The sequence below is a fragment of the Acinetobacter sp. ANC 4169 genome (assembly GCF_002135355.1).
Taxonomy (GTDB): domain Bacteria; phylum Pseudomonadota; class Gammaproteobacteria; order Pseudomonadales; family Moraxellaceae; genus Acinetobacter.
In genome coordinates, this window is the sequence record NZ_NEGE01000017.1 from 1 (window position 1) to 57,671 (window position 57,671).

54 protein-coding genes and 1 rRNA gene (1 of these 55 running past the window's edge) are annotated in these 57,671 nt (G+C 41.2%); 45 read left to right on the top strand and 10 right to left on the bottom strand.

Annotation, left to right across the window (positions count from 1 at the left end; genetic code table 11):
* Positions 1–107 precede the first annotated feature (107 nt).
* The 8 genes from rrf to hisC all read left to right on the top strand — a co-directional run bounded on the left by rrf (position 108) and on the right by hisC (position 7,648).
* Positions 108–222 (top strand): 5S ribosomal RNA (gene rrf, locus B9T26_RS13090).
* A gap of 323 nt (positions 223–545) precedes the next feature.
* On the top strand, positions 546–2,000 hold the full coding sequence (locus tag B9T26_RS13095) for an RNA polymerase factor sigma-54 (protein WP_086200113.1): 1,455 nt from the start codon (positions 546–548) through the stop codon (positions 1,998–2,000).
* A 174-nt stretch (positions 2,001–2,174) separates the two neighbouring features.
* The gene (gene hpf / locus B9T26_RS13100) at positions 2,175–2,507 is read left to right on the top strand and encodes a ribosome hibernation-promoting factor, HPF/YfiA family (protein ID WP_086174951.1); all 333 of its coding nucleotides are present in this window, start codon (positions 2,175–2,177) and stop codon (positions 2,505–2,507) included.
* 137 nt (positions 2,508–2,644) lie between these two features.
* A complete protein-coding gene (ibaG, locus tag B9T26_RS13105) occupies positions 2,645–2,896 on the top strand; it encodes a BolA family iron metabolism protein IbaG (RefSeq protein ID WP_086174950.1) in 252 nt (83 codons plus the stop codon).
* Positions 2,897–2,902: 6 nt separating this feature from the next.
* Entirely contained in the window at positions 2,903–4,159 is a 1,257-nt protein-coding gene (gene murA, locus B9T26_RS13110) for a UDP-N-acetylglucosamine 1-carboxyvinyltransferase (RefSeq protein WP_086200114.1), read from the top strand.
* Positions 4,159–4,854 carry an ATP phosphoribosyltransferase gene (gene hisG, locus B9T26_RS13115; RefSeq protein WP_086200115.1) on the top strand — a complete coding sequence of 232 codons (696 nt, stop codon included), beginning with the start codon at positions 4,159–4,161 and terminating at the stop codon, positions 4,852–4,854. Before murA ends, hisG begins: the two co-directional genes overlap by 1 nt.
* Positions 4,855–5,036: 182 nt before the next feature.
* Positions 5,037–6,338, top strand: a complete 1,302-nt coding sequence (gene hisD / locus B9T26_RS13120) for a histidinol dehydrogenase (RefSeq protein ID WP_171263012.1) — start codon at positions 5,037–5,039, stop codon at positions 6,336–6,338.
* Between the two features lie 218 nt (positions 6,339–6,556).
* Entirely contained in the window at positions 6,557–7,648 is a 1,092-nt protein-coding gene (gene hisC, locus B9T26_RS13125; RefSeq protein WP_086200117.1) for a histidinol-phosphate transaminase, read from the top strand.
* 92 nt (positions 7,649–7,740) lie between these two features.
* On the opposite strand, the gene pabB is transcribed toward hisC, so the two are convergent.
* On the bottom strand, positions 7,741–9,093 hold the full coding sequence (gene pabB, locus B9T26_RS13130) for an aminodeoxychorismate synthase component I (RefSeq protein ID WP_086200118.1): 1,353 nt from the start codon (positions 9,091–9,093) through the stop codon (positions 7,741–7,743).
* A 256-nt stretch (positions 9,094–9,349) separates the two neighbouring features.
* Here pabB and B9T26_RS13135 point away from each other — a divergent pair, with 256 nt between their 5' ends.
* The 6 genes from B9T26_RS13135 to B9T26_RS13160 all read left to right on the top strand — a co-directional run bounded on the left by B9T26_RS13135 (position 9,350) and on the right by B9T26_RS13160 (position 17,573).
* Entirely contained in the window at positions 9,350–10,405 is a 1,056-nt protein-coding gene (locus B9T26_RS13135; RefSeq protein WP_086200119.1) for a DUF6160 family protein, read from the top strand.
* Between the two features lie 196 nt (positions 10,406–10,601).
* On the top strand, positions 10,602–11,441 hold the full coding sequence (locus tag B9T26_RS13140) for a C39 family peptidase (RefSeq protein ID WP_086200120.1): 840 nt from the start codon (positions 10,602–10,604) through the stop codon (positions 11,439–11,441).
* Between the two features lie 46 nt (positions 11,442–11,487).
* A complete protein-coding gene (locus B9T26_RS13145; RefSeq protein WP_171263011.1) occupies positions 11,488–12,723 on the top strand; it encodes a hypothetical protein in 1,236 nt (411 codons plus the stop codon).
* Between the two features lie 12 nt (positions 12,724–12,735).
* Positions 12,736–14,400, top strand: a complete 1,665-nt coding sequence (locus B9T26_RS13150) for an OmpP1/FadL family transporter (protein WP_086200122.1) — start codon at positions 12,736–12,738, stop codon at positions 14,398–14,400.
* Between the two features lie 32 nt (positions 14,401–14,432).
* Complete coding sequence (gene filE / locus B9T26_RS13155; RefSeq protein WP_264754456.1) at positions 14,433–15,590, top strand: putative pilus assembly protein FilE; 1,158 nt, start codon at positions 14,433–14,435, stop codon at positions 15,588–15,590.
* A 21-nt stretch (positions 15,591–15,611) separates the two neighbouring features.
* Complete coding sequence (locus B9T26_RS13160) at positions 15,612–17,573, top strand: hypothetical protein (protein ID WP_086200123.1); 1,962 nt, start codon at positions 15,612–15,614, stop codon at positions 17,571–17,573.
* Between the two features lie 60 nt (positions 17,574–17,633).
* Here the strand turns inward: B9T26_RS13160 and B9T26_RS13165 are convergent, their stop codons facing one another.
* Complete coding sequence (locus B9T26_RS13165; RefSeq protein WP_086200124.1) at positions 17,634–18,182, bottom strand: NUDIX hydrolase; 549 nt, start codon at positions 18,180–18,182, stop codon at positions 17,634–17,636.
* A 125-nt stretch (positions 18,183–18,307) separates the two neighbouring features.
* On the opposite strand from B9T26_RS13165, the gene B9T26_RS13170 reads away from it, so the two are divergent.
* The 7 genes from B9T26_RS13170 (at position 18,308) to fghA (ending at position 24,320) form a co-directional block, all read left to right on the top strand.
* The gene (locus B9T26_RS13170; protein WP_086200125.1) at positions 18,308–18,925 is read left to right on the top strand and encodes an NUDIX hydrolase; all 618 of its coding nucleotides are present in this window, start codon (positions 18,308–18,310) and stop codon (positions 18,923–18,925) included.
* Between the two features lie 34 nt (positions 18,926–18,959).
* Positions 18,960–19,490, top strand: coding sequence for a gamma carbonic anhydrase family protein (locus B9T26_RS13175; protein ID WP_086200126.1), 531 nt, complete (start codon positions 18,960–18,962; stop codon positions 19,488–19,490).
* A gap of 131 nt (positions 19,491–19,621) precedes the next feature.
* Entirely contained in the window at positions 19,622–20,287 is a 666-nt protein-coding gene (gene tsaB / locus B9T26_RS13180; protein ID WP_086200127.1) for a tRNA (adenosine(37)-N6)-threonylcarbamoyltransferase complex dimerization subunit type 1 TsaB, read from the top strand.
* A gap of 12 nt (positions 20,288–20,299) precedes the next feature.
* Positions 20,300–21,124: an undecaprenyl-diphosphate phosphatase gene (locus B9T26_RS13185; protein ID WP_086200128.1), complete on the top strand. Its 825-nt coding sequence runs from the start codon at positions 20,300–20,302 to the stop codon at positions 21,122–21,124.
* Entirely contained in the window at positions 21,118–21,936 is an 819-nt protein-coding gene (locus tag B9T26_RS13190; protein ID WP_086200129.1) for a class I SAM-dependent methyltransferase, read from the top strand. Before B9T26_RS13185 ends, B9T26_RS13190 begins: the two co-directional genes overlap by 7 nt.
* A gap of 123 nt (positions 21,937–22,059) precedes the next feature.
* Positions 22,060–23,472 (top strand): C13 family peptidase, encoded by a 1,413-nt coding sequence (locus B9T26_RS13195; RefSeq protein WP_086200130.1) that lies wholly within the window; start codon positions 22,060–22,062, stop codon positions 23,470–23,472.
* Positions 23,473–23,483: 11 nt separating this feature from the next.
* Positions 23,484–24,320, top strand: a complete 837-nt coding sequence (gene fghA, locus B9T26_RS13200; RefSeq protein ID WP_086200131.1) for an S-formylglutathione hydrolase — start codon at positions 23,484–23,486, stop codon at positions 24,318–24,320.
* Between the two features lie 39 nt (positions 24,321–24,359).
* Here the strand turns inward: fghA and B9T26_RS13205 are convergent, their stop codons facing one another.
* A complete protein-coding gene (locus tag B9T26_RS13205) occupies positions 24,360–24,635 on the bottom strand; it encodes a DUF2218 domain-containing protein (RefSeq protein ID WP_086200132.1) in 276 nt (91 codons plus the stop codon).
* 190 nt (positions 24,636–24,825) lie between these two features.
* Between B9T26_RS13205 and rpe the strand changes: the two genes are divergently transcribed.
* The 7 genes from rpe (at position 24,826) to B9T26_RS13240 (ending at position 30,957) form a co-directional block, all read left to right on the top strand.
* The gene (rpe, locus tag B9T26_RS13210; RefSeq protein ID WP_086200133.1) at positions 24,826–25,512 is read left to right on the top strand and encodes a ribulose-phosphate 3-epimerase; all 687 of its coding nucleotides are present in this window, start codon (positions 24,826–24,828) and stop codon (positions 25,510–25,512) included.
* Positions 25,513–25,906: 394 nt separating this feature from the next.
* Entirely contained in the window at positions 25,907–26,362 is a 456-nt protein-coding gene (locus tag B9T26_RS13215; protein WP_086200134.1) for a hypothetical protein, read from the top strand.
* A 44-nt stretch (positions 26,363–26,406) separates the two neighbouring features.
* Entirely contained in the window at positions 26,407–28,266 is a 1,860-nt protein-coding gene (locus tag B9T26_RS13220; protein WP_086200135.1) for a copper resistance system multicopper oxidase, read from the top strand.
* Positions 28,253–29,176, top strand: coding sequence for a copper resistance protein B (locus B9T26_RS13225; RefSeq protein WP_086200136.1), 924 nt, complete (start codon positions 28,253–28,255; stop codon positions 29,174–29,176). The genes B9T26_RS13220 and B9T26_RS13225 overlap by 14 nt, the downstream gene beginning before the upstream one ends.
* 236 nt (positions 29,177–29,412) lie before the next feature.
* Entirely contained in the window at positions 29,413–29,730 is a 318-nt protein-coding gene (gene sugE, locus B9T26_RS13230; RefSeq protein WP_086200137.1) for a quaternary ammonium compound efflux SMR transporter SugE, read from the top strand.
* A gap of 35 nt (positions 29,731–29,765) precedes the next feature.
* Complete coding sequence (locus tag B9T26_RS13235) at positions 29,766–30,245, top strand: methylated-DNA--[protein]-cysteine S-methyltransferase (RefSeq protein WP_086200138.1); 480 nt, start codon at positions 29,766–29,768, stop codon at positions 30,243–30,245.
* Positions 30,246–30,297: 52 nt separating this feature from the next.
* The gene (locus tag B9T26_RS13240) at positions 30,298–30,957 is read left to right on the top strand and encodes a nuclease-related domain-containing protein (protein WP_086200139.1); all 660 of its coding nucleotides are present in this window, start codon (positions 30,298–30,300) and stop codon (positions 30,955–30,957) included.
* 37 nt (positions 30,958–30,994) lie between these two features.
* Here the strand turns inward: B9T26_RS13240 and B9T26_RS13245 are convergent, their stop codons facing one another.
* Positions 30,995–31,930 carry a tRNA dihydrouridine synthase gene (locus B9T26_RS13245; protein ID WP_205666422.1) on the bottom strand — a complete coding sequence of 312 codons (936 nt, stop codon included), beginning with the start codon at positions 31,928–31,930 and terminating at the stop codon, positions 30,995–30,997.
* Positions 31,931–32,561: 631 nt separating this feature from the next.
* Here B9T26_RS13245 and B9T26_RS13250 point away from each other — a divergent pair.
* From B9T26_RS13250 to B9T26_RS13270, 5 genes are all read left to right on the top strand, one after another.
* A complete protein-coding gene (locus B9T26_RS13250; RefSeq protein WP_086200141.1) occupies positions 32,562–32,885 on the top strand; it encodes a hypothetical protein in 324 nt (107 codons plus the stop codon).
* A 341-nt stretch (positions 32,886–33,226) separates the two neighbouring features.
* Entirely contained in the window at positions 33,227–33,763 is a 537-nt protein-coding gene (locus B9T26_RS13255) for a fimbrial protein (RefSeq protein ID WP_086200142.1), read from the top strand.
* Between the two features lie 23 nt (positions 33,764–33,786).
* Complete coding sequence (locus B9T26_RS13260; RefSeq protein ID WP_086200143.1) at positions 33,787–34,485, top strand: molecular chaperone; 699 nt, start codon at positions 33,787–33,789, stop codon at positions 34,483–34,485.
* A 15-nt stretch (positions 34,486–34,500) separates the two neighbouring features.
* On the top strand, positions 34,501–37,071 hold the full coding sequence (locus tag B9T26_RS13265; protein WP_086200144.1) for a fimbria/pilus outer membrane usher protein: 2,571 nt from the start codon (positions 34,501–34,503) through the stop codon (positions 37,069–37,071).
* Positions 37,068–38,156, top strand: a complete 1,089-nt coding sequence (locus tag B9T26_RS13270; RefSeq protein ID WP_086200145.1) for a fimbrial protein — start codon at positions 37,068–37,070, stop codon at positions 38,154–38,156. Before B9T26_RS13265 ends, B9T26_RS13270 begins: the two co-directional genes overlap by 4 nt.
* A 141-nt stretch (positions 38,157–38,297) precedes the next feature.
* On the opposite strand, the gene B9T26_RS13275 is transcribed toward B9T26_RS13270, so the two are convergent.
* On the bottom strand, positions 38,298–39,104 hold the full coding sequence (locus tag B9T26_RS13275) for an inner membrane protein YpjD (protein WP_086200146.1): 807 nt from the start codon (positions 39,102–39,104) through the stop codon (positions 38,298–38,300).
* 138 nt (positions 39,105–39,242) lie between these two features.
* On the opposite strand from B9T26_RS13275, the gene ffh reads away from it, so the two are divergent.
* The 3 genes from ffh to B9T26_RS13290 all read left to right on the top strand — a co-directional run bounded on the left by ffh (position 39,243) and on the right by B9T26_RS13290 (position 42,153).
* Positions 39,243–40,652, top strand: coding sequence for a signal recognition particle protein (gene ffh / locus B9T26_RS13280; protein WP_086174922.1), 1,410 nt, complete (start codon positions 39,243–39,245; stop codon positions 40,650–40,652).
* A gap of 168 nt (positions 40,653–40,820) precedes the next feature.
* A complete protein-coding gene (locus B9T26_RS13285; protein ID WP_086200147.1) occupies positions 40,821–41,396 on the top strand; it encodes an RBBP9/YdeN family alpha/beta hydrolase in 576 nt (191 codons plus the stop codon).
* Between the two features lie 169 nt (positions 41,397–41,565).
* Positions 41,566–42,153, top strand: a complete 588-nt coding sequence (locus B9T26_RS13290) for an RBBP9/YdeN family alpha/beta hydrolase (RefSeq protein ID WP_086200148.1) — start codon at positions 41,566–41,568, stop codon at positions 42,151–42,153.
* Here B9T26_RS13290 and B9T26_RS13295 read toward each other — a convergent pair.
* The 3 genes from B9T26_RS13295 to B9T26_RS13305 all read right to left on the bottom strand — a co-directional run bounded on the left by B9T26_RS13295 (position 42,132) and on the right by B9T26_RS13305 (position 44,326).
* Entirely contained in the window at positions 42,132–42,869 is a 738-nt protein-coding gene (locus tag B9T26_RS13295; protein ID WP_086200149.1) for a type III pantothenate kinase, read from the bottom strand. The genes B9T26_RS13290 and B9T26_RS13295 overlap by 22 nt on opposite strands.
* Positions 42,870–42,878: 9 nt before the next feature.
* A complete protein-coding gene (locus B9T26_RS13300; RefSeq protein ID WP_086200150.1) occupies positions 42,879–43,637 on the bottom strand; it encodes a biotin--[acetyl-CoA-carboxylase] ligase in 759 nt (252 codons plus the stop codon).
* A 161-nt stretch (positions 43,638–43,798) separates the two neighbouring features.
* A complete protein-coding gene (locus B9T26_RS13305) occupies positions 43,799–44,326 on the bottom strand; it encodes a GNAT family N-acetyltransferase (protein WP_086200151.1) in 528 nt (175 codons plus the stop codon).
* A 438-nt stretch (positions 44,327–44,764) separates the two neighbouring features.
* Here B9T26_RS13305 and B9T26_RS13310 point away from each other — a divergent pair, with 438 nt between their 5' ends.
* The 5 genes from B9T26_RS13310 to ligA all read left to right on the top strand — a co-directional run bounded on the left by B9T26_RS13310 (position 44,765) and on the right by ligA (position 53,186).
* Complete coding sequence (locus tag B9T26_RS13310; RefSeq protein ID WP_086200152.1) at positions 44,765–45,574, top strand: sulfite exporter TauE/SafE family protein; 810 nt, start codon at positions 44,765–44,767, stop codon at positions 45,572–45,574.
* Positions 45,575–45,923: 349 nt separating this feature from the next.
* On the top strand, positions 45,924–46,619 hold the full coding sequence (locus B9T26_RS13315) for a GntR family transcriptional regulator (protein WP_086200153.1): 696 nt from the start codon (positions 45,924–45,926) through the stop codon (positions 46,617–46,619).
* Between the two features lie 10 nt (positions 46,620–46,629).
* On the top strand, positions 46,630–50,082 hold the full coding sequence (gene smc / locus B9T26_RS13320; protein WP_086200154.1) for a chromosome segregation protein SMC: 3,453 nt from the start codon (positions 46,630–46,632) through the stop codon (positions 50,080–50,082).
* A gap of 1 nt (position 50,083) precedes the next feature.
* The gene (locus B9T26_RS13325) at positions 50,084–51,061 is read left to right on the top strand and encodes a cell division protein ZipA C-terminal FtsZ-binding domain-containing protein (protein ID WP_086200155.1); all 978 of its coding nucleotides are present in this window, start codon (positions 50,084–50,086) and stop codon (positions 51,059–51,061) included.
* Between the two features lie 91 nt (positions 51,062–51,152).
* Positions 51,153–53,186: an NAD-dependent DNA ligase LigA gene (ligA, locus tag B9T26_RS13330; protein WP_086200156.1), complete on the top strand. Its 2,034-nt coding sequence runs from the start codon at positions 51,153–51,155 to the stop codon at positions 53,184–53,186.
* 42 nt (positions 53,187–53,228) lie between these two features.
* Here the strand turns inward: ligA and B9T26_RS13335 are convergent, their stop codons facing one another.
* Entirely contained in the window at positions 53,229–54,296 is a 1,068-nt protein-coding gene (locus B9T26_RS13335) for an SDR family oxidoreductase (RefSeq protein WP_086200157.1), read from the bottom strand.
* Between the two features lie 477 nt (positions 54,297–54,773).
* Here B9T26_RS13335 and ftn point away from each other — a divergent pair, with 477 nt between their 5' ends.
* A complete protein-coding gene (gene ftn / locus B9T26_RS13340) occupies positions 54,774–55,238 on the top strand; it encodes a heteropolymeric bacterioferritin subunit Ftn (protein WP_086200158.1) in 465 nt (154 codons plus the stop codon).
* A gap of 112 nt (positions 55,239–55,350) precedes the next feature.
* Here the strand turns inward: ftn and B9T26_RS13345 are convergent, their stop codons facing one another.
* Positions 55,351–55,872, bottom strand: a complete 522-nt coding sequence (locus tag B9T26_RS13345; RefSeq protein ID WP_413772771.1) for a peroxiredoxin — start codon at positions 55,870–55,872, stop codon at positions 55,351–55,353.
* A 190-nt stretch (positions 55,873–56,062) separates the two neighbouring features.
* On the opposite strand from B9T26_RS13345, the gene B9T26_RS13350 reads away from it, so the two are divergent.
* The 3 genes from B9T26_RS13350 to bioA form a co-directional block, all read left to right on the top strand.
* Complete coding sequence (locus B9T26_RS13350; RefSeq protein ID WP_086200160.1) at positions 56,063–56,389, top strand: DUF6176 family protein; 327 nt, start codon at positions 56,063–56,065, stop codon at positions 56,387–56,389.
* 264 nt (positions 56,390–56,653) lie between these two features.
* Positions 56,654–57,385, top strand: coding sequence for a hydrolase (locus tag B9T26_RS13355; protein WP_086200161.1), 732 nt, complete (start codon positions 56,654–56,656; stop codon positions 57,383–57,385).
* A gap of 85 nt (positions 57,386–57,470) precedes the next feature.
* Positions 57,471–57,671, top strand: partial view of an adenosylmethionine--8-amino-7-oxononanoate transaminase gene (gene bioA / locus B9T26_RS13360; protein WP_086200162.1) — the start only. Its footprint extends 1,095 nt past the window's final position; 201 of the gene's 1,296 nt are visible here — the first part of the coding sequence; the start codon lies at positions 57,471–57,473; its stop codon lies beyond the right edge, outside the window.

Below are 57,671 nucleotides of genomic sequence, written 5' to 3' on the forward strand. Positions count from 1 at the left end.
TGACAATATTCAACTCAGATATACCTGTTAATGTATTCTATTTGGTACGAAGTAAGGCATACATCAAATGATGTAAATAAGACCCGAACAAGTCCATAAACAGTTGTGCTGGCGACAATAGCAAGAGTGAACCACCTGATCCCTTCCCGAACTCAGAAGTGAAACCTCTTAGCGCTGATGGTAGTGTGGGATTACCCATGTGAGAGTAAGTCATCGCCAGCTCATTATTCCAAACACCCCCAACCCGAATAGCATTGCTAGGAGAGTTGGGGGTGTTTTTTTGTGTGGGGGAAAAATAAAAAGTTTAAATTAAGTCATAAACATCAAAAAAGTATAAAAAGCGAGAGCTTGTGTTGCCCCTGATCTGGTCTGCATTTAAATAGATAGTATGCTGAAAGACCGTGTTTGATGGTATTTGCATTTTGCAACGGGTTCGGCTGTTCTAATGACAAAAATGTAGGATTTTAAAAAATTCTATGCTATAAAATTATAAATAGGCATAAAAATTGCTTAGAACAAATTTTTAAAAAAAGAGTAGAGGAATTATGAAGTTATCGGTTGGATTAAAAGTTGCTAACTCATTGTCGCTGACACCGCAGTTGCAGCAGGCCATTCGTTTGCTTCAATTATCGAGTTTAGAGCTTGAACAGGAAATTCAGGTTCAACTGGATAGTAATCCTTTATTAGAAAAAGTAGAAGAATTATCGAATATTGAAAGTTTAACTTCTTTAGAAGATCAGGAGCGTAATGACAAGGACTTGACCAATGAGTTGAATGCCAATACCTTGCCTGATGATCTGCCGGTAGATACGGATTGGGATGATGTATATACCCATCAACCGACCAGCTTGGGTTCTCCTGAATATGAAGATCGTGAAGATAATCGTCAGGGGCACTTAGGTCTAAAAGAACACGTACTAGAGCAGATAAATTTATTACATTTTTCAGCAGTTGATCGACTCATCGCGCATTGTATTGTTGATTCTTTGGATGAAAAAGGGTTTTTGGACGCAGAAATTTCCGAAATCACCGCATCTGTGCAGCATTTATTGGAATCCATGGATTACGATGATGAAGTAGAAGATGATGAAGTTCTCGTCGTTTTAAAACATATACAACATCTTGATCCGGCTGGTGTAGCATCACGTAACCTGGCTGAATGTTTATCTGTGCAATTAGAAAGTTTACCTGTGCATACCGCTTATCGTCGTGAAGCGTTAACCTTGTTAAGTCATTACGAGTTGCTGATTTCAAATGAATTGCCAAAGCTGGTTAAACAGACCGGTTTGAATCCAGATCAGTTGAAATGTGCAGTCGACCTGTTAAAAACATTAAAAGCTTATCCGGGAATGGAGTTTGAAGAGAAAGACTCGGATTATCAAATTCCCGATGTGGTGGTCATGAAAAAGAATGATCATTGGCAAGTACAACTCAATCCAGATGTTATGCCTAAATTACGGGTCAATTCTTTTTATGCCAATATGATTAAACGTGCAGATCAAAGTAACGATAATCAATATCTGCGCAATCAAATGCTAGATGCAAAAAACTTTATTAAAAGTGTCGATGAGCGTCATAAAACCTTATTGAAAGTTGCGACCTGTATCGTAGAACATCAAAAAATGTTTTTGGAAATCGGTGCTGAGGGGATGAGACCTTTGGTACTTCGCGATATTGCAGAAGAGGTTGAGTTGCATGAGTCGACAGTTTCACGTGTGACCACCAATAAATTTATGCTGACACCACGTGGCTTGTTTGAGCTGAAATATTTCTTCTCCAGTCATGTTGCGACTACTTCTGGTGGAGAGGCTTCGTCTATTGCGATTCGAGCGAAAATTAAAAAATTAATTTCAGAAGAAAATCCGCGTAAGCCTTTATCTGACAATATTATTGCCAATTTATTGAAACAAGATGGGATTGATGTGGCACGTCGAACTGTTGCTAAATATCGAGAGTCGTTACATATTCCATCATCTTCTGAGCGAAAAGTCTTGATCTAATTTTTAAAATCTGATTATTCTATGGATTCATTATGACAACATAATGAATCTTTTTTTTCTTTTAAAGGAGTGGTTGAAATGATTTAAATTGTGAATTGCAGAATCCTATTTTCTGTCATCAGATCATTTCGGCTATGACTTTAACTAATCCTAAAGAAGGTGAGGGATAGAATTATGCAAATAACAATTCGTGGTCATCACTTAACTATCACCCCTGCAATTGAAGATAATATCCGACTAAAATTTGCTGAAATGACCAAGCATTTAGACCAAGTTAATAGTATGCAGGTAAAATTGACCAAAGATCATCAAGTAGACAAACGTTCAAGAAAAGGAAGTTTAAATCATATTGCTGAAGCCATTATTCGTGTACCGGGGGCAGAATTATTTGCACAGGCGACAGCTGATGATATGTATACTTCAATTAAAAAATTAACAGAAAAACTTAAAAGACAGTTACATAAGCATCGGAAAATGCAGGTTGCATCCCAGCCATTGCTAGCATAGTTTGGTTTTTGAACGAAAAGAGGTTTTTGATGACCTCTTTTTTTATATATTAAATGTTATACGTTAATGCTTTATTTTTCATATTTATAGTAAAATGGCAGGTTTTTACACCGTTGGTCCTATAAGAGGTCTTTGTGATGAATAGTGAACAGCTCACTGAAATTTTAAAAGCTGCTTTTCCAGAGGCTGAAGTTGCAGTTAGTGGGCAAGGTGGTAAGTTTGATCTTCGAATTGTCGATGAACAATTTGAGGGCAAGCGTCCTGTCGCACGCCAACAGGCGGTTTATGCTCCGTTAAATTCATATATTGCTAGCGGTGAAGTACATGCAGTAACTATTCGTGCAATGACCCAAGAAGAATGGCGTAAAGCAAGCTTATTCGGAGCTTAGAACTAGATGGATAAATTTTTAATTCAGGGCGGTGTTAAGCTCGAAGGTGAAGTGCGTATTTCTGGTGCAAAAAATGCAGCACTTCCATTACTTGCTGCAATGATTTTGCCTGAAACACCCACTGTTTTGACTAACGTGCCAAACCTGAAAGATGTCAACACTTTAGTGAAGTTGATTGCGGGTTTGGGTGTACAAATTACCTATGAAGGCGACACAGTTAAAGCAGATACCTCAACATTAGACAATCAATTTGCACCATACGAACTAGTCAAAACCATGCGTGCATCAATTTTGGTGCTTGGTCCATTATTGGCGCGTTATGGTAGTGCAAAAGTCTCTTTACCAGGCGGTTGTGCCATTGGCTCACGTCCAGTCGATCAACACTTAAAAGCGCTAGAAGCTTTGGGTGCAGAGATCGAGGTTGAAGCCGGTTATGTCAATGCTAAAGTTGACGGTCGTCTTAAAGGTGGCGAAGTTGTCTTTGATATGGTGACTGTTGGCGGTACTGAAAATATTCTGATGGCAGCAGTTTTGGCCGATGGCGTCACCACCATCCGTAATGCGGCGCGTGAACCTGAAATTACTGATCTGGCACAAATGCTCATTGCCATGGGTGCAAAAATTGAAGGTCTGGATACTGATACGCTGGTAGTTACAGGTGTTGAAAGCTTACATGGCTGTGAATATGCCGTAGTGGCTGACCGTATTGAAACAGGTTCATATTTGGCTGCAGCTGCCATTACTGGGGGTAAAGTAAAAACTACCCATACTGATCCTTCATTACTTGAAGCAGTTTTAGATAAATTTGAAGAAATGGGTGCAGAAGTCACCCGTGGTGATGACTGGATTGAGCTGGACATGATGGGCAAGCGCCCTAAAGCAGTCAGCTTCCAGACTCTGCCGCATCCAGAATTCCCAACCGATATGCAAGCACAAATCATGGCAGTCAATGCCATTGGTCGCGGCTTTGCTACAATTTCTGAAACGATTTTTGAAAACCGTTTTATGCATGTACCTGAGTTGTCACGCATGGGAGCAAATATTCAGGTTGAAGGTAATGATGCTGTGGTCACTGGTGTAGAAAAACTTTCTGCAGCACCGGTGATGGCAACGGATTTACGTGCTTCTTTCTCTTTGGTTTTGGCTGCTTTAGCTGCTGAAGGTGAAACCCTGATTGACCGTATTTATCATATTGACCGCGGTTATGAAGATGTCGAAGCAAAATTACAAGGTTTAGGTGCCCAAATTAAGCGAGTAAGTTAATGAGCGATATGAGAAACGATGATCCAAACTTTGACGTTATGGGCAATTTTGATCATGGTTTAACTTTAGCATTAAGTAAGGGACGTATTTTAAAAGAGACTTTACCTCTGCTAGAAACAGCAGGGATTAACTTGCTGGAAGATCCGGACAAATCTCGCAAGTTAATTTTCCCAACCACACATAAACAGGTACGTATTTTAATTTTACGTGCTTCTGATGTACCGACTTATGTTGAAAATGGTGCAGCGGATTTGGGTGTTGCGGGTAAAGATGTGCTGATGGAACATGGCGCGCAAAATGTTTACGAGCCATTGGATCTTAAAATTGCCAACTGTAAACTCATGACAGCAGGCAAAGTGGGTATGGTTCGCCCGAAAGGCCGTTTAAAAATTGCTACCAAATACGTGAACTTAACCCGTCAATACTATGCAAGCTTAGGTGAGCAGGTTGATGTCATTAAGCTTTACGGTTCAATGGAACTTGCTCCATTGGTTGGTTTGGGTGATTACATTGTTGATGTAGTAGATACAGGTAATACCTTGCGTGCCAATGGTTTAGAGCCTTTGGAAGAAATCTGTAAAGTATCTTCACGTTTAATTGTAAATAAAGCCAGCTTTAAACGTAAGCAGACTTTATTGAATCCGATTCTGGCACAGCTTGAAAAAGCCGTGGAAGAACGTGAAAAAGCTAAATAAGCTTACTGGATAGAAAATAAAAAACCGTCCTGCTGGGCGGTTTTTTTATAGGTGATTTTTATCATAAGAAATATTTATGCGCATCAATGTTATTTTCTATGAAATCCAAAGCAATAGTTGCAGTATAAATGCCCACAATCCTCAGGAAACAAGGTAAACTAAAGTTTTCCAATTCAAACCTTGTGGGTAAATTGATGCGACGTTTATCGACTCAAGATCAAAGCTTTAAGCAGTCTTTTGCAGACTTGCTGGCTTTTGAGACAGTTAGTGATCCTGAACTTTTAAAAACCGTAGACCAAATCATTGCTGATGTTCGTCAGCATGGTGATGCTCATGTTCTTAAACTCACTCAACAGTTCGATCGACATCCAGCGCATCAGTTTTCAGATCTTGAACTGTCACAAGAACAGTTAAAGACCGCTTTCGATGGCTTAAATACAGAAGTGCGTGAAGCTTTAGAATTGGCGGCTAATCGTGTTCGTGAATTCCATCAAGCACAAAAGCAGGATGGCTGGACGTATGTTGATGCTTTGGGCAATACCTTAGGTCAAAAAATTACACCGCTTGACCGTGTCGGGATTTATGTACCGGGCGGTTTAGCGTCTTATCCATCTTCGGTGTTGATGAATGCAGTTCCTGCACATGTTGCGGGTGTGCCTGAAATTATCATGGTGGTTCCTGCACCGAATGGTGAACTCAATTTATTGGTTTTGGCAGCGGCATATTTGGCTGGCGTTCACCGTGTATTTACCATTGGTGGGGCACAAGCAGTTGCAGCATTGGCTTATGGTACCGAAACCATTCCATCGGTCGATAAAATTACCGGTCCGGGCAACCGTTTCGTGGCTGCGGCTAAACGTGCGGTGTTTGGTCAAGTTGGTATCGACATGATTGCAGGACCTTCAGAAATTCTGGTTTATGCCGAAGGTGAAAATAACGCGAAATGGCTGGCGATGGATTTATTGTCTCAAGCTGAGCATGATACTGTGGCTCAAGCTGTTTTCATCACACCAGATGAACAGCTTTTAAACGATGTTGAACAGGCAATTGAAGATCATCTAGCTGAGTTGCCTAAAGCTGATATTGCCCGTACTTCAATTGCCAATCGTGGTGCATTGGTTTTGGTGAAAGATCGTCAAGAAGCGATTGATTTGATTAATCAGGTTGCTCCTGAACATTTAGAGCTTTGCTTAGATGAAGCGCAAGAAATGTCGGAAAGCATTCGCCATGCCGGTGCGATTTTCATGGGGCGCTATACGCCTGAAGCGATTGGTGATTACTGTGCAGGTCCAAACCATGTATTACCAACTTCAGGTACCGCGCGCTTCTCATCGCCGCTGGGTGTATATGATTTCCAGAAGCGTTCAAGCTTGATCATGTGCTCACAAGAAGGCGTGAAAACTTTAGCGAAAACTGCAGATGTATTGGCACAGCAAGAAAACTTGGATGCCCATGCACGCTCAGCGCGTTATCGTTATCAGTAATGAATTATCGGCTAGATGAAAAAAATCTAGTTTTCTAAAATTATAAACCTCTCCCTAACCCTCTCCTGAAAGGAGAGGGAAACTCATGTGATGAGAATAGTTTTGATGTTCGATTCCATCATTCATGAGATGGAGATTCCTCTCCCTGAGCGAGCTTTAAGGATTGCTTTAAAGCAAAGCGCAAGAGAGGTTAGGAGAGGGAAATAAGAGAAATAAAAATGTCGACCATCACAACAGAACAAATGCGTTTTTGGAGTCCTGAAGTACGTGAGCTAGAACCTTATGTACCAGGTGAACAACCTAAAATCCAAAATTTATTAAAACTCAATACCAATGAAAATCCGTATCCGCCATCACCTAAAGTGGTGCAAGCGGTGCAAGCGGTACTGGCAAATTCAGCAGATGTCCTGCGTTTATATCCAGACCCAGATGCATTAGCTTTAAAACAAGCCATTGCCAAGCAGCAACAAGTCGATGTGAGTCATGTCTTTGTCGGCAATGGTTCTGATGAAGTGCTGGCACACATCTTCAAAGCATTTTTTGTACAGGAATTGCCAGTGCTGTACCCGGACATTACCTACAGTTTCTATCCGGTTTATAGCCAGTTCTTTGGGGTAAAAACCAAAGTGCTACCGCTCAATGACGACTTTGAAATTGTGGTGGATGACTACAAGCAAGCCAATGGCGGGATTATTATTACCAATCCGAATGCACCAACCAGTATTGCATTGGGTTTATCTGCTATTGAAAAAGTACTTCAAGCCAACCCCAATTCTGTGGTAGTGATTGATGAAGCTTATGTTGATTTTGGTGCAGAATCTGCGGTCAATTTGGTGGAAAAGTACGACAATTTAGTCGTATGTCAAACTACTTCTAAATCACGTTCATTGGCTGGATTGCGTGTTGGTTTTGCCATTGCACAGCCACATCTCATTGCTGCACTGGAAGCAGTCAAAAACAGCTTTAACTCTTATCCAATCGATCGTTTTGCGATTGCAGCTGCTGTGGCATCTTTTGAAGATCAAGAGTACTTCGAAGCGCAAAATGAGAAAGTGATTGCAAGCCGTGAAAAGTTGGTTGCTCAATTGGTTGAGCTTGGCTTTAAAGTCTTGCCATCGAGTGCAAACTTTATTTTTGCATCCTTAGCAGATAAAGATGCAGCTGAATTAGCAGCTGAATTACGTGAACGTGGCATTATCGTACGTTATTTCAATAAGCCACGTATTAACCAGTTCCTGCGTATTACTATCGGTACAGATGAACAAAACCAGCGTCTGGTGAATACTTTAAAAAATGACATCTTGTTGTAATTGAAATCCACCCTAACCGTCCTTTGATAAAGGAGGGAATTCCTCCCTTTGAAAAAGGGAGGTCGGGAGGGATTAAAAATTGCTTTTTTAATTTATTCAGGTTTATACCATGTGTTGAGCAAATCCAGCATGGCAGAAACTTTATCAAAACATTCCTGATATTCAGCATCACAATCTGATGCAATGGTGATGCCACCACCGGCCCAAACAGAAACATTATCCTGATATTTTTGAATCGAACGAATTAGAATATTCCATGAACCAGTGCCGTCAAAATTAAAATACCCCATCGAGCCACAGTAGGCTCCGCGTGGAGCACCTTCTAGTTCTTCTATAATTTGCATGGCTCGAATTTTGGGAGCGCCAGTAATCGATCCCCCCGGAAGAGCAGACATGAGCATATGAAAAGGATTGACATCTTCCTTCAAAGTAGCAGTAACTTCACTGACCATATGGTGAACTTGATTAAATGACTCAATTTCAAAAAGTTTTGGTGTTTTAACGGATCCTGTTTCTGCGTATACGCTTAAATCATTACGCAGTAAATCCACAATCATCACATTTTCGGCTTGATCTTTTTTAGAGTGAATTAAGCTTTGTTTGGATTGTTCATCTTGTTCGGCATCTTTATAGCGAGGCATCGTACCTTTGATCGGTTTTGTAATGATTTTTCGGTCTGCTTCAAAATCGATAAACAGTTCAGGAGAACAGCTTAATAATTCAAAATTATCAATTTTAAGATAACCTGAATAAGGTGCATCGGTTAGTTGCCAAAATGCTTCTGCGGTATCCAGTAACAAGCCTTGTGCTTTGGCGGTAAATTCCTGAGTCAAATTAATCTGGTAGCAATCACCCGCCCGAATATAATCTTGAACCTGCTTAAAGGCAGTGACATATTGCTGTTGACTCCAGCGTGCAGTGCAAGGTTGCGTAAGTGTAAACGTTTGATGGTTTTTATTTTGCTTGTCTTTATCTTGTAAGGCCTCCTGAATCACTTGAAAAATTGTTTCAGCATCATGCTCATAACTAAAAAAGGTCCAACCTTGATCGGTCAGTTTAATATAGCTGCAATAAATACCTAAAAATAAAGAGGGCTGATTTTTGGGTCGAATGTTAACCTGTTGCTGGGCCGCCTCATCATAGCTGATAAAACCAATTAAACCGCCATTAAAATCAGAATGAGAATTTTGCAAACTTGGCTTAAAAAAATTATTGAAATCAATTGATTTAGAATTTTGTTGATATTGGTTTAACGATGTCCTGTTAAATTTCTGAATTTTTTGATTCTGAATCAGCATATATTCAGAGGCAAAAAGTGCAATAACAGCTTGGTTTACATTTTTTAAGTAAACGACATGGTTTAAATGCGATAGGCATAAAAGAACTTGAGTAGGATTAAGCTGTTGTTTAGTCAGCAATTTTTTAAAAATAACAGACTTATTCATACGAGGTTGCTTTATAAAGTCGATACATAGATGGCATATTCTATAACATTGTTAATGCATAAAACCTGTAAATACCGTTTATCGGTAACATATAGATTGCGACCAACAGCAGTTGAACAAAAAATCACACAGATATAACTTAACTAGGGCAAATCAGCTGCTCAAGGAAAGACTCACTATTGTCAAAAAATAAAAAACAATCAGTGAAATCGAGTAGTTAACAATCAAAAAAATAATACTCTTGGGAGAGTACGAAATGAAAAAATTTACTAAACTTGCTTTAGTTTCTTCATTAGCAATCAGCGCAAATGCGATGGCAATGCAAGCAATGGATGATGCTTCATTGGGTGCTACTACAGGTCAAGATGGTTTAAACATCGGAATCGGTATTTCAAAAATTGAAATTGATAAAGTGTTTGTACACGATAATGATGGTATGGGAGCAGCTGGTTATAAAGAGCTTCAAGCTGATGGCGTAACACTTGTAGATAAAACGTCTGGTGCTGGTGCTATTTATATTAAAGGAAATGGTATTTCTAAGCTAGTTGGTGGTGTTGAGACTAACGTTGTAAAAGACAAGGGTATTGTAATTGGCGCAAACTATGATAATGGTGGTGCTTACTTACTTCCGTCACGTAACTTGGCTGACTTGGTAATTGACTCAGATGCTGGTAATGGTAATCCATTTATCAACATTGCAGCAAAAGTTTCAGGCTTGGATATTAATATCGGTGAAATTGGTGTGGTTGGGTCAGCTGCTAAACCAGGAGCTACTGCAACAAGTATCCGTCGTGGTGGTACAGGAACAGAAAACGCGATCTTATCAGGTCTTTCTGTAAAAACTGGTCCAATGACTGCAAACATTCAATTAGGTGCTGCTCCGCAGGGTGCAATGGTTAAATTGAGTGCTGCTATGATTGGTGGTTTAGAAATTAAAGATTTGGGTATTCTTGATAACTCAACACTTGGTAAGACAGTTGTTCCAGCAGCCCTTTCACCAACTGGTGCTAATATTAATACTACTGCGGCGGGCGAAATCTTCATTGAAAGCATTAAGTTGACAGATGCTAACAGTAAAGATTTAACCTTGAATCAAAGCATTAGTGTAATGGGTAAATCAGCTGCAAATAATGGTTTCATTCGTATTGTTAGCACAAGTGGTGCGCATGATAACTATGTGGCAGGTATTCATTTAGGTAGCCGTGATGCAGCATCTATTGGTGATGTGGAAGTTCAAGGCATGCAAACTTACTTTAGTCCTGCTGCTGGTGTTTATGTGCCAGGTGCGATTATTACTATCGCTGGTCACTAAGTTTCCATTTGAAAAAGCGCGTGTATTCACGCGCTTTTTTTTACAAAAAAATGTGAAATTTTTCAAAAAAACTAAAAAAAAGCTGTTTTTTTTTATAAAAAAGGTTATCTTCCTTTTTACATGGATGTAGAGCATAAGCTCTAGAAAAATAATGAACACTGGCACGTCATGCCGATAACTAGAAAAGTTAAAACATATGTTAGAGATCGCACTAGGCTCGGCATTGATGTATTACGCTGCCAAAGAAGCCTTTGAAATTAAGAAAAAACCAGCAGAAGCGGTTTATTACACCGAAACTTTAGATTCTCGGCAAGATTCCTTCAATCGAATGCATCGGGAAGCAGTTCTTATTAAGCCAGCAATGGAAGATCAATTCAGGGGGATTGTTCGTCAAGCCTATGACTATAGCTGTGGGTCAGCTGCATTAACGACTTTATTGAATGGTTATGTTGATGTTGGTGTAACCATGACAGAACAACAAGTTATGAATGGTTTGCTTAAATTTGGCGAGACCGAGAAAATTGTTGAACGACGTAGTTTTTCTTTACTTGATATGAAACGCTTTGTTGGGGCAATCGGTTTTGAAAGTGGTGGATACAAAGGCGAATTTTCCGATTTGGTTAAACAAGGTCAACCGGCAATTGTTCCAATTTCTTATGCAGGTTTTAAGCATTTTGTAGTGTTTAAAGCGTACAAGAATGGCCGTGTTTATGTGGCTGACCCTGCATTGGGTAATATCAGTTTTGATGAAACGCGTTTCAAAGATATCTGGGAAAACAATACCTTGTTTTTAATTAATGTCGCACCTGAAAAAAGAAAAAATTTATTGGCACTTCAAGATGCAGATTTACGACATGTCGAAGATGCAACTGTGAATCGCTATGCTTTTGTTGATATGCAGTATCCACAATTTTATATGGAAAAAATTGCAGATAAAGCTTCAACGATTCGTTTGGATAAGAATTTAAATTCAGACTCAGAGCAGTTTGGTGAACCAACATATAATTTCTTACGTCTTTATTACAAAAGTAAATAGCGTATAAAAGTAGCAGATTAAAAAAATAAAAATGGTGGGATGGAATATGAATCGTAAATGGATGAACAAAACTTTATTGGCTTTGAGTGTTCAAATGGCAATAGGGGTGGCATATGCAGCAGAAGAACCTGTACTTGGAGAATATGAGGTTGTAGATCAACAGGAAACAGAAGTTGAATCTACCTCGTCACAGCCTGCAAATACGCAAACGGTAGCAGCTGTAAATGCTGAAGTAGAAGAGCCGGCACTCGGTGAATATGAAGCTGTTGATGAACAAGTTGATAATACCCTATCAACACCGCCAGCCGATAATAGTGCTACCGCGCAATCACAACCAGCCGATGTAAATTCACAAGCTTCTTCTGCCTTGCAACAGCAAGAAGGGGATGCAAATAAAGAAGCAAACCTGCAAGAGGTTTTTACCTCAAATGAAAGACAATATTCATTAATTAAAAAAGGTGATATTTCATCTTATTATGATATTGATTACACCTATTATCGTGATACACAAATTGATGCTGAAATGTCTAAAGGTCAGCTCTATCAACTTCGTGTTCAAGAAAATGCAACACATTCCATTACCAATACATTTACTGGACAGTATGGCATTTTAGATAATTTGACATTTACTGCTTCAGTCCCTTTAGTTGCTAAAACAGATTTATTAAAAGATACCTCTACAGCAGGTTTAGGTGATATTTCTTTTGGTGCACGCTGGGAGCCATTTCCACTAAAAGCAGGCAGATTGCCACTCATTTTATTCGGTAATATTTCAACCAAAACGGGTGATAGTCCTTATGAAATTAACGCAGCTGATGATTTAGCGACAGGTAAAGGCTATTACTCTGCAGGTATCGGTGCAAGTACACGTAAGTATATTGATCCTGTTGTACTTTTCGCTTCCGTTTCAGCTAACTATGGTTTTAAGGAATCAGGGCTGAACCAGCGCCGTGGTACTCGCGTGATTGATGAGTTTGAACCAGGAATCAGCGGTGGTTTTGCTTTAGGCTTCGCTTATTCATTTAACTATGATGTGTCTATGACCATGTCATATCAACAAAGTTTTAATACCGGTTCACAATTTACTTATACTTCGGGTGAAAGTTATTCACCGGCGGATCAGACCAGTTCCACTTTAGCAATTTCATTGGGTGTTCGTGTTTCACCTGAGACCATTGTCAACGGAACTGTGGGTATAGGCTTAACAGAAGATGCTCCAGATGTATCGTTAGGTCTGTCATTCCCACTTGATATTTTAGGTTTCGGTAAGAAACTTCGCTAAGAGGGTAGTCGTATGTATAAGATTCGACTTCGCCCGTTAGCTGCAGCAATTATCGTATCGGGCTGTTCAAGTGCAACTTTTGCTCAATTAGGTACCAACTTATCTGTTGATATTCGATCATTGAGTATGGGGAATGCTGTTACTGCAGATCCTCCAGGAATTAGTGCAATTCATTTTAACCCTGCAGCCTTGACCAAAATTGAAGGTCTGCAAACCGATGTACAAGGGATTCTTGCTAATTTTGATATTAAACGCGAATTTTCAGTTCCTGCGGGTTATAACGTATTTGGCTATTCAGATGACCCGATGGTGTGTAATGACGGACCAGAGGTTTCTTCCGATTTATGTACCGACTTTAAAGGTACAGTCAATGGGGATGTAGAATACGTAAGTTTATACGTTCCTGTATTGAAAAAAATGGTTGATCTTGGTGAAGGTCTACCCATGGCAGCACCTACAGCAGGTATTGCTTATAATCCACCGGGCTCTAAAACAACTTTTGCAACGGCGATGTATGCACCTTTGGTTGCCGGTTTTGGTGCCGAAAATGGTAATCCTGGGAATTATATGGGGCAACAAGTTGCTCTAGAAAGGATTACCTATTTATCTCCATCTATTGCATATCAAGTGAATGATGAGTTATCTGTGGGTGCTTCTATTGGTATGTCATACCAAGCCATTGGTTTAAAAACGGATTTGCGTTTTCCCAATGAATTAATTGGTATGTTACGAATGATTGATGAAGTCGTTTGTACACCTTTTAAAGAAAACTCGGACATTATTACCGACATTCTGTTGCTAGGGATGTGTAATACCGAAGAAGGCATGAATCCATTTGGCAAGTTTGGTCAATTGCAACTTTCCATGGAACAATCGCTTAGCCCAAGTTATAACTTAGGTGTAATGTGGGAGCCGACTGACGATTTTAGCTTTGGTATGGTATATCAAAGTGCGGCAAAAATGCGTTTAAAAGGTAAATACCACATTGATAATGCAAAGGCTCCTCGTGAGCTGATTAATGGTTTAATGTCATCTCCTACGGGCCAAATTCTTGCTGCAATTTTAGGTTTCCCGAATTCTATACCTGCAAGCGAGTCTGGGCTTGTTTCAATGGATTTTGAATATCCAGCACATTTTCAGGCGGGAATAAAATATAAGGTTTTACCTGATTTACAAGTTAATTTTGATGTAGGCTGGACAGACTATAAAGCTTGGGACAAGTTTAAGTTTGAATTTGACCGACAAGTTTCAGCATTAAAAATTGCTAAATTATTATCTGAAAATATTGGGGATAGCTCTCTTGCACTTCCGCTGGCATTTACTTCACCTTGGAATTTTGGCATAGGTGTGGAGTATTCGGCAACGGATCGTTTGAAATTACGAGCCGGTTATGAACCTCGTAGCAGTGCAATTCCTGATAATAAGCGAAATACAATGGTTCCGATTAACAATGCACAATTGTTTGGGCTAGGTGTAGGCTATCGTTTTGATGCAGATACCGATTTAGATTTATCGATTGGTTTTTTACGTAGTAAAGATAATATTCCGGCAAATACAAGTAGTCTGTCAAACCAAACGGGTGTAAATAACATTCTGTTAAATCCATATGCAGGTTTAAATGTTAAAACGGATACCAAAGTTACGATTTTAGGATTGAACTATAGAACACGATGGTAGGTAAATTGAAAATAATGAAAGGGAATTCATTGGTGAAATCGATACTTACACTATGTATGGTGCAGGTATCATTTTCGCATGCGGGCGAGTTTTATACTATTATTGGGCCAGATGGCCGACCTATGGTGGTACAGCAAAAATCTCAGCCCAAAAATAGAGAAACTGAGGTAAATAAATCTGCATCAGCAGATACTATTGTTCAAGAAAATCAATCAGTCCATTCCTCAATTAATCAATCTGAAATTAAGACTGCTGCTACTCAAACAACCCCATCATTGCAACTAAAGGCGGAAAATAAAGTAGTAGTTCAAAATGCCAAAAAAACAGCTTCTACCCATCTTGATGTGGCTAAAATACCGCAAGCGAAGTATGTAGAACCTAAAACTGAGGAAAAGGAAAAAGCTGTATTACAGCCTCAATCCAACCCTAAAAAGGTGGAAGAAACTATACATCTCGCGACCAGTACAGCTAAAGAAGCTAAAAATGCGGAAAACTATGTAACGATTGATGGTACGCAATATATAAAAAATGAATATCTGGAAGACCAGGAATTTAATCTGGAAGGTAAGAAGCGTTTTTATGCTATGCCCGAAGGTATAATCGATACTAAGCATGGGGCGACACGTTTACAAATGGTTGAGCGTGAAAAAGGGGTGAGTAAATCCTTGCTGCAATCGATTTTTAAAAAGAATCAAAAGCAGGATACTGGTCCCATTACATTGTCATCGACCTATTATAGGGTTTCTCAAGTAGATGCTGTTAAAAGTTTAGGCCAACAATGTATTCAGGATAAAAAAATTAAAAATGCGAAAACTGTCAGTTTGGATAAAGAAGTCAATGTCTGGCCGCGTGCACCATTAAAAGATCAATTTGATTTTGAAATTGTGAAAGTTTCCAATGCCATTCAGAATGTTCAGATTAATTCGTATGCTTCACGGCAACAGAATCCGACCTTTTATTGGCCCTTTGTAGTTTTTTTAGATTCAAGTGGTTGTGTACTTGAGGGTGCAGGAGGTTTTAAAAATCATGAAGCTGCTGACTCATTTACTACACATCAAAAAATTGAAGGAATTGTTCATATTCCTTCTCAAAGCCAATATTTATTATTGACTCCTTTAGCCAGTGCGATAGATTTGGAAAACAAGGCACTCACTAACCAGGGTCAATTAAAATTAATAGCAATTCGCTAAGGATATAAGAAGAGAATTAGGATGAAAAATAAATATTTACTCCCTTTTGCCCTCACTACATTGATGGCAGCATTAAGTGGTTGTGGCGGTGAAAGTGCCAATGTTATTCCTGAAGCCTATGATTCAAGTACGGAAAATGGTGCATGTACTGTAGGTAGTGACGGATGTGTGGAATTTGCATTAGATTATCCGCTTGATGGACTTAATTTTAAGTGTAGCAGTGATACGACTAACAGCTTTATTTCTCTTATAGATTTAGCCAATAATGTGGCTACCGGTAGCTGTAGGACAGGTGATAAAGTCAATTTCTTTATTAAAGGTGAAAAAGATAAACAGATTAATCTGGGAACGGTGGATTTAAGTAAAATTGCGCTGGTCAGTACTACAGGGCAAATTCCACGATTGACCATTTTAGATATTGCGCAAGGGATAAAGAATCAGTCTGCAATAAATCTAGATCAGAATGATGCAACAGTTAGGGTTGCAATGAGTCTGGTAAAAATTTTGCAAGTGTTAGCCTTGGAAGATAATAAAATTGTTGAGCCTACAGATATTCAGGCTTTATATATTACAGATGCAATGCGGACAAAATTAGATCTGATTTTAAATTCAGTCACGACTCAACAAATCATCAATGGTGAATATGTAGCAATTATTAAGCCATGGGTTGATGTCAGCAAAATCACGGATGATCAGGCATTTGAAGTGGTGAAAAAATTAATAACAATTTCCAATGCGGCAGTATATCAACCAGAGTTTTCTTTATTTTCTACCAGTGGTGTAGTTGGAAACTTGCTGTCTGGTTCGGATGGTTTGGTCGGTTGTAATAAAGATATTTGCAGTGCAACCGATACATCGACCAAGTTTTTATTTGGGCATTTCATGTTAATTACTGACCGCCAGGGTTATACGCTGGGTAGTGGTTTACAATGGCGGGGCACTATTGATAAGCAATTAACTGCACTCAGTTCCGTGAATGCTGAATTGATTCGAAATACAAGACCGATGCGGATGACCGCTGCAGCGCAATCTCACTGGATTAATCCGATCAGCAAACAAATTGACCAGGATTACCAGTTTGATGTGGGGGATGTGAACTCACAACCGCTCATTGTTAATCAGGGCAAACTCTACAATGATTATATGATTGCTGGGAAAGAAAAATTCTATAAATTATTAACCAAGAAAACCACATTGACTGCCAGTGATTTACTGGATTTTGGCCAATGGCAGCAAAATATTAATTCAGGTGAGGTATATAAAGGTAGTTTAGACCTGTATAAAATTTTCCCTATTACCTATCTGGATAAAAAAGTCTTTAAATCGGTGAATAACGTGGCCTTAGGAGATAAATATGTCTTCCCGTTGTATGCCGATTTAACATTTAAATTTACACAGACTTCTGTGTCTGATGTAAAGCTAGGGATTGTTATTGACCGTAATGGTGATATCCGTACCAATATGAAGCCTGGCTATACTGAAAATGATATGTCTACAGATGCAGTAAATGGCTGTAGTGGTGAAGATATACTTCCGAGTTCATTTAAGGATACAAATGATGTGCAGCAATACCGTTTAGGCACAATTGCCCGTACCTTCACTCCAGAGCAAGCGATTTCTATACGTATGATTTTAGCGGGTGAAGTATTTAGAAAAATTGATGGTGCCTTGGTCGGAATGAATTCTTCCATTAAAACATCATCTGATTCATCCTCTGAAAATATTGTTGTGGGAGGGGCATTATTGCGTTTGACCAACCTGTTGGATCCGACACTGCCAACTGGACAAAAACCACCCGCAATAAGCTTTAGCAACTCGGACAATGGTACGGTGCAGTGGGGGAATACCTTGGCGAGTTTCCAAGGTATTTATAATGCAAACAACACAACTTCGGCGACAGATAATGATAAAGCGCTGGCAAAACTGAATGGCGGGACTTTGCAACTGTCTTTAGCGCCATGCTATACGATACAAGCCAAGTAAATGAAAAAAAAGCCCATCTCATGATGGGCTTTTTTATTGCAGGTTAAAAGTTAGAAAATTTTAACCGGTATGATCTAAACGGGTACCTAAAGTTTCTAAATGCATATCAAATGAACCAGTTTTACGGTCTGCAAAATAATGTCTTAAGGTCCATTCTACGCTTGGAAAAGCAAGTTCAGTCCAGGGAATTTCATGTTCTTCAAATAAACGTGATTCAATGGTCTCTTCACCTGCACCGAATATCCCGTTCACTAAATTGGCTTTAAACAGCACATAAATTTGCCCAATTCGGGGGATGTTGTACATACAGTAAAGTTGTTCAATTTCGACTTCAGCTTCAGCTTCTTCCCGAGTTTCTCTGGCAGCGCCTTGTTCCATGGTTTCAAACAGTTCCATATAACCAGCAGGCAGGGTCCATAAACCATAGCGTGGTTCAATGGCACGGCGGCAAAGCAAAACTTTATTTTCCCACAATACAAGTGCACCGCAAATCACTTTGGGATTGACATAATGAATATTACCGCAATCTGTACAAACACGGCGTAGTTGATGGTCGCCGAGTGGAATTTTTTCCGTTGTTTTATGTCCGCAAATTACACAGAAATTCATATTCATCGTCAATGATAAAGGTGTTGATCAGCATAACTGAAAAATCCAAATTTGGCATCATTTCTATCCTTTGGAATAAAAATTCAGCTATGATGAAATAAAGAAGGTAGCAGGAGCAGTAACACATGGATGACTACTCATTAATACAATTATTACAGCACAGGTTGCGCTTTTCTACGCGTATAAAGCCTGCTCAGGCTGCTGTACTAATTGCGATTACCGATGAGTCCGATCCCAAAGTTTTGCTGACGCGCCGTTCTTTATATTTATCTAACCATGCCGGAGAGGTTTCTTTTCCGGGCGGGAAAAGAGATCCACAAGATACCAGTAACATTGTGGTGGCTTTGCGCGAAGCCTATGAGGAAACCGCGCTTAATCCATTTGATGTGCAGTTGATTGGAGATTTGCCCATGCAAAAAGCCCGTAATGGCATGCTGGTCAAACCTGTGGTTGGATTGATTCCTGCTGAAGTGAAATTGATTCCTCAACCAACTGAAATTGATCGTATTTTTTTTGCATCGCTCAGCAGTTTAATGAATGCACCACCTATTCCCTATGAAGTACGATATGCCCATCAGTCCTTGTATTTTCCCAGCATGCGCGTGGAAAATGAAATTGTCTGGGGCTTAACAGCGCGAATGCTGGTGTCACTGTTTCGGTATGGTTTGGATTATCAAAAGGAATGGCCTTTTTTATTAAATTCGCCTGCTTTTTACGGCAAAAAAATGAAGCAGACTAGATAAATTCAGTAATATCAAGATCAAGGAAGATGAAAAAATGATGTACAAATTTAAGGGGCATGCACCTCAAGCAACACATCAGCCTTGGGATGGCTGGGTGGCAGATACGGCCACAGTGATTGGTCAAGTGGAAATGGGAAAGCAGGTCAGTATCTGGTTTGGTGCAGTGATCCGAGGCGATAACAGCAAGATTAAACTGGGTGATTTTACCAACGTTCAGGAAAATGCCGTTTTACATACCGATGCCGGCATTGATATGCATATTGGCAGTTATGTCACGATAGGGCATCAAGCGATGCTGCATGGCTGTACTATTGGTGATAATAGCTTAATTGGCATTAACAGCGTGATTTTAAATCATGCCGTTATAGGTAAAAATTGCATCATCGGTGCCAATGCCTTAATTCCTGAAGGAAAAGTGATTCCTGACAATTCTGTGGTGATGGGTTCACCTGGAAAAATCGTGAAGACTTTAGATCAGGCGGCAGAAGTCAAATTAAAAATGAGTGCTATGCACTACGCAGAACATTTCAAGAATTTTCAACATTTAGAACCTGTTGAACTTTAATTTGTAAAGGATAGGTTTAGCCAAGTATAGACTTGGCTTTTTTGTATCCTGCGAATGGAAAATCTCGCCTAGCACGCATGAGTGGAGTATGATATCCGACGTTTTTATATGTAAATGAATTAAGGTTGTGCATGAAATTGCTGGCATTGGAAACTGCCAATGAGCAGTGTTCCGTTTCTATTGTAGATGACACTCAAGAATTATTTTTTCAATTAGATGCGCGAGCAAAAGCACAAACGCAAACGATTCTCCCAATGATCGAACAAGCTTTTAACCAGCTTGATTTGTCTGCTGCTGACTTAACTGCAATTGCATTTAGCCGTGGTCCAGGTTCGTTTAGTGGGGTGCGCATTAATGCGGCGGTCACTCAGGCCTTGGCATGGGCAAACGATTTGCCGGTAGTTCCAGTTTCAAGCTTACAGGCCTTAGCGCAGGCAGCCTATCGTGTAGCGGGTCTACGCTCAGTCACAGCGGTGCTGGATGCCCGCATGAACGAAGTTTATATTGCCAGTTTTGAGCTAGATCAGCACGGCATTATGCAGGCTGTGAATGAAGAACAACTGTTAAATTATGCCGATGCCGAGCAAATGGCTCAATTTGAACTGGTGGGGTCGGGTTCAGCTTTAATTAAGCCAGAACAAATACAATACAAAGACTTAAGTGCGACGGCACAAGATATTGCGACCATTGCGCGCGCGCATGCGGAGCAAAAACACTGGGTCAGTGCTGAACAGGCACTACCAGTGTATTTACGTGATAACGCTTGGAAAAAAATTCCAGAACAAGGCAAATCATAATTAGGATTTTCTATGGATCTTTTACTGCTGCTGAAAGCGGCAATTATGGGTATCGTTGAAGGGATTACTGAATTTCTACCGATCTCCAGTACCGGACATTTAATTCTCGCTTCAGAACTCATGAATTTCTGGACTAAAGAAAAAAGCGATGTATTTGTCATCGCTATTCAAATGGGGGCGATTGCAGCAGTTATTTATGAATACTGGGCTCGTCTTTGGGGTGCAGCAACGGGAATGTTTACCGGTGAAGTCAAAGGACGTCATCTCGGTTTTAGCCTGATCATGGCATCCATTCCAATTGTGCTGGTTGGCCTGACTTTTGGACAGGCAGTCAAAGAATTATTATTTAATGATATTGCTGTGGCAATTGGTTTAATTGTTGGTGGCTTCATCATCATGTGGATTGAAAAACATCCGCCAGCAGTCAATGCACAAGAAGTTGAAAACATCAGCTATAAAGAAGCAATCTGGATTGGTTTAATTCAGGTACTGTCTTTAATTCCTGGAACATCTCGTTCAGGTGCAACCATTATTGGTGCCATGTTCTTGGGTATATCGCGTAAGGCTGCTACAGAATTTTCTTTCTTTCTCGGTATTCCGGTAATTGTCGGTGCTGGTCTGCTCGATCTTTATCAAAGCTATGAAGTGATGCAAACCACTGAAGACTGGACTGTTTTAGCAGTCGGTTTGATGGTTTCCTTTGTTTCAGCCTTGATTTTAATTCGTGTTTTAGTGGCTTATGTGGCGAAACGTGATTTTATGGTCTTCGCCTGGTACCGCATTGCCTCTGGTCTTTTAATCTTACTGTTTGCATTTACAGGCTGGAAATTATGGTAAGCGAGATCCGCTTATTTGTAGAGCAGGAATTTCAACAGAAAGCACAGCAGTATTCTGCTGTGCTTTCTTCGCGTGGGATAGTGGTAAAGCTTGAAATCATTGAAAAACTGAATGCCCGATTTCTGCGTCTAAATCCAGAACTGGCTTTATGTGCAGATGAGTCGGGACTGTGGTTGTGTGCCAATGGCATGAAAATGCAGCCTGATTGGCAAGCTGAAGTGCCACGTTTAAAACGGTCATCCTTAAAATCTGAAATGATCGCACGTGCATGCAATCTCGGGGAAAAACCCAGCTTGATTGATGCAACGGCAGGTTTAGGTCACGATAGTTTGTTGATGGCACATTTGGGTGCAAATATCACCTTGGTGGAACGACATCCGATCTTGTTTACTTTGCTTGAAGACAGTAAAAATCATGCGCAAAATGATGCTTTTCTGAGTTCAGTTGTGGCACGGATTGATCTGGTTTTTTCTGATTCTGCCGATTATTTAAGGCAGCAGGCTGAGCAGCAGCATATAGTGGATGTGGTTTATCTTGATCCAATGTTTCCACAGCGCGATCAGAATCAGCAAGCCATTAAAAAACAGGCACAAGTTAAAAAGCAGATGCAGTTATTACATATGCTGTTGCCTGAACATGGTGAAATGGATCTGGGTGATAACCTGTTAAGCCTGGCGCAAAAAGTGGCTAAACGGGTGGTGGTGAAGCGTCCACGTCTGGCTGTCTATTTGGCCGATTTGGAGCCAGATCATCAGTGGCAGGGTGATGCCTGTCGTTTTGATGCCTACTTTCAGCATCATCTTTTAGAGTAGTTTGGTAATTGCTTCAATCTTGTACATTAATTTGTTATATAGTGCCAAAGCAGCATTGATAAAACTTTCATCAAGCATAAACTTAGACAGTAAATTCGCGAGTTACAGCCACCCTGAAATCCTATGATCGACTTTAAACCCTCCATTAATTTTTGGCATGATTTTAAGAGCAACCAAACTGCAGGGATGTGGCTTTTTTTGGGTTCGCGCCGATCTTTGCAAATTGTTCGACCATCCATCCTGCAACTGATTTTTTGGGGAATTTTAGGCGGCAGTGCCAACAGCTTATTCAGTTGGCTCAGTGCAGACGAGATCGGGGAGTTTAACTCGCAGGGCCTGATCAGTTATGCTTTATGGCCTTTTATCGCGTTGATTGTCGGTATTTTCCTGTCGCAGCGGATTAATAATCCTCGTCTTATGCTGGTACCGGCCTTGTTGTGGCTGGTACTGGATACTCATATCGCTTTATTACAAAGCTTGATCCAATATCTGGGCTATATTGATGTATTGCCCTACATGTTCTATGACTATTTGCCGACCATCTTTATGGTGCTGTTTGTTTGGCAAAGTCTGGCAGTAGTATGGGTGTTTTCACGTGAATTAAAATGGCCGTGGTGGGAGCGGGCATTGATCGTTGCTGCGACACTTTTCACCCTTGTGGTGTGGCAAATGTCGGTTAAAAACCAGCCGATCTGGAAAGTGGAAGAAAGCCCGCCAAGTTTTGCTGAAGATGCCTTTTATGCGCAAAGCCGGATCTTGAACAAGTCGCTGGAATCGATCCAATATGGTGAGTTTGCCCAGTCACACTGGTATTTTCTTGGGGTCGCAGGTGCAGGTTATCAAGATGTCTTTAAGTCTGAAGTAGAGCGGATTAAAGAACAATTTGATACGCGCTTCGGTACTTTTGGCCGTTCAATGGTTTTGGTTAATAATCCGGAAACCCGAACCCAGATTCCAATTGCTTCGCGTACCAGTATGGAAATGGCGTTACGCCGTATTGGCCAGCAAATGAATAAAGAAAGTGATGTGTTATTTTTATACATGACTTCACATGGTTTGGCGAATCAGTTTGAAATGGAAAATGATCCGATTGATTTAAATGATGTTGATCCTAAATGGCTTAAAGATACTCTGGATAAGTCCGGTATTCGTTGGCGGGTGATTGTGATTTCTGCCTGTTATTCGGGAAGTTTTGTTCCCGCTTTGCAGGATGATAATACTTTAATTATTACCGCATCTGCGGCTGACCGGGCATCTTTTGGCTGTTCCAATGAAGCGGATTATACCTATTTTGGACGGGCCTTTTTTGATCAGGCTATGCGCGAGCAGATGTCTATACAAGGTGCTTTTGAGCAGACCAAAAAAACCGTGGCGCAATGGGAAACCGCGCAAGGATTTGAAGCTTCTGAACCGCAATGGTCGATTGGAAAAAATATGGAATTTATGCTGCCGCAACTCGAGCAGCGCTTATTTCCCGCTACAACTCAGACAGATATGAAAATAGAAACCCCACAATTAAGCGTGGCAGCACAATAAGGACAATAACGATGCAACTCATTCAGCAGAATCGGTGTTTTGAGGGTGAACAGCGAATTTATACCCTGAATTCCAAGGTATTGAACGGGGAATCTCGATTTGGCATTTTCTTGCCGCCGCAAGCTTTAATCGGGCAGGCCTGTCCGGCACTTTTTTATCTGGCCGGTCTGACCTGTACTGAAGAAACTTTTGCAATTAAAGCCCATGCACAACGTTTAGCAGCCCAACTGGGTTTGATCCTGATTAGTCCGGATACCTCACCCCGAGGCGAGCAAGTGGCAGCTGGGGATTCATGGGACATTGCTCAGGGTGCCGGATTTTATATCAATGCCACTCAGGCACCTTGGGCTGAGCATTATCAAATGGAAAGCTTCATCGCTAAAGAGCTTTATGATCTGGTCATCGAGGAATTTCCAGTTCAGGCACATGCTGTCGGGATTTTTGGCCATTCCATGGGTGGACATGGTGCGCTGACACTGGCCTTTAAATATCCGGAAAAATTTAAATCAGTCTCTGCTTTTGCGCCTATTTGCGCGCCGAGCCAATGTCCTTGGGGCGAGAAAGCCTTTTCAAATTATTTAGGTGCAGACCAGGCAGAATGGAAAAAGCATGATGCAACGGCTCTGGTTCAGTCCAAAGGTGCCTTGTTTCAAGAGATTCTGATTGATCAGGGGGCTAAGGATCAGTTCTATAGCCAACTAAATCCGGCCTTATTTAAACAGGCGTGTGAGCAAGCAGGGCAGTCCCTAACTTTACGTGAACATGCCGGCTATGATCATGGTTATTATTTTATTCAGACCTTTATGGATGACCATCTGCAATTCCATGCGGTACAACTCGAAGCCTGATCGTTCATTCAAATAAGGGAGAATTCAATTCTCCCTTATTTATTGATGCTGCCATATAGCAGTAAATTCTTGCTGTGCCATTCGGCTTAAATGGTCCAGCACCACTTTTTCTAGCCTGCTTAAGTCTTCTAATGGGCTGTCAATCGAAACCAACAATACTGCTGATTGTGGCGTCAGCTTAACCGTCGCATCTGGCAGAAAAATACTGAAATCTTCCTCAGTTTCAGAGACTTCAAATTTATGTTTCCAGTGATTGAGTAAACGTTTGGCGATACGGGCTGCTTCTGACGTGATAATTTGTGTATTACTTTTCATTCTCATTTACCTTGTGTACTGAGGTCAAAATAACAAATTAAAGAAATCGCTAAAGTTAAAAAAATAGAACGTACCGTTGCAGATTTGGAATGCCGAATAAACAGCGTCACATAAGGATTGAATCACAGCAGTCCTGTTCAATTTGTTATAATGTGAAAAATCAATTCAAATGCATAGCCAGGTTCTCTTCATGTCCAAGCCATATTTAATTGCACCTTCCATTTTATCTGCCGATTTTGCCCGCCTGGGTGAAGAAGTTGAAAATGTGCTTGCTGCAGGTGCAGATGTTGTACATTTTGATGTGATGGATAACCATTATGTACCTAACCTGACTTTTGGTGCTGGGGTATGTAAGGCATTAAAAAAATATGGTATTCAGGCGCCGATTGATGTGCATCTTATGGTGTCACCAGTAGACCGTATGATCGGTGATTTCCTGGAAGCGGGTGCTGACATTATTACTTTTCACCCAGAAGCGACCCAGCATATTGACCGTTCTTTACAGTTGATTAAATCGGGCGGTGCAAAAGCGGGTCTAGTGTTTAATCCGGCCACGCCACTGCATTATCTGGACTATGTGCTGGACAAGGTCGATCAAGTTTTGTTGATGAGTGTCAACCCTGGCTTTGGCGGTCAAAAGTTTATTCCCATGACTTTGGATAAGCTTCGTCAGGCACGCAAAATCATTGATGCCTCAGGCCGTGACATCCGTTTGGAAGTAGATGGTGGGGTGACACCAGCCAATATTCGTGAAATTGCCGAAGCGGGTGCCGATATGTTTGTTGCCGGTTCAGCTATTTTTGGCAAACCGGATTATAAAGCTGTGATTGAAGAAATGCGTTCAGAACTGGCAAAAGTAACTTCAGTTAATCTCTAATAATCTACAATTAATTGTTGCTAAGTTGTGGATAACTTTATGGATAACCATATGGATATCTGTGTAGATAACTGTATGGATAACTTGATTAGTTTATAAACAATTGTAGATCAATAGTTTAATAATTAGACATTAAATGTATAAAAAGGACTCAAAAGAGTCCTTTTTTAGCTTGTTAAGCTATTAAAAAATATGATGCTTTATTCATCTGTGCTTAAAAATAATACTGTTTAAAAAATAACTTTATTGTTTAAGTTGGCGTTATTTAGCAGAACTTGGCACTGTTTAGCATAAATTTAAAAATTGTGTATAACTCAGATCTTGGTTATGCTGTTAAACTCACATCAAAAGAACATGATTTATCTTTTATTGTAGATTGGCTAAGGACAATACTGTGCTCACTTCATTACGCAAACAGGCTTGGTTTGTGTTCCTGATGGTTTTGGCCATCGGGTGGAGTAATGCTGTCTTGGCATTCGAACAGCCGATGCATCAGCAAATGATGAGTGAATTGACAATTCAGCATGAAAATAAAATGCCCATGACGGCCATGTCAGGTTGCCATGATTCAGTCAATACTCAACCGCACATGCAGCAGCATCCTGTCGAACAAGTAAAAGTGCCCCATGATCAGGATTGTCATCCGGGCATGAGCGATCAACAGCAGCATTTCAGTTGTAATGATTGCGTACAGTTGCATTGTCAAAGCCTGAGCACTTGGTTGAATGCGCAAAGTCCGAGTTTTGCCCATTTAAATTCTGTGCCCGAACATCCCCAGCTCAATTTTGCTTATTCCGCCCAGCATTTAAGCGGTTTCTGGCAAAAAATCCTGCGTCCTCCCAAAGCTTAATCTTGATTTAAAAAACATTTTATTTTTAAATTACAGGTTAAGTCATGTCTATTCAATTAATTCAAAGCCTCCTAGTCGGGGTGTGTTTAGTGTCATCATCGTGGGCATTTGCCGCGGTCAAAGAATATCATCTCAACATTGATGAACAGAACGTGAATATCACCGGAAAATCCTTAAAACGGATTACCGTCAATGGTCAATTTCCCGCACCTCTTCTAGAGTTTGAAGAGGGGGATGATGCCGTAATTCATGTACATAACAAGTTAAAAAACAAAGATTCTTCCATTCACTGGCATGGTTTATTGCTGCCGGGATTAATGGATGGCGTACCCGGTTTTAACCAGTTCAAAGGCATTAAACCGCAAAGTGATTTTGTCTACCGTTTCAAGGTGCGGCAAAACGGCACCTATTGGTATCACGCACACTCCAAAGGACAGGAACAGGATGGGCTGTATGGCGCTCTGGTGATTTACCCCAAAGGGAAAAAGCCGCTAGCAGCGCATGAACAGGCGGATCGTGATTACGTGGTAATGCTGTCCGATTTTCATCAATCCAGCAGTGACCAGATTATGAAGAACCTGAAAAAGTCAGCAGAGTACTATCAAAATCAGCGTGAAACTGTGGCCGATGTGTTGAAGCAAGTTAAGCGTGATGGTCTCAAAAGTACCTGGCAAGACCGTTCCATGTGGAATAAGATGCGCATGCTGAAAACCGATTTGTCTGATGTCACTGGTTATACCTTCCTGATCAATGGCAAAACCCCGGAACAGAACTGGACCGGCATGTTCAAGCCAAATGAAAAAGTCCGTTTACGTTTTATCAATGCTTCAGCCATGACCTTTTATGATGTGCGTATTCCAGACTTGAAGATGACTGTGGTGAGTGCCGATGGCCAGCCGGTTCAACCGGTACCTGTAGATGAGTTTCGCATTGGCAATGCAGAAACCTATGACGTGATTGTGGAGCCTAAAGCCAATCATTATCAGATTGAAGCCGAATCCATTGACCGTAGCGGTTTTGCCATTGGGTCATTACACAATGAACTCACTGCGATGACGCATGCGATTCACATGCCTAAGCCGCGTCCACGTGCATTGCTGACCATGGAAGATATGGGGCACGGTTCTTCATCCAGTGATCATGCGGACATGAATCATGCTCAGATGGATGATCATCAAACTAATATGCCTCAAGCTAGTGAAGATAATAGTGGTGCAAGTTCAATGAATCATCAAATGATGGATCATTCAGCCATGCAACATGAGACTCAACAACACGCTATGTCACAGCCAGCAAAACCTGAATCTGAGCAACAACAAACGCATGCGTCGCATAGTGCGGTAACACCATCCCTAGATCACAAGGCGCCCGTGGTCTATGGCTGGGCCAATGCATCAACGCCAGCAGGGCATAAAGCACTGCAATATGCCGATTTAAAATCTTTAAACCCACAACCGGATACCCGTCCAGCGGAACGCGAACTGGAAGTGCGCTTGGGCGGCAACATGGAGCGTTATATCTGGACCATCAATGGCAAGAAATTTACTGAAGTTGAACCCTTGCAGGTGAAATATGGCGAACGCATCCGCTTGAAGTTTATTAATGACAGCATGATGGCGCATCCGATGCATTTGCATGGCATGTTTATGCAGCTGGAAAATGGACAAAATAGCCAAGATTTACCCAATAAACACACCCTGATTGTGCCACCGGGTAAAACGGTAACAGCCTTGCTGACTGCGGATGAATTGGGAGAATGGGCAATTCATTGCCATCTGCTCTATCACATGTCCTCAGGCATGATGAGCAAACTGGTGGTGGCCAATGTGGATGGAAATAAAATCGAGACTTCATCGGTGACTTCAGCTCAAGTTCAGCAAGGAGGTTCACATGCGCATCATTAATCACTTTGTAATGAGCACATTGGGTGCCTCATTATTGCTATGGTCTGGAGAAATTTTTGCGCATGAGGGCCATCATTCCATGCCGATGCCTGAACAGCAAACTCAACAGGCTACGGTAATGGATGATTCTGCGGATTCAGAGCATTCACAACATCAACTGATGCAGCAGCCCAAACCCCTTACTGAAGAAAAACCGCTACAAGCACCACAATATCAGGCTTCAAGTGTAGATGATGTTGCTTCTGCCGAGCATATCAAAGAGCATGGTGGTCAGATTTATCAGCAAACCACGCTTGAAAGTCGATGGTTGCGCAATAACGATGGCAAAGGTGTTTTAAAGTCGGAACTGGAAACCCGAATTGGCACAGACGAAAATAAAATCTTTATCAAAGTCCATGCCGATCGTAGTGAATCAGAGCAGGCCGAATATGATGCCAAAGTTTTATACAGTCGTAATGTTGCCGATTTTTGGGATGTGCAGGCCGGTCTGCGCTATCGTAATGATCAGAATCGTGAAGTCGATCAGGATCAAGTCGAAGCTGTGATTGGGTTACATGGATTGGCTCCGTATTTCTTTGAAACCAATGCCTATCTATATGTCGGGCAGGACAATCAAACGTCTTTGAGCCTGGAAACTGAACGCGATGTGCTATTGACCCAGAAACTGATTCTGAAGCCTTATCTGGACCTGAATGTGGTGTTGAGTGATGACTCCAGCTATGCGCAAAAAACCGGTTTAAGCACAGCACAACTGGGTCTGGAAACGCGATATGAAATCAATAAAAAAGTGATGCCTTTTGTGGATCTTAGCTATAGTTATCGTCAGGGCAATGAGGAAACAGCTTGGCAGCAGCAGTCATCTTCTGAAAATGAATGGCTCTATGGTGCAGGCATCCGTTTTAAATTTTAGTCTCATTAGATGATTCAGAAAATACGATTGGTTTGCGCCAGTCGTATTTTTATTTGCATTTTTAAAGTGAGCAATTGATCAAAAAATGTAAAATATGGTTCTATTTAGCTCAATCATTATATAATTATCAAATAAATTGCAGGAGGAACGACCTCCCTTGATGCAATACAAATCAGTATTGCACCGAGAAAATTCGTCAGGACGACCTGACTCATATCAAATGGAGTATAGTCGTCATGGCTTGGATCGTTCTGGTTTTAGCAGGTGTTTTTGAAATTGTTTGGGCTTATGCCATGAAGCTTTCAGAAGGTTTCACCCGTCTAACACCGAGTATTGTTACCCTGGTTTTTATGGTTTTAAGTTTTGCTTTATTGGCTTATGCCATGCGAACTTTACCCCTCGGTACCGCTTATACCATCTGGACCGGGATTGGAGCAGTCGGTTCTTTTCTGGTTGGGGTGTTTATATTAGGTGAGCCTGCATCAGCCATGCGTATGCTGGCGGCAGTCCTGATTATTTCTGGATTAGTGTTGATGAAACTGTCATCATCCTAACTATATCGCTTATTTATTAACTATAGGAGAAGACAATGAAACTGGCTTTTATGGAAATGGCTTCTCCTGTGGGTACTTTAAAACTGGTGGCCCATGAAACAGCTTTGGTTGCTGTACTTTGGGAAAATGAAAATCCCAAACGGGTACGTTTAGCCGAATTGATCGAACAGGTTAATCATCCTATTTTGTTGGAAACCCAAAAGCAGTTAACTGAATATTTTGCTGGAAAAAGACAGCAATTTGATTTGCCCTTAGATTTTGAAGGAACCGAATTTCAGCAGAAAGTCTGGCAAGCTTTACTTACCATTCCCTTTGGAGAAACCCGCAGTTATCGGGATATTGCCGAACAGGTGGGTAATGTCAAAGCGGTACGTGCAGTGGGTGCAGCCAACGGAAAAAATCCAATTTCAATTATTGCGCCGTGTCACCGCGTGGTGGGAGCGAATGGAAAGTTAGTGGGCTTTGCCGGTGGATTAGACAATAAAGATATTTTATTGAAACTAGAATCTTCATGAATTTAATAAGTTTATGTTATTGTTATTAAAAATATAATATGAACTTTATTGAATGAATATTTCTCAAATTTTTATACCGCTTTTTTCACAGTTGTGGTGGATCATTTTATTATTTGCTGCCGCTATTCTTTTTAAGGTATTTAAGCCATTTCTTAAAGGAAAAGTGGGGGAATTAGCAGTAGCTGTACACGTCAAACTCTATTTCAAAGATCCGCAATATATTTTATTAAATGATTGTACTTTGCCGGATGAACAATCGGGGACCATACAAATCGACCATATTCTGCTCAGTCCTTTTGGTATTTTTGTGATAGAAACCAAAAATTATACGGGCTGGATTTTTGGCGGCGAACGGCAAAAAATGTGGACACAAAAAATTTATAAAAAGAGTTATAAATTTCAAAATCCCTTACATCAGAATTATAAGCACATGAAAGTGCTGGAACAGGTACTGTCCGATATTATTGAACCGCAGCATTTGCATTCGGTGATTGTCTTTATGCCGGAAAGTGAATTTAAAACAGCCATGCCAAGTAATGTGTTTCGTGGCGCGGCATGGACCGACTATGTTAAAGGTTTCCAGGACGAAGTGATTCCTGCGATGAAGCTGAAACGGATTCAATTGCGGATCGAAAAAGAGGTTCTAGAGAAGTCTTGGAAAACCAATCGCCTACATGTGGACAACTTAAAACAGCGTAAACAGGGAACTTGATCAGAAAAAGCCTTCGCATATGCAAAGGCTTTTATTTTTAGTGCTGTAGCTGATGCAGCTTTTCAATAATTTCGTTCAGTTGCTTGATGCGTTTTACTTCATCCCAGAGCATTTTGGCTTCTGGATAATGCTTGGACATCATGCCAAGCCACTGTTTATAACGTCCTACCATATTAATTTCTTTTTTATAGGGACCACTTAAAAAGCGGCTCTGCAAAGCCAATAGCTCGCCCCAGCTAATCAGCGGATCATCTTGATTTTGACGGATACATTGCGTGATATCTGGGGTAGTTACAGCAGCTCGGCCAATCATTAAATCTTCACAACCAGACTCTAGCTGACATTGCTTGGCATCTGCATTGGTCCAGATTTCACCATTGGCAATCACATTGATGTTCAGTGCTTCACGAATGGGGTGTAACTGATCCCAGAAAGCTGGCGGGGTATAACCTTCAGCCTTGGTTCGAGCATGCACAGTAACCCAGGCCGCTCCGGCATCTTCAATGGCGTGAGCATTTTCCAGGGTATGGTTACGGTCCATATAGCCCAAGCGCATTTTTGCAGAAATCGGGATATGCTCAGGTACGGCATCACGCACCGCTTTGACCAGCATGTGAACCACTTCAGGCTCATCCAGCAAGACTGAACCACCACGGTGACGGTTAACTGTTTTTGCAGGACAGCCAAAATTCATATCAATAGCGGGTGCACCCAGTTCCACTGCACGTATAGCATTGGCCGCCAGCATTTCAGGATTATTTCCTAAAAACTGGACATGCACAGGTGTGCCTGCAGCGGTTTTTCCATCATTTAGTAATTCAGGGCAGTAGTTATGATAAACATGATCGGGCAGGACAGAGTCGGTCACACGGATGAACTCGGTCACACACCAGTCAAAGCTGCCGACATGCGTCAGTACATCACGCATAATAGGATCGGTTAAGCCTTCCATAGGTGCAAGGATGAGTTTCAAAATGTTTGACCTGTATAAGCAAAAACTGCGTTATACGCACTTTTAAATCACTTGTCTAGCGAAGCATAGCAACTATAGAAATTGGGGTGGCTGCTTAGTCGAATACGATTTAAAAATATCTGAATGTTTATATAATTTTGTACAAAATAGATCTTATAAGTAAATATGCAACTTTCTTATATAGATCATAGATGATTTATTTTTTTAAACATGATTTGAAAATAGTCTATTTAAATAATGAAGATATTGGATTAATACCTCATTCTTTTATATGGGGCAAATTATTTTATAAAGTTAGAGAGAGAAAGTTTCAAAGAATATTATTCAAAAGGAATTTTTTAAACTATTGATTTTATATGGGTATTTAAATTTTAATTTATAATATTTTGATTTTTAATAATTTTTTTAAAAATTTAAGAATGCTTGATGAGTGGTTAAAAGGGTTTGTAATAATTAGTAATATTTATTTTTTTAAAATAGGATAATAAATAATCAGTTAAATTTAAAAAAATGAAAATAGTGTGACCTCTGTATCACTTTTAATATTTTTGAGCGTTTTAACTCATAAATAGAGTATTTAGGTATGTTATAAAAATAGAGCATTACAAGAAAATATAAGAGGGAGCAATAAATGTATAAACAATTCGTTTTAAGTTTTATCATCACTTTTAGCTCTGCCACTATTTTTGCTCAAAATAATTCCCACCTTCAATTTGTAGGTGAAATTTATGAGAACACTTGTGACTTGATGAGTTCTTATAAAGAAGAAAAATGTGAAATTTTAAATACAAATCTTTCGATTTTTGGGATTGAGACAAATACGGAAACAAACTTTTCAGAAAGTGTTAAAGCTAATATAAAAAAATTTCAAAGAATAAATACGACTTTTTATGCGGTAAATCTTAAATCTATAAATGATCTGCCTCATGCAAATTTAGAAATTAGCTATAAATAAATTAATAACTTTACTTTTCAATAAAATAGACAGTTTTATAGTATTTCAGTGATCAATTTTATACTCTGAAGTCATTTTATGTTTATATTTTTCTCATTTTATTTTTCTTATTTCTTTTCATTAACTTAATTTTTATTCCCCCAAAATAATGCTTAAATTTTTCTAAAAAAAAGCAGGGTAATGTAACTCGCTTGTATTAAACATGTTTGCAAAAAGTTTTTTTCTGTTATTATTGAAAAACGAGATATGTATCACACTTTATGAATTATTTGTGTTTGTGAGCATATTCTGTAGATCCAAATTAAGCTGAAAAAATTATTTATATCTAATAGGTTACGCAAATGAAAACACAAATCGCTTTAGTACTTGGTACAATTACAGCTCTAACTATGACTTCTCACGCAGTTGCTGCGGGACAGATTAATTTTACCGGCGAAATTGTGAATGCCGCATGTGACATTAAAATTAATAATAGCAGTAGTAACGAAATTGTTTTAGGTAAATGGCCTACCTCTATGTTTAAAGCGGCAGGTGATAAATCTACCCCTCAAAATTTTACAATTGATGTGGCAAATTGTGCAGCAGGAAATTATCAAGTGAATTTTTCTGGTACTCAAGACCCAACCAATGCCAAGCTTTTAAAAACTTCAGTGGCTACTGGAGTGGGTATTGGAATTGCAAATACTAGTAATACAACAAATTTAGTAAACTTAAATACCACCGCTGGTCAGGATTCAAATGCTGCGTTTTCTGCGACAGGGACTGGAGTGACAGCAACAGGATCACTACCTTTACAAGCTTTTTATCAAGCGACCGGCGCGACTGTGGTTGCAGGTAAAGCAGATGCAACTGTAAGTATTACTTTGCAGCAAAAATAAGCATTAAAATCAAGGAAACTGTTATGCGCTTGAACCCTTCAATTTTAACTCTCGTTTTAGCCAGCATGTCTTTTGCTACATCGAGTTATGCTGCGGTTCAAGCCATGGCAAGTCGCGTGATTTATAACAGTGAAAATAAAGCAGCAACCCTGTCACTTAAAAATAACTCAACCAAGCCTTATATTGTGCAAACTTGGCTAGAACCGGGTGAGGATAAAACAGCTTCTGCTAAAGTTCCTTTTATTGTTACTCCACCGCTCATGAAAATTGAATCACAAAAAGAATCGGTTTTACGCTTTATCTATTCAGGTAGCGGTTTACCGAGCGATCGTGAAAGCCAAGTCTGGATTAACATTCAAGAAATTCCGCCCAAGCCTGAAAATGAAAATACCTTACAGCTGGCAGTACGTTCTAAAATCAAATTATTTTATCGTCCGCAGCAAATAGCAACGGATTTACCTGAATCTGTGAAAAAGCTGCAATGGTCTGTTGAAAATGGCACGTTGAAATTAAAAAATAACAGCCCGTTATTCATTACAATCGGCGATTTAACGCTGGGCAAAAATGGCAAGCCAATCAGCAAAATGCATCAGGATATGGCACCGCCATTTCAAAGCATTGAGGTATTGCACAATGTGCCGAGCACTATCAAAACCCTTCAATTTACCTATATTAATGACTATGGGGGCAATACTGAAATGCCCGAAGTAATTTTAAAATAAGCAATGTTGAAATAAATGTCTAATTTGCGGCAGCATGTGAGTCGGCGCTATTTAAAATTTTCTCTGCTGAGTTTAAGCCTTGCAGTGTTGCATGCGCATGCAGAAGATCCCGAATTCAATACCGCATTTTTAAAAGATATGACCGATCAAGTGGTTTTTGAGGCCGTTACTAAAGGTTATCGGATTTTACCTGGCAGTTATGATTTCAGTATTTATCTGAACAATCAGCGCATAGATAAAAGAAAAATTGAATTTTATCAAAAAGATCAAGAAGTGGTTCCTTGCATTGATGCAAGCTTCATTGAAGATTACCAAATCATATTTGATGCGGAAATAGCAGCGCAAGCAGCTTCAAAATGTTATGACTTGATGCACTTGCCGGGTGCAAAACTGAGTTTTGATGCGGGTATGCAAACCCTGAATGTATCCATTCCGCAGGTTTTTTTACGCCAGAATGTGCGGGGCTATATTTCGCCAAAACTTTATGATCAGGGTATTAATGCCTTGATTTTTAACTACAATGCAAATACCAATCTGTACAAGGCGCAATCTGGGCAGGAATACAGCAACAGTAGTTTGCTGCTGAACAGCGGCCTTAACTGGGGCGCTTGGCGTTACCGCAATCAAAGCAGTTTTTTAAAGAGCAGCGGTCAGTCAGCTCAGTGGGACAATGTTATTAATAAGCTTGAGCGTGACATTATTCCTTTAAAGGCACGCCTGGAACTGGGGGATGCCAATACCCGCAGTAATGTTTTTGAGAGTATTAATTTCCGTGGCGTGCAATTCAGCAGTGACGATGCACAATTGCCTGTGAGCTTGCAGAATTATGCCCCGGTCATTCGCGGAACTGCGAGTAGCAATGCGCTGGTGGAAATCCGGCAAAATAATTATTTGGTTTACAGCATGAATGTTGCACCAGGTAATTTTGAAATTCAGGATTTATATGCCGCCAACGACAGTGGTGATCTGGAAATTAAAATCATCGAAAGTGACGGTTCTGTCCGCACCTATACACAAGCCTATGCTTCTGTGCCGAATATGATTCGCGCTGGTCAAAATCAGTATCAAATGACGGCAGGACAATACCGCAGCGGTTCAAGTGACTATCAGCCTTATTTCGGACAGCTGACTTATACCTTCGGTTTGAATAATTATCTCACGCCATATGCAGGTGTACTGGCTGCTGAAGACTATTATGCAGCAGCGGGCGGCGCGGCATGGTCGCTGGGTGACTGGGGCGCGCTTTCAGCAGATTTAAATTTTGCCAACAATACCTTATCCAGCGGACGCCAAGAAAATGGCTTGGGTTTGCGTGTGCTGTATGCAAAATCGATTCATTCACTGGGTACGGATATCCGTTTGGCCGGCTATCACTACAGTGCTAACTATTATGGTTTTGCTGATGCAGTGCAGGAAAAGGCACAATGGCAAAATGGTACATATCAATATCAGCATTCCGCTGCGGCAAATGATCCGCTAGCTGGCGCAGATGTGCAAATGCAGTCTTATTATTCATCTGTATTTTATAACCGGAAAAACCAGCTGCAAATTTCACTCAATCAGCGTTTGGGGAAATGGGGGCAATTGTATGCCAACGTCTCGGATACACAGTTCTGGCAAAAGGAATACAATCAGCGTAACTGGCAAATTGGCTATAACAATAATATTCAGCGCCTGTCTTACGGCCTTTACTATCAAAACAGCAAGAACTTCTTGAATGGTTCCGACTACTCTGTCGGGCTAAACTTTAGTTTGCCTATAGACACGCCAAAGTCATTTAAACAGCATGATGTCATTTCAAATAACAATTATCAGTATGCACCGTCTTCAGGATCAATGGCGCAAAGTGCACTGTCAGCCAATTTCTTGAAAGATAAAAATCTGCAGGCGCAGATCCAAGCCAGCCACTCCGAAAAAAGTGGTGATAGTCTGAATCTGAATGCGGCATATCAAGGCACTAAAGGCAATAGCAACATCGGTTATGCCTATGCTGATCAATATCAGCAAGTCTATGCGGGTATGAATGGCGGTGTGCTGGTACATTCCGGAGGCGTGATTTTGGGGCAGCAAATGAATAATTCACCCATATTGATTGAAGCCAAAGGCGCCAGCAAAATCCGTATTGAAAACCAGACCGGTCTGAAGCTGGATAAGCATGGCTATGCCATTATGAGCAGTAGCAATCCCTATGCGAAAAACCGGGTCGCGCTGCAAGCCGAAGATTTAGGGCAAAATCTTTTTATTGAAGATTTGGTTCGAAACGATATTGTGCCCACCAAATATGCGGTGGTTAAAGTGAAATTTGAGGTCAAAACCGGACACAGCGTATTGGTCAATTTGAGCTTTAAAGGCAATGAACTTGCAGCTGGTACAGAAATCAGTGATGCAAATGGCCTGAACCGTTATGGTCTGGTGGGTTTAAATGGTCAGACCTTTTTAACCAATGTGGAATCGGGGCAAAAACTGATTGCAAAATGGGGCAGTGCAGACTATCAGCAGTGCCATTTTACCTTGCCGGAATTAACTGCCCGTGACATCGGCTATGATGAACTGACGCTTTCATGTGAAGCTGGAGAACTAAAATGAATATAAAATTTCTTCGACTCATTCGAAATTTAGTCCTATTCTCGTTAAGCATTATTGCCGTGCAAAATACCTGGGCCATGCGCTGCCTTTCGGGCACAAAAGCGACCAGTAACTTCAATATAGAAAGCGCGAAAAACACCACCAATACCACGAATGTCGGCACCATTACAGTGACCAGCTTTAATGACGATGCCAATACTCTGCTCTGGGAGTCTCAGACCTATACCTCTAACTTTACTTGTTATGATGATGCCATGACCAATTCTAGTGAGGATGCATATTTATATGTGGATGATGCCGCAAAGAAATTGGCGACCGATTTTGGCAACTCCAATTTAATTATGGGCATCCGTTTTAATGGTCAGGAATATCCAATCACCAAAACCACCGATAAGATTGCTACCGGCAAGCGTGCTATCAGCTATCAGCCTGATAATTTTTGGTCTACATCAACGGCTGCGGACAATTGCCGTTTGATTGGAAAATATGGGCTTGGCAAGCGTTGCAGTGACCCGCAAACCATTAGCTTAACGTATTCTCTATATATCAAAGCGCGGGGTTCGGGCAGTAATTTTCCTTCAGTTATTAAAGATTATGATGTGTTTCAGCTGGATGGCGTTGGCGGCCGTAACGGCAGTGGTAATTTTCAGGAAAAAGTTAGCGGGATTCGAATCAATTATGTGGAATGTGTTCCTGTCTTAACGGTACAGACTGTCGATTTAGGCAAATATTACGCTTATCAGGATGTGAATACCGTGTTAAGAAAAACACCGTTTAGCATTAATGTCACGACCAATGGTAAGGATTGTGCGAAATATCCTTTTGTCGGGGTATTTAGTTCTCCTTTAAAGGTAGATAGCCAAACTGTGACAGCCAGTGAAAGCAATATGAAAGACAGCATTGGAATTCGTATTTTTGAACAGGGAAAAAACATTCCCGTTAATTTAAATGAGAAGCTGGATTTTGGTTTCAGCTCAGGAAGTCAGTTAACAAAAGATTTTGATGCAGGGGTTTTATTCCTGAAAAAGCCGACCATCGCCGGTAAATTCAGCTCTGTGATTAATTACGAAGTTTATTTTAAATAATGGAATGTACTGTTTTATAAGTTCACGAGGGCTCAGATTAAAATCTGGTTGATGACTATCTGCTGACTTTGGGTAGGTAAATAGATAGTCATGACGAAATTTTATAGATTTACTTTATATTCAAAGCACAGCAACAATGAATTATCGACCCAAAATCATTTCTAATACAAACTTTGAACCAATAAAACCAATTGCCAGCAGCATAAAACCAATCAGGGTAAAGCGAATGGCTTTTTGACCACGCCAGCCAAATTTATAATGGCCAATCAGCAGCGAGCCATAGACAAACCAGGAAATAATACTAAATGCCGTTTTATGGGCTAAGTGCTGGGCAAAGAAGTCTTCAATGGTAAAGAAGCCAAAACCGAGCGCTAAAGTCAGCAAGATAAAACCGGTAATAATTAAATCAAATAACAAAGATTCCATGGCTTGGAATGAAGGCAATAAATTGACCCATAGTCTTTTGGTCTTGTTTTTTAATTCACGATTTTGGAACCACAGAATCACGGCTTGTATGGTTGCCATCAGCAGAACCGCATAAGCAGACAAAGACAAAATAATGTGAATATCTAAACCCAAGGAATGTTGTTCTATCACCTGATTTTGTTTGCTTAAGGCAAAACCTAAAATCAAACCGGTTGCAGCAACAGGAATCCCGAGTAAATTCAATGCCAGAATGGGACGGAAGGTACTAAACAGTAGACTTAAAAATAACATCAGCCCCGATGTAAATGACATCAAGACAAAAACATCATAATTGATACCCGAAGAGGTCAGCATATCCCCACACAGAACTGCCCCATGCAACAGTAAACCTAAACCGAGTACGAGTCCTAAAAACCAATGGTTCGGATCACGCTTTGACATTAAGTGAATAAACAAATACCAGAAAGATGTGGTATAAGCGATTAATGCTAAGATCGTGTAAACCAAGGGGAGACTGATCATGTCAAACCTTTTTTGGGATGATGAATATTCATTTATATAAATTCTATGTGAACTACAGTATCCTATAGCATTCTATGCATAAATTTTCTATTTTAAGAAACAATTTTTTGCTCATGGCTATTTTAAGCGGAATTTGCAATGTTTGATACCTTAACAGAACGACTCACGCAGAGTTTAAGAAATGTTACTGGCTCAGGGCAGCTAACCGAAGACAATATTAAAGATACGTTACGCGAAGTACGTATGGCACTCCTTGAGGCCGATGTTGCGTTACCTGTAACTCGTGAGTTCATCGCGAAAGTTAAGGAAGAAGCATTGGGTCAGGAAGTGATGACTCAGTTATCACCGGGCCAGGCGTTCGTCAAAATTGTACATGACGAATTGACTAAAATGATGGGTGAGGCGAACGAAAGCCTAGACCTTGCTGCAAAACCTCCTGTAGTTGTACTTCTTGCTGGTTTGCAAGGTGCAGGTAAAACTACGACTGCAGCAAAACTTGCACGTTTCTTACAAGAGCGTCAAAAGAAAAAAGTCGCCATGGTTTCTGCCGACGTTTACCGTCCTGCAGCGATTAAGCAGCTCCAAACCGTTGCGGGTGAAGTTGGCGCAATTTTCTTTGAATCTAGTGCTGATGAAAAACCAATTACCATCGCAACTCGCGCGATTGAGCAAGCAAAAATTCAGTTTGCTGATGTATTGATTGTCGATACCGCAGGTCGTTTGCATGTCGATGACGACATGATGGACGAAATTAAAGAACTTCACGCAGCCATCAAGCCAACTGAAACCCTGTTCGTGGTCGATGCCATGACCGGTCAGGATGCTGCAAATACTGCCAAAGCCTTTAATGATGCCTTACCTCTGACTGGTGTGATCTTAACCAAGACTGATGGTGATGCACGCGGTGGTGCAGCGCTTTCTGTACGCGCCATTACCGGCAAGCCAATCAAGTTCCTGGGTATGGGTGAAAAACTCGATGCTCTAGAGCCATTCCATCCTGAACGTATCGCACAGCGTATTTTGGGTATGGGTGACGTACTTTCTTTGGTCGAAGAAGTTGAACGTAAAATCGACAAAGAAAAAGCCGAAAAAATGGCGAAAAAACTGCAAAAAGGCGGTAGCTTCAACTTTGAAGATATGCTGATGCAATTTGAACAAATGAACAAAATGGGCGGCATGATGGGCTTTCTGGATAAACTTCCAGGCATGAGCAACTCAGGTATTCAAGACGCGATTGCGCAAGCGAATCCTGAAAAGCAAGTGAAAAAAATGGAAGCGATTATCCAGTCGATGACCATTAAAGAACGCCGTAACCCAGACCTGATGAACCCGAGCCGTAAAAAACGTATTGCTGCCGGTTGTGGTATGGAAGTTGTTGAAGTCAATAAACTGATTAAACAACATGCGCAAATGGCGAAAATGATGAAGAAATTTGCCAATCCGTCGGGTATGGCAAAAATGATGAAGTCATTGAGTGGCATGCAAAATAAATTTGGCGGTGGTGGCGGTATGGGACCATTGTTCGGTAATAACGATCAAAAGAAATAATCTTTTGAACGCCAAAAAGACGCTTTAGGGCGTCTTTTTTATTGTTATTTCAATTTTCCAGTTCATTTTTTTACCAATCAGCCAGATTTTCTCATTCCATTTTGTAACCCTTTGCTTAATAATTACGTGAAAACAATCACACTAAAATACGTAATAAGAAGAAAACAGATGCCATCGATTCAAAAGAAAGTTTATATCGTGCATGGTGATCGCACCTTACCTAATGAACACTGGTTTCCATGGTTGAGCCAGCAGATACAGCATTCCGGGCATTTTGCCAGACGTTTGATATTGCCAGATGCCAATGCGCCTGATTTTCAGCTTTGGCAACAAGCGTTACAGATGCAAATACCTCAACTGGATCAACACAGCATTATTATTGCGCATAGCTTGGGGAGTCTGGCCAGCCTGCATTTTTTATCGCAAGCCTTAAGTGAAACTCAAATTAAAGGTCTGATTCTGGTTGCAGCTTTTAAGGATAAATTGACTGCTCGCCCTGAACTGGATCCTTTTATTGAGCAAGCCAAACTCAATATGCCGATTTTACAAAAGCAGATTTCCCGGCGTTTTGTACTGTTTTCTTGCAATGATCCTATTGTTCCACCGCCGATGGCCGTACTGCTTGGACATTATCTCAATGCGCAAATGCAGGAAGTGCAAGATGCGGGGCATTTTATGCGTCAAGATGGCTTTACCGAGTTTAAAGAGGTGTGGGAAATATTGAAGCCTATGTTGGCTAGCTAAAGGCTAGGAAGCTTAAGCTAAATTCTGAGAAAATATCAGGCTGATTGGACAGAGATAAAAAAATACCTACTCCAGTTTCGTTGAGATAAAAACATATAACAATTGAAACATCTTATTCAGGTTAGGCTGGTTAGATCCTCAAAGAGTTCATGGATAAGGAAGAATCACAATGGCTCAAGTGATTGTGATACATGGCTATACCGCAAGCCCGGAAGAAAACTGGTATCCGTGGTTTCAACAGCTTGCGGCTCAACAACATTTCAGTCTGAACATCCTGCGTCTCGATCCTTCACCACGTCCGGAATTGTCGGTGTGGGAAGCGCAAATTGCTGAGCAGGCTGGCAGTCTGGATGAAAACAGTATCGTGATTGCACATAGCCTGGGGACTATTGCGGCACTGCATTATTTATCCCGACATTTAAAAACCCAAGGTATCAAGCAGCTGATTCTGATTGCCGGTTTTAATGGGCGTCTGGGACGCTTAGATGAAGTGAATCCTTTTATTGATGCTGCCCGGATAGATTTTGAATTGCTAAAACGTCAGATAGAGCATCGGGTAGTGATTTATTCGGAAGGGGATGACCGTGTCCCGCCCAAATTCAGCATTGAACAGGCCAAAAGTCTGGATGCTGAACTGATTGCAGCCGAACATCAGGGACATTTTATCGATTCACAAGGCTGTACCGAACTGCCCGAAGTCTGGCAGAGCATACAGCCCTATTTGATTCGACAAGATCAGGCTTCAGTGAGCGAATAAATATAATTTTGCAGACCTTTGAGTAGCAGGTCAGGCTCAATTGCAGGTTGATACTGTGCAAGATATTTGGCAAATAAGGGCGCATCACCACCGGTTAAAATCAGTTGGCTGGGATATTTATCCAGCACTTTTTCAATAGTGCTGACCAGACTGAGCAGAATGCCATGGTGAACGGCATCAATGGTATTGCGACCCGGGCTAAGCTCATCAAATGTTGCATCTGGAATCTTGATGCCTTTGGTATTTTGAATCAGCGAATCACGCTGTAAATACAGATTTGGCAGGATATAACCGCCTAAATGTTGCAGGCCATCGGTTAGGTCAATGGTCAATGCGGTTCCACAACTGATCACGCAATATTTTTGCGCTGGATTATTGACTACAGCCAGCATTTGCAGCCAGCGGTCTATACCAAATTTAGTGGTATCTTCATAAGCACAGCGAAGGCCGGCATATTCAGCATGCACTTTGGCAAAGCGCACTGGCACATTCAAAAACTTGAGAATTTTCTGGATGCGTTCATTATTCTTTTTGTCCTGAACCGAAGATACCCCGACTTGTTGTAAATCTAGACTTTTAAAGTGCTGGATTAAGCCTAACAGCAGCTCGGCAGGAGATTGAAGATGCAATTCTGCAGCATGTTCAATGATCTGATCATTTTCAGTAATCCAGTATTTGAGTCGGGTATTGCCGATATCCAGCCATAAATTCTTCATTGCATTTCTCTACGCAGAAATGTTCAGGCAGCGTAAGCGCCCTTGATAAAATTGTTTTAATCCTTCAGGAGTTTCAATACTGACCGAACCATCGTCTTGAATCCCCAAGAAGATACCTGAACATAGCCCTGAATGATCTTCAAATTCAACTGCCTGATCTTTAAAGGCAGCATAGTGATTAAAGCGTGCTGCCAGGTTATAGCAGTCATGATCAAACCATGCACTGGCTTGCTGGATGGCCATATACAGTTCTGCAATCAACTGAATACGGGAAATATCCTGTAATCCTAATTCGCGCAGTGAAGTGGCATGCTGGTCAATCTGTTCTTTGGGAACAGGCTCAAGGTTGATACCAACCCCGACAATAACCTGATGCGGAGAAATCGGTTCAACCAGAATGCCGCCCCATTTACCTTGTCGACTATACAGGTCATTCGGCCATTTCACTTGCAAGCCTAAATCTTGCAAACTCGGCATTTGCAAAATATTCAGTGCAATTTCAAGCGCCAGCCGGCCATCAATAGGGGTTTGTGTATTTAGCAAGGTGCTTAAATAGATGTTGCCTTCAGGCGATACCCACTCTCGTTGACGCTGTCCACGACCTTGCGTTTGTCGGGTACTGCACACCAGAACACTGTGCACGCCTTTGAGTGCAATTTCACGCACATCATCATTGGTCGAAGTGGTAACGGGTTTCAGGATCAAAACTTCAGGAAGCTGATGGGCATCATCAAGGATTTTTTGCAGCTGTCGGGTCTCTAAATCCATTTAAATCTAAGCTAGTGGTATGTGAATAATGGAGTTAATCATATATCTATGGATAGGTGCAATGGCAGCGGGTACTGCAGGTTTCTTTGCGGAAGAGGGCTAAGCCCAAGCGATGCAACATGTATCACCCTATCCATGATTTTTATCTCATGCTCATTATGCTAAATAGGCTTAAATATTTCATATAAAACATGCCTTGCCAAAACATGATTGGCAGGGAGTTGAGGGTGGTTAAATTCTTTAACCTTGTGCATGCCCAATTTTTTCATCACCGTTTCAGAAGGCGTATTGACTGTAGCGGTAAAGGAAACCACTTTATTCAGCTTGAGCATATTAAAGGCATAATCTAAAACAGCTTGAGCACCTTCGGTGGCATAGCCTTTTTGCCAAAATTGTTTTGCTAAGCGCCAGGCAATTTCCATACAGGGAGAAAAATCGAATTGTGTCGGCTGGTTACGTAAGCCAATGAATCCAATAAATTCATGCGTCTGTTTTAATTCTACAGCCCAGAATCCCCATCCATTTTCATCAATAAAGCTTGTCACGCGATCAAGAAAATTCAGGCTCTCATCTGGGGTTAAACAACGGGGAAAATATTGCATGACTTCAGGGTCTAATCCCATTTCAATGAAAGTCGCATGATCACGTGCTTGCCATTGCCGAAGTATTAAGCGCTCAGTTTCTATCATGCAATCTGTCTAACCCTAAAATAAAGGCTAAATTTTAGCCTGTTCGTAATTCCGATCATACGGATAATCGAAATATGGATGATTCAAGCCATACTTCTGAACTGCAAGAGAGCCATGAAATTCATGCTATAGATTAAAAAATGCAGAGGATTTAAAAAACGTTAATAATAGGGGAGTGAATGGAATACAAATCGTTGCTCATTTTTAGAAAACGATCCACTTCCTTATTCAAACTCGGTTTATCATAAAATAATGATGCATCAGCAAAACCAGGATTTAGCTGGAAAGAACAGCTATTTTAATGGATAGGATGATCATGAGTGAAATGGATGATGACAAGAAATACAATTGAGTGATTTTACTGATTTTTTGGAGAATCGGTAAAATTCCTCTAATATCACGCTCTACTTGCATGTACGAATGGCTGGAAATGACCGAATGGAATTAATCATATATTTATTGATTGGTGCAATGGCGGGTTTTGCTGCTGGACTGTTTGGTGTCGGTGGCGGCCTGATTATTGTTCCGATCCTCTATGTCGTATTTACCCAGTTACATTATGATCCTTCGGTGATTATGCATTTGGCTCTGGGGACTTCGCTGGCCACTATTATTGTGACCTCGATTAGCTCAATCACAGCACATCATAAAAGAGGTGCCGTGATGTGGGACGTATTTCGCAACCTGGCTCCGGGTCTGGCATTCGGGGCATTTTTAGGGGCAGGCATTGCAGATTACCTGTCGGGTCAGGGCTTGCAGTTATTGATTGGTTTTTTTGCTATTTGGGTGGCTTACACCATGTTTAATGGTGCAAGCAAACCGGTTGACCCGAGTCATCATTTACCTTCCAAAGCCATGCAGATACTGGCGGGTGCAGGAATCGGGATTGCCTCTGCCATATTTGGCATTGGCGGTGGTAGTCTGACCGTGCCATATTTAAGCCGGCATGGCGTGGTCATTCAAAAAGCGGTGGCCACCTCAGCTGCAGGCGGTTTGCCAATTGCCATTGCCGGTGCTTTGGGCTTTATGTGGTTTGGTTCCAATACTGAGGTTAAAATACCGCATAGCATTGGCTATGTACATATCTATGCCTTTATTGGCATTAGTGTCATGAGCTTCATGACGGCGAAATTAGGTGCAAAAGTGGCGCACAAGTTATCGCCTGCCATGCTGAAAAGATGTTTTGCCTGCTTGTTGGCCATTGTTGGTTTGTATTTTATTTATCAAGGTTTTTCGACCTTTTTTTAATTTAAAAAAAGCGATATAAAAGAGATTAAAAAGTGTGCTATGTTTTTTACATACACACTTGGGTATTGTTCATCCTGTTATTTTATAGGATGTGAATACTCAAAAAATGAAATTATTTTTTAATTAGAATTAATAGCTTATGGTGAGGTAAATCTAAGAATAGAGGATAGAAGAGGAGAGACGGTTTTATTCTATTCTTTTATAACCAATTGATATTGGCTTTAACGACTTGAAAATTGTCTGACAATGTCATGTTTTTTACAGTTAAAATTAAGTAAAAAAGCAAGTAACAATCAGGATTTATCCAAAGTTTTTTGGTTGCATCTTATAAAAACAAGATAGGAACAGTATGCAAGAACAAGAAAAGGACAGTTTGTCCGAGCAAATTGCCAGGCATATTAGTGAGCAAATCATTCGCGGTGAACTGGTTGAGGGTGAGCGCATTCAAGAATTGCGAATTTCCTCTGAACTGGATGTCAGCCGTGGTTCGGTACGTGAAGCGCTACTGTTGCTGGAACGTACGCAGCTGATTGAAATTTACCCGCGCCGTGGTGCGATTGTCTCGGAAATGTCTGCTCAACAGGTACGTGCCTTGTTTGAGCTGTGTGCATTGCTGTGTGGCCAAATTGTGCAGCGCATGGCCGAAACCTGGCGTACCGATGAAGCCGAAAGAATTCAGGCCTTATTGGAACAATTGCAGGAAGAAACCCGTCAGGGGCATACCGAAAAATTCTATGACCTGATCTTTCAGGGCCTGGCCCGACAACATGAAATGGTCGGCAATCTTTACTTAATGAAAGTCTATCAGGAACTGTTACCATCACTGCGCCGCAGCTATTTTTTAACCTTAAATATCTCCCGTCGTGAGCTGCAGGAATCATTTGATTTATTTAAGTTGGTGACTGATGCAGTTTTGATCCGAAAATCACAACAAGCTACTTTATTTATGGACGATTTTTGTCGACACTTGCGCAACCTTGTGTTGGAATCTCTAACACGGATGAAACAAATCGAACTTGCATGGGCAAGACGTTCACGACGTTGATCAGGACATTATGCGTTTAAGCAGCTTAAAACTTTCCGGCTTCAAATCTTTTGCCGATAGTACGACTTTACATTTCAAGGCGAATCGTACCGCTGTGGTTGGACCCAATGGTTGTGGTAAATCGAATGTGATCGATGCCATACGCTGGGTGATGGGGGAGTCCAGTGCACGCCAGCTGCGTGGCGGCAGCATGCAGGATGTCATTTTTACCGGAACTGCGAAACGTAAACCGGTGGGTGTGGCCAGTGTCGAGCTGCGTTTTGACAATACCTACGGCAAGCTCGGCGGAGCCTACAATGCCTACAATGAGCTGGCAGTACGTCGTCAGGTCAACCGTGATGGCAAGTCTGAATATTTTTTAAATGGCACAAAATGTCGTCGTCGTGATATTACCGATATTTTCCTGGGAACTGGTTTGGGGCCACGTTCCTACGCGATTATCGAACAGGGCATGATTAACCGTCTGGTCGATGCCAAACCTGAAGAAATGCGGGTGTTTATTGAAGAGGCTGCCGGTGTTTCACGTTATCAGGCACGTCGCCGTGAAACCCTATTGCATCTGGATCACACCACACAGAATTTATCGCGTTTAGAAGATATTGCCTCTGAACTCAAGTCGCAGCTGAAAACCCTGAAACGTCAGTCCGAAACAGCCATCCAATATAAAGAACTGGAAACCCGGATTCGTACCATCAAAGTGGAAGTGCTGTCGTTTCAATGCGAGCAAAGCAGTCGCTTGCAGCAGGAATATACCCTGCAAATGAATGAGCTGGGTGACAGCTTTAAACTGGTACGTTCAGAACTCACCACGCTGGAACATGACCTGACCGCGACCAGTGAATTATTTCAGCGCCTGATTCAGCAGTCCACACCGCTGCAAAATGAATGGCAACAGGCAGAAAAGAAACTCTCTGAATTGAAAATGACACTGGAACAGAAGCAGTCCTTGTTCCAGCAAAATACGACAACCTTAACTCAGCTGGAACAGCAAAAACTACAGACCAAGGAACGGCTACAACTGATTGAACTGCAAATTGAAACTTTGCAAGCTCAGCATGAGCAGCAGACCGAACAGTTACAGCAGCAAGAAAGTCAGGGACAGGATCAAAGCCAAAATCTGGGTGATTTAAAAGCGCAGCAGCAACAGGTACAGCAGCAATTTGAACTGGTAAAAACCCAGGTTGAAAAACAGCAGCAGCAAAAAATGCAGATGCTGGCGCAAAGTGAGCAGCTGGCCAAAAACATTGCCCGGATCGAGCAGCAAAAACAAACCCTACAACAGCAAACAGCACAGATTCAAAATCAGGATCAGCAAGATGATATTGAACAGCTGCAACATGAAAAAGTTCAACTCAGCCAGCAGATTGAGCAGTTAGAACACAATATTCAAACTCAGAAACAAACATTCGAGTCGATGCAAGCACAGTATGCACAACAAAAAAATGATGTTTCGAGTTTGAAATCTGCCATCCAGGTATTGCAATCGGAACAAAAAAACCTGAATCAGTTGCTGATTAAGCATAGTTCGAAAGTTCAGAATGATGCTGTACAGTTGATGCAAGTCTTGAAACTGAAAGATCAGGCCAAAGCACATGCCAATCTGATTGAAAAGTTTTTGGCAAAATGGCTTTCTGCACAAGTATTAGAGGCGAATGCTGATTTTAGTGACAGTATTGCCCGTCAGCTTAAAAGCAATGCTTCGCAAGATCGGATGCAGATAGCTGATTTACCTTGTTTAGCCGACTGGATTGAATCACCGCAGCATTCTATTTGGCAGCAGGTTGCGGTAGCAGACACGCTCACTCAAGCCTTGTCTTTGCAATCACAATTAAGCATGGGTCAGACTATCTTAAGTTTAGATGGCTATCATGTTGCTGCGGATTGGGTAATTGGCCTGTTTTATGACGAAGCAAGTCAAGCCGGGCAAGGGGCACTCAGCCATCGTATCCGTCTGGATGAAATTGAAACTGCGCTGGCACAGCAACTACCTCAGCTTGAAGCCGCGGAACAGCAATTGCCAGCCGTGTTACAACAGATTCAAAGCCTGCAAAAAAACATTCAAGAACAGCAAGACCAGTTGAAGCTACAGCAAAAGGCCTTGCAACAGCTCGATGTCAATATTGCTAAGATACAAAGCACGGTTCAGGCATTTTCAGTACAAAAGCAGCAATTGCAAAGTCAGTTACACCAACTGGATGAGCAGCTGGAAGAAGATGCGATGCAGAAAGATGATCTGGAAATTGATTTGCATGCCTTAAATCTGAAACTGGAACAGGCTTTACCGAATTATAAAACCATGCAATTTCAGGTTGATGAGCTGAGTGAACAGCTGGAAAATACCCAGCACAGCTGGCAGCAAGCTCAACAAGAGTTAGAGTTGCTACGTCGCCAAGCCACACAAACCCAACAACAGATTGAATTGCTTGAAAAAGATGCTTCATTCTCCAAAGCGCAATATCAGCAGATTATTGCGCAAATGGAGCAAGCGAAAAAGTTTGTCGATCCGGTACAGCTGGAATTGCCGGCACTGCAATCCCAGTTTAATGAGCAGGCGCAAATTACAGAGAAACTGCAAAAAACCTGGAGTGAGTGGCAAGTTGAGCTGAACAGTGTTCAAGAAAAACAGCAGCACTTGACCGAACAGCGCCATCAGCACCAGCAGCAGGATGAAAAATTGCGCGGGCAGCTAGAAGAAAAGCGTCTGGCCTGGCAAGCAGCCAAATCTGATTTCCAGCATTATTCAGAGCAATTGGCTGCACTGAACAGTGAAGTGATTAGCGGTTTAACGATTGATATCGTTGCCCATCAAAAACAGCTGGAACAGGCACAGCAGCGTTTTGAAAAACTCGGTGCGGTCAATCTGGCGGCTTCGGAAGAATATGAAGAAGTCTCCAAACGTTTTGAAGAACTGAGCCACCAGATTGAAGACCTTGAAAAGACGGTCGATCAATTGCAAGGTGCCATGAAGAGCATTGATCAGGAAACTCGTAAATTGTTTATGACCACCTTTGATCAGGTCAATCATGAACTGCAAGACCTGTTCCCTAAAGTATTTAATGGTGGGGAAGCCAGTTTAAGCCTTGAAGATGACTGGCAATCGGGTGTAAAACTAATGGCGCGACCACCAGGCAAACGTAACAGTTCCCTGGCGTTACTGTCCGGTGGTGAAAAAGCATTAACAGCATTGGCATTGGTGTTTGCCATCTTCCGTTTAAATCCGGCACCGTTCTGTGTACTGGATGAAGTGGATGCACCTTTGGATGATGCAAACGTGGGTAGGTTTTGTAATCTGGTAAAAGAACTTTCTGAACAGGTTCAATTCATTTACATTACCCATAATAAAGTTGCAATGACGATGGCAACCGATTTGTTAGGTGTTACCATGCCGGAACCGGGCACCTCAAAATTAGTCACTGTCGATTTGGAACAGGCAAAAGAATACGGTTTAGTTGCGGAGTCATAAAATGGAAGTCACCACGATTGTTGGTATTGTTATCGCCGTTATCATTATGTTATTCGGTTTAAGGTTATTGTTTAAAAAACCTGCGGATGCAGCACCTTCATTAGATTCAGAACTTCATGTAAATACAGATAGCCAGCAACCGGTAATTCCTCGCCATGTTCGTGATCAATTACAAAGTGCCAAAGAAGGCTCAAGTCTAGAACGTGTTGAACCGACTTTAAATGAAAAAACGGCTGAACCGGCGCCCGAGTCTAAGCAGGCAGAAGCAAAAACTGAAGCAGCACCACCTGTAGAAGCAGCAGTTTCTGCATCAGAAGTTGTAGCGAAGTCTGAATTGAAAGCCGAGACTACAGCCTCAGTAGAAGAGACAAAATCGGCAGCCAGCTCAGAGCCAGCACTGCAAGCCGAGCGGGCTGAAGATAAACAGTCAGCTGAATTTAACCTGAACAGCAATATCGACAAAGCTGAAATTTCAGAGTTTGAAGATGAAAGCAGCATTCTGGATGAACACTTGCACGAACAGCAACGCGTGGATGAAGCCAGTGCATTATCTACTGCGGCCGAGTTTGTGGCTTTAAATGTTTATCCGGAACGTCGCGTACTTTCAGGGGAAAAAACCCTAAAAGTTTTGCTTAAATACGGTCTGCGTTTTGGTGAAATGGCCTGTTTCCATCGCTATAGTGAAGATGGCAGCAAGTTATTGTTCTCGGTATTGCAAATTACCGATGAGGGTGCATCCGGTTTTGATCTGGAAACCTTGTCTACTGAACAGGTGAAAGGCTTGGCCTTCTTCCTGGCCTTGCCACATAGTGATGTGCAAAATGCCTTTGATACCATGGACAGTCTTTCACGTTTAATTGCACGTGAAGTTGACGGTACCGTGTATGATCAGAATAATCAGGAATTTACGCCACAACTGCGTGAGCAATGGCGTCATTTTGCGATCGACTACCGCGTAGGTCAGAGTACAGAAGTTTAATTTGAAACTGGACGACTCGATTTCTATAATAGCGAGTAGATCAAATATTTGTGAAGGGCGGAACTAGACCGCCCTTTTTTATGGTGTAGAAATGACTCAAGATTCAACTATCAAAGCGCAAATGCGTCAATTGATTCAAATTTTAGCCAAGCATAATCATGCTTATTATGTGATGGATCAACCAAGCATTGAAGATAGTGAATATGATCAGCTCTTTCATCAGCTCAAAGCCTTAGAAGAACAATACCCAGAATATATACAAGCGGATACCCCGACCAATAAAGTTGGCGGCAAAGCACTCACTAAATTTGCAAGCGTGACCCATGCGGTACCAATGCTGTCATTGGGTAATGTATTTAACCAAGAAGATCTGTTTGCCTTTGCCCGCCGTATCGAAGAGCGTTTACCGAATCAGAAGATTCAATATGATGTCGAACTGAAGTTTGATGGCTTGGCGATTTCACTGTGGTATGAAAATGGGGTGCTGGTACGGGGGGTTACACGTGGCGATGGTGAAACCGGTGAAGATATTACCCATAATGTCAAAACCATTCGTAACTTGCCGAAAGTGCTTTCATCTGCTCAAGGTTCAGTTCCTGCGCTATTAGAAGTGCGCGGTGAAGTGCTGATGCCTAAAGCCGGCTTTGAAAAACTCAATGCGGAAAATGAAGCCAAAGGTGAGAAGACTTTTGCCAATCCGCGTAATGCCGCTGCAGGCAGTTTGCGTCAGCTCGATCCAAATATTGCCGCCTCGCGTCCTTTGGCCTTTTATGCCTATGGTATTGCGCAGTGTGAACCGCATCATGGTCAAACCACTATGTATGCCAGCCTGGAATGGCTCACCCAATTTGGCTTTGCGGTGGGGGAATGTCATTTTATTTGTGACAATATTCAGGATGTGCAAAAGGCTTATGAAGAAATCAATGCGAAACGCGCGAATTTGAGTGTTGAAATTGATGGTATGGTCATTAAAGTCGATGACTTAAAACAGCAGAAACAATTGGGTTTCTTAAGTCGTGAACCACGTTGGGCAACAGCGTACAAGTTCCCCGCAGTTGCCGCTTTAACTACGGTTGAAAATATTGACTGGCAAGTGGGACGTACCGGTACTTTAACCCCAGTCGCGCGTTTAAACCCTGTTGCAGTGGGTGGGGTAACGGTATCCAATGTCACCCTGCATAATATTGGGGAAATCCACCGTCTGGATGTCCGTATTGGCGATACGGTCAGTGTTTACCGTAGTGGTGATGTGATTCCCAAGGTGGAAAAAGTTTGGCCTGAGTTTCGTCCTGATGAGGCGGTAGCCGTCCATCTTCCTGAAAATTGTCCAGTCTGTGATTCGCCGGTGGTGATGCCGGAAGGTGAAGCTTTGGCGCGTTGTTCAGGTGGTTTGTACTGTGCAGCACAGCGTATTGAAGCGATTCGCCATTTTGTTTCGCGCAAAGCGCTGGATATTGAAGGCCTGGGTGATCGCTGGGTGGAATCTTTATTGCACCTCGAGTTGTTGAAAAATGTGGCCGATATTTATTGCTTGCATGAACATCGTGAACAACTACTCAGCATTGAAAAAATGGGGGAAAAATCTGTTCAGAACCTGTTTGATGCAATTGAAAACAGCAAGAAAACCACGCTGGCTTCATTCATTTATGCACTGGGGATTCGTGGCGTAGGTGAAACCACAGCACGCATGCTAGCCAATACCTTCCAGACTTTTGATGCCCTCAAAGCTGCCGATCTTGAAGCCTTAAAGAAAACACCAGATGTCGGTGATATTACCGCTGAATGGATTATCGATTTTTTCCAGGCTGAACATAACTTGGAAGTGGTGAATCGTTTGCTTGAAGCCGGCATTCACTGGGATGCACCAATTGCACCTACACGTCAGCCTCTTAATGGTGAGAGCTGGGTGGTTACCGGGACGCTAAGGAGTATGGGACGTGATGAAGCGACACAGTTACTCCAAGCCTTAGGTGCGCGTGTCAGCGGTAGCGTGTCGAGTAAAACCAAATGCGTGGTTGCAGGTGAAAAAGCCGGTTCTAAACTTGAAAAAGCTGAAAAGCTGGGCGTGCAAGTGATGAATGAAACTGACTTTTTAAGCTTGATGGCTGAATACGGCCAAATGTAAAGTTCAACTAAAAAGCCACCGCGAAGGTGGCTTTTTTACAGCTTAAGGAATGTACTTTTTCACCACACCATCATCCAGTAATTGCTGGAAATGCTCAACCAAACTGGTTTCAATATTACGGTATTGCATGCCCAGTTCCTGCTGACTTTTACTGGCATTAAAGTAGATTGGATAACCCATATTCAGTTCAACAAATGACTTGGAAAAACCAGCCAAAGGCCCAAACAGTTTGAAAGCCGCTTTCGGGAGCTGGTTGCGTGGGAAAGGGAATTTAGGACCAAAGTTGTGACGTAAAATCTTCCCCATTTCCAGTAAGCTCATTGTGCCGCCACTAATAATGTAGCGACCTTTGGCATCCGGATTAAAAGCAGCTTGAGTATGTGCATCCGCTACATCACGGACATCCACAATGCCATTCCACATCGGCGGTACACCGAGTAAAGTCATGCCGTTGGCAAACTGTTGCAGCACTTCTACACTGCCTGACTGGGTATTTGCGGTTAATGAGGGACCGAGAACCAGCGCTGGGTTAATACAGACCAAGTCCCAACGTTGCTGTGCTTTTTGCATATCCCATGCTTTACGTTCTGCCATGACTTTGGAGTAGGAATAGGGTTGATGTGTTTCTGAACTGGTGGTATTCCAATGCGACTCATCAAACTCATTCTTTGCGGTGTGTTGAATATCAATCGCATCTCCATAAGTAGAGGCAATACTTGAGGTCACGATCACACGTTTAACTGACTCGGTTTTATTGACACTATTCAGCACATTTTCAGTACCTAAAATAGCAGGTTCAATAATGTCTTTGATTGCATCTTTAAAGTTGTTCACCACAAAAGGCGATGCCATATGCAACACGATTTCACAGCCTTGCATGGCTTCATCAAATGAATTGGCTTCAAGGAGATTGGCTTTAAATAGTTTAAGTGTTCCCGTGGTTTTAGCGGCAATTTTATCTAAATGTGCAAAGCTTGGCTTTTTGTTCAGATCACGGACAGTAGCATGTACGGTATAACCTTGCTCCAGTAAATTTTTAATGACCCAACTAGCGATGTAGCCTGTAGCACCTGTCACAAGAATGGGTGTGCTATGTTGTAGATTCGTCATGAGTTAAACCATTGTTGTTTTTAAGTTTGCGCATATCTTAGAGTGAAATCACAGGCGTGTCTTTGACTGATTGATGCTTACTTTAGCTAAAAGTTGTACTTGGTAATGCTCTATTTCCTATAAATAAATAATCTACTTGTATCTAATTGGTTTAAAACCAGAAGTGTTTGCTGCTGAACAATTGTCGAGTGAGACAGGTATTGCGAAGTTCATGTTTTTTATTCGCTGAGGAAATAAGAAACATTTGTAATCGTTACAAATCTTAAAAATATACTTTTACAGTTTAAATAAGCCTTGAGGAAATTGCTTCAATTACGCAAAGGCTTATTTTATATATGGAAAGTTTTGTCAAACAAACTGCAAATGCGTATGTTTCTCATTTTTATTTTATAAAAATCATAAACTTACATAATTTTTATTTTGCATTAAGGGTCGGTTTTGTCCATAATATTAGAAAAAGGGTATGGAGTAATTGAAATGCGTGGCAATCCAGAAGTCGTAGACTATCTAAATATGTTGATCGGTGGCGAACTGGCGGCTCGTGATCAATATCTTATTCATTCTCGCATGTATGAAGATTGGGGTTTAAGCAAGATTTTTGAACGTATCGACCATGAAATGCAGGAAGAAGCATCGCATGCCGATGCGATTATTCGCCGTGTATTATTTCTGGAAGGTACACCGAATATGAACCGTGATGACATCGAAACCGGTGAAGATGTGGTCACATGTTTAAAAGCGGATTTAAAACTCGAATATCATGTGCGTGAAAAACTGGCGCAAGGTGTGAAACTTTGCGAAGAAAAAGGCGATTACGTTACCCGTGATATGCTTCGCCAGCAAATGTCGGATACTGAAGAAGATCATACCTACTGGTTGGAAAAACAGATTCGTTTGATTGAACTCATTGGTTTGCAAAACTATATTCAGTCGCAAATGTAAGATTGCATATTTAGATATAAAAAGCCTGACTATAGTCGGGCTTTTTTATATCCTAAATTTTATCATTTTAGCTGAATCGGACTGTCTAGATTTTGATTATTTGAATGAAGATCTATTTAGAAAACTTTTGAATGTCTGCCAAAACTTGAGCCGCATGTGATTGTGTATTAACACTGTTGTAGTGATAAACAATGGTTCCTTTGGGATCAACCAGAAAGCTTTCTCGCTTGGCTATTTTAGTAATACCCAGGTTGCGGACAATTCCGAATTGCTCTGCCAATTGATGAGTGTTGTCTGCCAGAATAGGAAAAGGTAAAGCTAATTTTTCTGAAAATTTTTGATGAGATTTCACATCATCCAGACTGACACCCAGTACTACTGCATTACTTTTTATAAACTGCGGATAAAGTGCCTTAAACTGATTGGCTTCCTGAGTACAGCCGGGAGAGTTGTCTTTAGGGTAGAAATATAACACCACCCATTTGCCTTTGTACTGGCTTAAGGAATGCCATTGATCATTTTGATCCTGCAATTTAAAAGCAGGTGCAGATTTTCCGACCCACTGTTTTTGCGAATGTTCTTTTGAGGAAAAAACAGATTCTGCTGCATGGCTGATACTGCAAAAGCAGAGCATAGAGCTGAACACAAGCAAAACGATGTTTAGTTTTTTTGAGTTATTCATATCGTATATTTTTGCAATGGATAAGAAGATGAATTGATCTTAGCAAAATTTAGAATGTTGAGCGATGGGAAACAATTTGCATTTATTTTGTTTATTTTTATTATTAAGTTACCTTAAGTAAAATCAAAAAAAAGAGACATTTATGGATGTAGGTGCGGTACTGATTAAATTAAAACCTGATGCATTACATCATGTTGAACAGTGGAAAAATGAACTGAATGCACGTAAAGCTGAGGCGATTGAAACTCTTCGGGCAGAGGGAGTGCATGTAGAATCATGGTTTCATCTGGAATTGGATGGTCAAGATTATTTACTGGCTTATATGCGGGCGGAAGATATTGCGCGGGCGCAGCAGATTGGTAGGGAAAGTCAGTTTTCGATTGATCAGGTGCATAAGCAATTTAAAAGTAATTGGGCTAAAGTGATTCCTGCAAAATTATTGCTGGATTTGGAAAATATTCATGAATAGTTTCAGCTTGTTAAGTTTGCATGTTTTCTCTCGTAAGAATTAATAATTTTGAGTCATGTGATCGGTGATATTTTACTTTTGACGGGGCAAAAGTAACAAAACCCTTTTGTTGGTCAAAGGGGATATCCCTATCACCCTTGACCAACGGCGACATCCATGTCGCTCAGCACGTTAGCAGATTACAGATGTGTTTTGAAATATCACTGCTTAACTGAATTTGACGTTCTATACTATCTGAAATTTTCAAATATCTTAGAGTCCTAAGTGAATCAACGTATTTTACTCATCACCGGCTGGGGCGGTGGTACTAAACTGCTCAATCCTTTAAAGCAGGCATTAGAACAGCAAGGGCATCAGGTTGAACTGTGGAATATTTTCAATGCTCTGGATGAGCAGGTGTTAGTGCAGCAAGCTGAACTGGCCCGCCAGTTTGATGTAATTGCTGGCTGGTCATTGGGTGGTCAGCTGGCCACAGTTTTGGTCGATCAGATTCAAAAGCAGCATGGGCTGGAAAAAGTATTGATTACTTTGGGTTCTAATCCCTGCTTCGTAGCAAATGATACATGGCCTATGGCAATGGATCAGCCGACATTTCAGCAGTTCAAACAGTCATTTGAGCAGAATGCTATTTCAACCTTAAAAAGGTTTGGCTATATGGTGTGTCAGGGCACAGCAACCACCAAAGCAGACTTTATCACTTTACAAAGTTTGATTCAGGCACAGAATTTAGAAACCCTTCGTGATGGATTAAATTGTCTTGAACAGTTAAACAATGTTGATATCTTGAAAAACTATTCGGGCTATCAATATCATCTTTTTGCAAAACAGGATTTTTTAGTTAGTTACAAAGTTCAAAGAAATTTTCAAAAATTCAATGCAAAGTTTTTGGAAACAGAGCTGATCAGCGGGTCGCATGGCTTCCCTATATTTGAAGCTGAACTGATAACTGGCAAAATCTGCCAATTTTTAAAGAAAATAGAACAAAGAAACGGATAACTGGTTTATATCGCAATTTATTTTTAATTCATGCAGGTTTAAGATCATGAAAAATTGATTTTCAAGCATCTGCATGGAGTAATGGATGACCGAATTAACTGATCTGGAATTTGATCTGGCACATATCTGGCATCCTTACACCTCCATGACCGATCCATTGCCGACTTTTAAAGTGAAACAGGCGCATGGTGCCATCATTGAGCTGGAAGATGGACGGCAATTGATTGATGGCATGTCTTCATGGTGGTGTGCCATTCATGGTTATAACCATCCTGAACTGAATCAG

What these genes read in the sequence shown, in the direction of transcription:
- B9T26_RS13095 (WP_086200113.1), top strand. Translation starts at nt 546, where the DNA reads ATGAAGTTATCGGTTGGATTAAAAGTTGCTAACTCATTGTCGCTGACA.
- hpf (WP_086174951.1), top strand. Translation starts at nt 2,175, where the DNA reads ATGCAAATAACAATTCGTGGTCATCACTTAACTATCACCCCTGCAATT.
- ibaG (WP_086174950.1), top strand. Translation starts at nt 2,645, where the DNA reads ATGAATAGTGAACAGCTCACTGAAATTTTAAAAGCTGCTTTTCCAGAG.
- murA (WP_086200114.1), top strand. Translation starts at nt 2,903, where the DNA reads ATGGATAAATTTTTAATTCAGGGCGGTGTTAAGCTCGAAGGTGAAGTG.
- hisG (WP_086200115.1), top strand. Translation starts at nt 4,159, where the DNA reads ATGAGCGATATGAGAAACGATGATCCAAACTTTGACGTTATGGGCAAT.
- hisC (WP_086200117.1), top strand. Translation starts at nt 6,557, where the DNA reads ATGTCGACCATCACAACAGAACAAATGCGTTTTTGGAGTCCTGAAGTA.
- pabB (WP_086200118.1), bottom strand. Translation starts at nt 9,093, where the DNA reads ATGAATAAGTCTGTTATTTTTAAAAAATTGCTGACTAAACAACAGCTT.
- B9T26_RS13135 (WP_086200119.1), top strand. Translation starts at nt 9,350, where the DNA reads ATGAAAAAATTTACTAAACTTGCTTTAGTTTCTTCATTAGCAATCAGC.
- B9T26_RS13140 (WP_086200120.1), top strand. Translation starts at nt 10,602, where the DNA reads ATGTTAGAGATCGCACTAGGCTCGGCATTGATGTATTACGCTGCCAAA.
- B9T26_RS13145 (WP_171263011.1), top strand. Translation starts at nt 11,488, where the DNA reads ATGAATCGTAAATGGATGAACAAAACTTTATTGGCTTTGAGTGTTCAA.
- B9T26_RS13150 (WP_086200122.1), top strand. Translation starts at nt 12,736, where the DNA reads ATGTATAAGATTCGACTTCGCCCGTTAGCTGCAGCAATTATCGTATCG.
- B9T26_RS13160 (WP_086200123.1), top strand. Translation starts at nt 15,612, where the DNA reads ATGAAAAATAAATATTTACTCCCTTTTGCCCTCACTACATTGATGGCA.
- B9T26_RS13165 (WP_086200124.1), bottom strand. Translation starts at nt 18,182, where the DNA reads ATGAATTTCTGTGTAATTTGCGGACATAAAACAACGGAAAAAATTCCA.
- B9T26_RS13170 (WP_086200125.1), top strand. Translation starts at nt 18,308, where the DNA reads ATGGATGACTACTCATTAATACAATTATTACAGCACAGGTTGCGCTTT.
- B9T26_RS13175 (WP_086200126.1), top strand. Translation starts at nt 18,960, where the DNA reads ATGATGTACAAATTTAAGGGGCATGCACCTCAAGCAACACATCAGCCT.
- tsaB (WP_086200127.1), top strand. Translation starts at nt 19,622, where the DNA reads ATGAAATTGCTGGCATTGGAAACTGCCAATGAGCAGTGTTCCGTTTCT.
- B9T26_RS13185 (WP_086200128.1), top strand. Translation starts at nt 20,300, where the DNA reads ATGGATCTTTTACTGCTGCTGAAAGCGGCAATTATGGGTATCGTTGAA.
- B9T26_RS13190 (WP_086200129.1), top strand. Translation starts at nt 21,118, where the DNA reads ATGGTAAGCGAGATCCGCTTATTTGTAGAGCAGGAATTTCAACAGAAA.
- B9T26_RS13195 (WP_086200130.1), top strand. Translation starts at nt 22,060, where the DNA reads ATGATCGACTTTAAACCCTCCATTAATTTTTGGCATGATTTTAAGAGC.
- fghA (WP_086200131.1), top strand. Translation starts at nt 23,484, where the DNA reads ATGCAACTCATTCAGCAGAATCGGTGTTTTGAGGGTGAACAGCGAATT.
- B9T26_RS13205 (WP_086200132.1), bottom strand. Translation starts at nt 24,635, where the DNA reads ATGAAAAGTAATACACAAATTATCACGTCAGAAGCAGCCCGTATCGCC.
- rpe (WP_086200133.1), top strand. Translation starts at nt 24,826, where the DNA reads ATGTCCAAGCCATATTTAATTGCACCTTCCATTTTATCTGCCGATTTT.
- B9T26_RS13220 (WP_086200135.1), top strand. Translation starts at nt 26,407, where the DNA reads ATGTCTATTCAATTAATTCAAAGCCTCCTAGTCGGGGTGTGTTTAGTG.
- B9T26_RS13225 (WP_086200136.1), top strand. Translation starts at nt 28,253, where the DNA reads ATGCGCATCATTAATCACTTTGTAATGAGCACATTGGGTGCCTCATTA.
- sugE (WP_086200137.1), top strand. Translation starts at nt 29,413, where the DNA reads ATGGCTTGGATCGTTCTGGTTTTAGCAGGTGTTTTTGAAATTGTTTGG.
- B9T26_RS13235 (WP_086200138.1), top strand. Translation starts at nt 29,766, where the DNA reads ATGAAACTGGCTTTTATGGAAATGGCTTCTCCTGTGGGTACTTTAAAA.
- B9T26_RS13240 (WP_086200139.1), top strand. Translation starts at nt 30,298, where the DNA reads ATGAATATTTCTCAAATTTTTATACCGCTTTTTTCACAGTTGTGGTGG.
- B9T26_RS13250 (WP_086200141.1), top strand. Translation starts at nt 32,562, where the DNA reads ATGTATAAACAATTCGTTTTAAGTTTTATCATCACTTTTAGCTCTGCC.
- B9T26_RS13255 (WP_086200142.1), top strand. Translation starts at nt 33,227, where the DNA reads ATGAAAACACAAATCGCTTTAGTACTTGGTACAATTACAGCTCTAACT.
- B9T26_RS13260 (WP_086200143.1), top strand. Translation starts at nt 33,787, where the DNA reads ATGCGCTTGAACCCTTCAATTTTAACTCTCGTTTTAGCCAGCATGTCT.
- B9T26_RS13265 (WP_086200144.1), top strand. Translation starts at nt 34,501, where the DNA reads ATGTCTAATTTGCGGCAGCATGTGAGTCGGCGCTATTTAAAATTTTCT.
- B9T26_RS13270 (WP_086200145.1), top strand. Translation starts at nt 37,068, where the DNA reads ATGAATATAAAATTTCTTCGACTCATTCGAAATTTAGTCCTATTCTCG.
- B9T26_RS13275 (WP_086200146.1), bottom strand. Translation starts at nt 39,104, where the DNA reads ATGATCAGTCTCCCCTTGGTTTACACGATCTTAGCATTAATCGCTTAT.
- ffh (WP_086174922.1), top strand. Translation starts at nt 39,243, where the DNA reads ATGTTTGATACCTTAACAGAACGACTCACGCAGAGTTTAAGAAATGTT.
- B9T26_RS13285 (WP_086200147.1), top strand. Translation starts at nt 40,821, where the DNA reads ATGCCATCGATTCAAAAGAAAGTTTATATCGTGCATGGTGATCGCACC.
- B9T26_RS13290 (WP_086200148.1), top strand. Translation starts at nt 41,566, where the DNA reads ATGGCTCAAGTGATTGTGATACATGGCTATACCGCAAGCCCGGAAGAA.
- B9T26_RS13295 (WP_086200149.1), bottom strand. Translation starts at nt 42,869, where the DNA reads ATGAAGAATTTATGGCTGGATATCGGCAATACCCGACTCAAATACTGG.
- B9T26_RS13300 (WP_086200150.1), bottom strand. Translation starts at nt 43,637, where the DNA reads ATGGATTTAGAGACCCGACAGCTGCAAAAAATCCTTGATGATGCCCAT.
- B9T26_RS13305 (WP_086200151.1), bottom strand. Translation starts at nt 44,326, where the DNA reads ATGATAGAAACTGAGCGCTTAATACTTCGGCAATGGCAAGCACGTGAT.
- B9T26_RS13310 (WP_086200152.1), top strand. Translation starts at nt 44,765, where the DNA reads ATGGAATTAATCATATATTTATTGATTGGTGCAATGGCGGGTTTTGCT.
- B9T26_RS13315 (WP_086200153.1), top strand. Translation starts at nt 45,924, where the DNA reads ATGCAAGAACAAGAAAAGGACAGTTTGTCCGAGCAAATTGCCAGGCAT.
- smc (WP_086200154.1), top strand. Translation starts at nt 46,630, where the DNA reads ATGCGTTTAAGCAGCTTAAAACTTTCCGGCTTCAAATCTTTTGCCGAT.
- B9T26_RS13325 (WP_086200155.1), top strand. Translation starts at nt 50,084, where the DNA reads ATGGAAGTCACCACGATTGTTGGTATTGTTATCGCCGTTATCATTATG.
- ligA (WP_086200156.1), top strand. Translation starts at nt 51,153, where the DNA reads ATGACTCAAGATTCAACTATCAAAGCGCAAATGCGTCAATTGATTCAA.
- B9T26_RS13335 (WP_086200157.1), bottom strand. Translation starts at nt 54,296, where the DNA reads ATGACGAATCTACAACATAGCACACCCATTCTTGTGACAGGTGCTACA.
- ftn (WP_086200158.1), top strand. Translation starts at nt 54,774, where the DNA reads ATGCGTGGCAATCCAGAAGTCGTAGACTATCTAAATATGTTGATCGGT.
- B9T26_RS13345 (WP_413772771.1), bottom strand. Translation starts at nt 55,872, where the DNA reads ATGCTCTGCTTTTGCAGTATCAGCCATGCAGCAGAATCTGTTTTTTCC.
- B9T26_RS13350 (WP_086200160.1), top strand. Translation starts at nt 56,063, where the DNA reads ATGGATGTAGGTGCGGTACTGATTAAATTAAAACCTGATGCATTACAT.